The 57671-nt window shown below is 65.5% G+C and carries 41 protein-coding genes (1 of these 41 running past the window's edge); 34 read left to right on the forward strand and 7 right to left on the reverse strand.

Translation table 11 applies throughout. The annotated features are described in order from the left end of the window. A partial coding sequence (locus G3480_RS05905; RefSeq protein WP_240905621.1) for a nucleotidyltransferase domain-containing protein occupies positions 1-660 on the reverse strand: 660 nt, incomplete at its 3' end. A gap of 320 nt (positions 661-980) precedes the next feature. Here G3480_RS05905 and ssb point away from each other — a divergent pair. The 9 genes from ssb (at position 981) to G3480_RS28260 (ending at position 10189) form a co-directional block, all read left to right on the forward strand. Beyond that, positions 981-1445: a single-stranded DNA-binding protein gene (gene ssb, locus G3480_RS05910; RefSeq protein WP_164652752.1), complete on the forward strand. Its 465-nt coding sequence runs from the start codon at positions 981-983 to the stop codon at positions 1443-1445. Positions 1446-1543: 98 nt separating this feature from the next. Beyond that, a complete protein-coding gene (gene bet / locus G3480_RS05915) occupies positions 1544-2479 on the forward strand; it encodes a phage recombination protein Bet (RefSeq protein WP_164652753.1) in 936 nt (311 codons plus the stop codon). 87 nt (positions 2480-2566) lie between these two features. Next, on the forward strand, positions 2567-3679 hold the full coding sequence (locus tag G3480_RS05920; RefSeq protein WP_164652754.1) for a YqaJ viral recombinase family nuclease: 1113 nt from the start codon (positions 2567-2569) through the stop codon (positions 3677-3679). A 295-nt stretch (positions 3680-3974) separates the two neighbouring features. Beyond that, a complete protein-coding gene (locus G3480_RS05925) occupies positions 3975-4940 on the forward strand; it encodes an AAA family ATPase (RefSeq protein ID WP_164652755.1) in 966 nt (321 codons plus the stop codon). Next, the gene (locus G3480_RS05930; RefSeq protein ID WP_164652756.1) at positions 4937-5281 is read left to right on the forward strand and encodes a hypothetical protein; all 345 of its coding nucleotides are present in this window, start codon (positions 4937-4939) and stop codon (positions 5279-5281) included. Before G3480_RS05925 ends, G3480_RS05930 begins: the two co-directional genes overlap by 4 nt. Before the next feature lie 105 nt (positions 5282-5386). Further along, positions 5387-6505: a DUF3150 domain-containing protein gene (locus G3480_RS05935; RefSeq protein ID WP_164652757.1), complete on the forward strand. Its 1119-nt coding sequence runs from the start codon at positions 5387-5389 to the stop codon at positions 6503-6505. Between the two features lie 119 nt (positions 6506-6624). After that, the gene (locus G3480_RS05940; protein ID WP_164652758.1) at positions 6625-8559 is read left to right on the forward strand and encodes a VWA domain-containing protein; all 1935 of its coding nucleotides are present in this window, start codon (positions 6625-6627) and stop codon (positions 8557-8559) included. A 73-nt stretch (positions 8560-8632) separates the two neighbouring features. After that, positions 8633-9421, forward strand: a complete 789-nt coding sequence (locus G3480_RS05945; RefSeq protein ID WP_240905622.1) for an N-6 DNA methylase — start codon at positions 8633-8635, stop codon at positions 9419-9421. 252 nt (positions 9422-9673) lie between these two features. After that, positions 9674-10189 carry a JAB domain-containing protein gene (locus G3480_RS28260; RefSeq protein ID WP_338114073.1) on the forward strand — a complete coding sequence of 172 codons (516 nt, stop codon included), beginning with the start codon at positions 9674-9676 and terminating at the stop codon, positions 10187-10189. Between the two features lie 182 nt (positions 10190-10371). Here the strand turns inward: G3480_RS28260 and G3480_RS05955 are convergent, their stop codons facing one another. From G3480_RS05955 to G3480_RS05965, 3 genes are read right to left on the reverse strand one after another with little or no spacing between them, the layout of a single operon-like run. Next, the gene (locus G3480_RS05955) at positions 10372-10665 is read right to left on the reverse strand and encodes a SemiSWEET transporter (RefSeq protein WP_240905623.1); all 294 of its coding nucleotides are present in this window, start codon (positions 10663-10665) and stop codon (positions 10372-10374) included. Positions 10666-10682: 17 nt separating this feature from the next. Beyond that, positions 10683-11405: a P-loop NTPase gene (locus tag G3480_RS05960; protein ID WP_164652759.1), complete on the reverse strand. Its 723-nt coding sequence runs from the start codon at positions 11403-11405 to the stop codon at positions 10683-10685. A 48-nt stretch (positions 11406-11453) separates the two neighbouring features. After that, positions 11454-11846, reverse strand: coding sequence for a hypothetical protein (locus tag G3480_RS05965; protein ID WP_164652760.1), 393 nt, complete (start codon positions 11844-11846; stop codon positions 11454-11456). Positions 11847-12598: 752 nt separating this feature from the next. Here G3480_RS05965 and mobI point away from each other — a divergent pair. The 5 genes from mobI to G3480_RS05990 all read left to right on the forward strand — a co-directional run bounded on the left by mobI (position 12599) and on the right by G3480_RS05990 (position 20864). Next, positions 12599-13117 (forward strand): conjugative transfer protein MobI(A/C), encoded by a 519-nt coding sequence (gene mobI, locus G3480_RS05970; protein WP_164652761.1) that lies wholly within the window; start codon positions 12599-12601, stop codon positions 13115-13117. Positions 13118-13343: 226 nt separating this feature from the next. Then, entirely contained in the window at positions 13344-14450 is a 1107-nt protein-coding gene (locus G3480_RS05975; protein WP_164652762.1) for a hypothetical protein, read from the forward strand. Positions 14451-14628: 178 nt separating this feature from the next. Next, entirely contained in the window at positions 14629-15687 is a 1059-nt protein-coding gene (locus G3480_RS05980; protein ID WP_164652763.1) for a hypothetical protein, read from the forward strand. Between the two features lie 2 nt (positions 15688-15689). After that, positions 15690-17465, forward strand: a complete 1776-nt coding sequence (locus G3480_RS05985) for an Hsp70 family protein (protein ID WP_164652764.1) — start codon at positions 15690-15692, stop codon at positions 17463-17465. Positions 17466-17882: 417 nt separating this feature from the next. Next, on the forward strand, positions 17883-20864 hold the full coding sequence (locus tag G3480_RS05990) for a DEAD/DEAH box helicase (protein WP_240905625.1): 2982 nt from the start codon (positions 17883-17885) through the stop codon (positions 20862-20864). Positions 20865-21006: 142 nt separating this feature from the next. Here the strand turns inward: G3480_RS05990 and G3480_RS05995 are convergent, their stop codons facing one another. Further along, positions 21007-21243, reverse strand: a complete 237-nt coding sequence (locus G3480_RS05995; RefSeq protein ID WP_164652765.1) for a hypothetical protein — start codon at positions 21241-21243, stop codon at positions 21007-21009. A gap of 111 nt (positions 21244-21354) precedes the next feature. On the opposite strand from G3480_RS05995, the gene G3480_RS06000 reads away from it, so the two are divergent. The 10 genes from G3480_RS06000 (at position 21355) to G3480_RS06045 (ending at position 40574) form a co-directional block, all read left to right on the forward strand. Then, a complete protein-coding gene (locus G3480_RS06000) occupies positions 21355-21636 on the forward strand; it encodes a type II toxin-antitoxin system Phd/YefM family antitoxin (protein ID WP_164652766.1) in 282 nt (93 codons plus the stop codon). Between the two features lie 5 nt (positions 21637-21641). Then, on the forward strand, positions 21642-21914 hold the full coding sequence (locus tag G3480_RS06005) for a Txe/YoeB family addiction module toxin (protein ID WP_164652767.1): 273 nt from the start codon (positions 21642-21644) through the stop codon (positions 21912-21914). 45 nt (positions 21915-21959) lie between these two features. After that, positions 21960-27281 carry a hypothetical protein gene (locus tag G3480_RS06010; RefSeq protein ID WP_164652768.1) on the forward strand — a complete coding sequence of 1774 codons (5322 nt, stop codon included), beginning with the start codon at positions 21960-21962 and terminating at the stop codon, positions 27279-27281. A 22-nt stretch (positions 27282-27303) separates the two neighbouring features. Next, positions 27304-27618, forward strand: coding sequence for a hypothetical protein (locus G3480_RS06015; RefSeq protein ID WP_164652750.1), 315 nt, complete (start codon positions 27304-27306; stop codon positions 27616-27618). Next, complete coding sequence (locus G3480_RS06020; protein ID WP_164652769.1) at positions 27608-28081, forward strand: PIN domain-containing protein; 474 nt, start codon at positions 27608-27610, stop codon at positions 28079-28081. Before G3480_RS06015 ends, G3480_RS06020 begins: the two co-directional genes overlap by 11 nt. A gap of 353 nt (positions 28082-28434) precedes the next feature. After that, the gene (locus tag G3480_RS06025; RefSeq protein WP_164652770.1) at positions 28435-35124 is read left to right on the forward strand and encodes a DEAD/DEAH box helicase; all 6690 of its coding nucleotides are present in this window, start codon (positions 28435-28437) and stop codon (positions 35122-35124) included. A gap of 35 nt (positions 35125-35159) precedes the next feature. Continuing rightward, positions 35160-37220: a UvrD-helicase domain-containing protein gene (locus tag G3480_RS06030; RefSeq protein WP_164652771.1), complete on the forward strand. Its 2061-nt coding sequence runs from the start codon at positions 35160-35162 to the stop codon at positions 37218-37220. A gap of 81 nt (positions 37221-37301) precedes the next feature. Further along, positions 37302-38195, forward strand: a complete 894-nt coding sequence (locus tag G3480_RS06035) for a TIGR02452 family protein (protein WP_338114074.1) — start codon at positions 37302-37304, stop codon at positions 38193-38195. Positions 38196-38212: 17 nt separating this feature from the next. Then, complete coding sequence (locus tag G3480_RS06040; protein ID WP_164652772.1) at positions 38213-39040, forward strand: DUF429 domain-containing protein; 828 nt, start codon at positions 38213-38215, stop codon at positions 39038-39040. Between the two features lie 499 nt (positions 39041-39539). Further along, entirely contained in the window at positions 39540-40574 is a 1035-nt protein-coding gene (locus tag G3480_RS06045; protein ID WP_164652773.1) for a nuclease-related domain-containing protein, read from the forward strand. A gap of 2 nt (positions 40575-40576) precedes the next feature. Here the strand turns inward: G3480_RS06045 and G3480_RS06050 are convergent, their stop codons facing one another. Beyond that, positions 40577-41647 (reverse strand): hypothetical protein, encoded by a 1071-nt coding sequence (locus G3480_RS06050; RefSeq protein ID WP_164652774.1) that lies wholly within the window; start codon positions 41645-41647, stop codon positions 40577-40579. 473 nt (positions 41648-42120) lie between these two features. On the opposite strand from G3480_RS06050, the gene G3480_RS06055 reads away from it, so the two are divergent. From G3480_RS06055 to G3480_RS06090, 8 genes are all read left to right on the forward strand, one after another. After that, entirely contained in the window at positions 42121-42831 is a 711-nt protein-coding gene (locus tag G3480_RS06055) for an AcaB family transcriptional regulator (protein ID WP_240905626.1), read from the forward strand. 172 nt (positions 42832-43003) lie between these two features. After that, positions 43004-43618 (forward strand): STY4526/YPO1902 family pathogenicity island replication protein, encoded by a 615-nt coding sequence (locus tag G3480_RS06060; protein WP_164652775.1) that lies wholly within the window; start codon positions 43004-43006, stop codon positions 43616-43618. Positions 43619-43620: 2 nt separating this feature from the next. Continuing rightward, the gene (locus G3480_RS06065) at positions 43621-44289 is read left to right on the forward strand and encodes a M23 family metallopeptidase (protein WP_164652776.1); all 669 of its coding nucleotides are present in this window, start codon (positions 43621-43623) and stop codon (positions 44287-44289) included. 33 nt (positions 44290-44322) lie between these two features. Continuing rightward, positions 44323-45327 (forward strand): conjugal transfer protein TraF, encoded by a 1005-nt coding sequence (locus tag G3480_RS06070; RefSeq protein WP_164652777.1) that lies wholly within the window; start codon positions 44323-44325, stop codon positions 45325-45327. An 8-nt stretch (positions 45328-45335) separates the two neighbouring features. After that, positions 45336-46784 (forward strand): conjugal transfer protein TraH, encoded by a 1449-nt coding sequence (locus G3480_RS06075; protein WP_164652778.1) that lies wholly within the window; start codon positions 45336-45338, stop codon positions 46782-46784. 96 nt (positions 46785-46880) lie between these two features. Further along, positions 46881-50669, forward strand: a complete 3789-nt coding sequence (locus G3480_RS06080; protein WP_164652779.1) for a conjugal transfer protein TraG N-terminal domain-containing protein — start codon at positions 46881-46883, stop codon at positions 50667-50669. A 110-nt stretch (positions 50670-50779) separates the two neighbouring features. Next, positions 50780-51067: a hypothetical protein gene (locus G3480_RS06085; protein ID WP_164652780.1), complete on the forward strand. Its 288-nt coding sequence runs from the start codon at positions 50780-50782 to the stop codon at positions 51065-51067. Between the two features lie 42 nt (positions 51068-51109). Then, positions 51110-51655, forward strand: coding sequence for a metal-dependent hydrolase (locus tag G3480_RS06090; protein ID WP_164652781.1), 546 nt, complete (start codon positions 51110-51112; stop codon positions 51653-51655). A 36-nt stretch (positions 51656-51691) separates the two neighbouring features. Here G3480_RS06090 and G3480_RS06095 read toward each other — a convergent pair whose 3' ends face one another. Beyond that, entirely contained in the window at positions 51692-53371 is a 1680-nt protein-coding gene (locus G3480_RS06095) for an ATP-binding domain-containing protein (protein ID WP_164652782.1), read from the reverse strand. A 396-nt stretch (positions 53372-53767) separates the two neighbouring features. Between G3480_RS06095 and recC the strand changes: the two genes are divergently transcribed. Continuing rightward, positions 53768-57025 (forward strand): exodeoxyribonuclease V subunit gamma, encoded by a 3258-nt coding sequence (recC, locus tag G3480_RS06100; RefSeq protein WP_164652783.1) that lies wholly within the window; start codon positions 53768-53770, stop codon positions 57023-57025. After that, a protein-coding gene (gene recB / locus G3480_RS06105; protein WP_164652784.1) for an exodeoxyribonuclease V subunit beta crosses the window boundary here: on the forward strand, positions 57022-57671 show its 5' portion. 2920 nt of this gene lie beyond the right edge of the window; 650 of the gene's 3570 nt are visible here — the first part of the coding sequence; the start codon lies at positions 57022-57024; its stop codon lies beyond the right edge, outside the window. The genes recC and recB overlap by 4 nt, the downstream gene beginning before the upstream one ends.

The following is a 57671-nucleotide window of genomic DNA, read 5'->3' on the forward strand; positions in this document are numbered from 1 at the left end:
CGCCGAGCGCTTGATCCGGAGCAACGCATCGATGGCCGCACGCAGTGCTGGATCGCCGATCAGCGCCTCCACCAGGGTCGCGAAGCGCGTCGGTGCCGGACCGCGTCCCTGCTCGATCCAGAGCGTCGCCAGCAACGGACGCAGTACATAGAGGTACTTCTTCAGCCGCACCCGCTCTCGGGTGAGGAATTCGCGGTGATTGCGCCGGGCCATGTGGACATAGTGATGGAAGGACCGCTCGGGCTGCTGGATCTCGTGGGCGAGGGTGCGCAACGCATCCAGGAAGACCGGCTCTGCTCGGTAGACCACCGGCGAGTCGAGCCATTCGATCAGGGTCGCATTGCCCTTCTTCAGCAGGCCCAGCGCCTTGCGCAACTCCCAGCCGTTGATGTCGAGCACTGCCGTCAAGGGCCGCTCGATGACATCGCGCCCCGGCGTCACCTGCAGGTACCAGGGCAGGGCATGGACATAGAGGAAGCGCACGTCGTAGTCGCTGTCCGGGGAGGCGAAGCCCCAGCCGCGGCTGCCCGATTCGCAGGCATAGAGCACCCGCACCTGGTGTTCGGCCTCGATGGCGCCGAGTTGGTCGAGGATCTCGGTGGGGATGGCTGGATCGATGGGGTGATCTGTGGGGTCCGTGGGGAGCTGTCTGCTCCTCAAACGGTGAGTCCCTCCAAGCCCCGAACGGTCACCGCTCGGATGGACGGTTGATCGCTCGCCTGAGCGTCCTGCCTGTGCCAGAGTCACTCCAGGCGCGGCCTGTCCGTTGACGCTCGCCCATCGCGAGACCCACCGGCCAGACGACCACACGCATTCTGACACGACCAACCTCAGGGCTGGTCGTTCCATCGCGAGCGGACGCGATCCACAAGCCTCCGCGCATCACCGACCGGCCTTGTCCCGGTCATCCTCCACCGGGGAGCGCCGCGTTCCCCGACCGGGGCGTGCGTCTCTCCAATCCATCGAACGGAGCAGACGCCATGTCCCGAAGCATCAACAAGGTCACCTTGATCGGCCATCTGGGTGCGGACCCCGAGGTTCAAGCCCTGCCGAGCGGCGATTCCGTTGCCAACCTCTCGTTGGCCACCAGCGAGACCTGGACCGACAAGCCCTCCGGCGAGACCCGCGAGCGCACCGAATGGCATCGTATTGTCATCTTCGGCCGCCTGGCCGAGATCGTCGGTCAGTCCCTGCACAGCGGCTCCCGAGTCTATGCCGAAGGCAAGCTGCGCGCGCGTCAATACCAGGCGCAGGACGGGCGCGAGCGCAGTGTCGCCGAGGTCGTCATCGACAGCGGCGGCACGCTGCTGATGCTCAATGGTCGGGTCGCAGCGACGGCTCAGCCGACGCGTTCGTCACCTGCCAGCCGTCGTCGACAGACGCCACCGCGCGGTCGTGCCGGGCAGATACCCGCACCCGACTTCGACGACGCCATTGCGTTCTGAGGGTCTCCCTCATCGCGCGGATCGATCCCATTGACCCTTCACCCCACGGGGCATCCTTGCCCTCAGGGGCCTGGTGCCCCCTTTGATCCGGAGGCATCATGCCCAAGACCACCCAACCCACCACTCTCCCCGCCTGCCGGCTCGCCATCAGCCAACAGGCGCTCGCCGACATCGGCCTCGATGCCGCCACCTGGCAGGTCCTGGTCGAGTCCATCTTTCCGTCGGCCAAGACCGTTGAAGGCGTGCAGTTGGCGGTGCGCTACTGCCAGGCGCGCGGACTGGACATCATGAAACGCCCGGTCCATGTCGTCCCCATGTGGAACCGCACCCTCGCCCGCGAGGTCGAGACCGTCTGGCCCGGCATCGCCGAGGTCCAGACCACCGCCGCGCGCACCGGCCAATGGGCTGGCATGGATCCGGCGCGCTTCGGCCCCGAGGTCGCGCGCACCTTTGCCGGTCGAGCCAAGACCGACGACGGTTGGCAGGAGTTGCAGATCCAGGTGAGCTTTCCCGCCTGGTGCGAGGTCACCGTCTATCGCCTCGTCGGCAATACGCGCTGTCCCTTCACCGAGACGGTGTTCTGGGAAGAGAGCTATGCCCGGATGGGCGGCGGCGAGGTGCCCACGGCCATGTGGGTCAAGCGCCCGCGCGGGCAGCTCTTGAAATGCGCCAAGGCGGCCAGCCTGCGCGCCGCCTTTCCCGAGGAAGCGGGCTACACCGCTGAGGAGATGGCCGGTAAGCCGATCGATGGCGACCTGGTTGTCATGGCGGAGACCGTGCCACCCACGGGCACGACCCCGCGACCGAACGCGGCTGTGCCGGATCGTGAGCCCACCGCGGCGGCGATCCCGACACTCGACGAGGCGACCCTGAGCCAAATCGAGGGGCTGATTCAGCGCGCGACCAAGAGCCGCGCCTGGGCCTCGGCCCAGGACTACTTCCAGCAACGCTTCCAGGGCGAGATCCTCCGCTATGCGCTGGCCGAGCTGGCCCGTGCCGAGCAGGACGACCGCCAGGCGGCCCAGGCAGCCTGATTCAAGCCATCGACCGGCGTGCCGGTCTGACCCCCAGGGGACATCCGTCCCTTGGGGTGGGTGTCCCTGTTGTTTGGAGACACCCCCATGAAGATCATCAACCTCTCACAACGCAGCCCCGCGTGGCTCGCCTGGCGCGCCCAGGGTGTCACCGCCTCCGAGGCGGCCGTCATCCTGGGGCGCTCGCCCTACCAAACCCCTTGGCGCCTGTGGGCCGAGAAGACCGGGCTCTGCGCGCCTGCGGATCTGTCGCAGAACCCCTTCGTCCAGCGCGGCATCCAATGCGAGGACAACGCCCGTCGTGGGTTCGAGGAACGTCATCAGACCTGGCTGCTGCCAGTCTGCGCCGAGTCCGAGACCCATCGGCTCCTGCGCTGCTCCTTCGACGGACTGACCGAGACCGGCGAGCCGGTCGAGCTCAAAGTCCCGGGCCAGAAGACCTGGGACGAGGTCGCGCAGCACGGTCAGGCGAGCCTGGCCTATCGACTCTACTGGGTGCAGGTCCAGTTCCAGTGCTACGTGGCCGAGGCCGCGCGCGGCTGGCTGGTGTTCGATCCGGTCAAGCCCAAGGTCAACCCGCTCGAATTCGAGATCCTCCGCGAGGCGGACTTCATCGAGCAGGAATTGGTGCCGGCCTGTCTGCGCTTCGCCGAGATGATGGCAAGCGGACAAGCGCCGACGCCGGATCCCGCACGGGATCACTTCGTCCCGCAGGGCGAGCAACAGATCGAATGGCAGCGCCACGCGCACGCCTACCGCACCGCCGAGGCCGAAGTCCGCCGGCTGGAGACAACCCTCAAGGCCGTCAAAGGCCAACTGAGCGAGGCCCAGTCGAGTCTGGTCGCGCTCATGGGCGAGTACCTTCTGGCGGAGCAGGACGGGGTGCAGGTGCTGCGCTACCGCCAACGTGGGAGCGTCGACTATCCGGACCTTCTGGCCGAGATCGCTCCCGACCTGGATCCGGCGGTGTTGGATGCCCATCGGCGGCCGAGCACCACCCGGGTGAAGGTGACCCTCAAGGTCAATGACGCCGACGGGGAGGAGGGTGCCGACTCGGAGCAGACGGTCGCGGCTGGGGAAGGCCATCCGCCGTCACGCGCCAAGCGCCGACGGCGCAAGGCAACCGAGCCAGCGGCTGAAGCCGCTGATGAGGCGGAGAGCAACGCCCAAGAAGGCGACATCGTCTTCGGCTACTTCTGAGTGCGGATACAGCGGGTCGGGGCAGCCACCTGGCTCCCCGGTCCATGCTGCCATCACACCATCGCAACCGAGTCCTCCCGTCCTTCCGGGAGGCTTCTCCCCTGGCGATCCCCAGGATCCCCAAGGGAGAGGCTTTCCCTGGTTGCTCCGACCGAGCAACCACCCCATCGCCCGCGCGGGCGATCCACAAGTAACGCGCGCATCACCGCCCGGACCGCGGTCCGGCTCACCACCACCCCGAGGGGAGATCCTTTCCCTCCGGGGGCGGCGTCTCTCCCTCAACCGGAGACGACGCATGACCACCCAGCTGTTCAATGTCGCACAGGCCTTCGGCGTCAAGGCCCCCAAGGGGCTCAGTATCGAAGGCTTCGCGGATGCCACGCATCCGCACATCCCCCCGGCGACGCCCTATGTGTTTCGCCAGGGGCTCGCCGGGATTATCGCCTTCCTGCGCGATCCCGCAGGCGATGCCTTTCTGCTCACCGGTCCCACCGGCAGCGGCAAGACCTCGCTCGTCTGCCAGGTCGCCAACCGGCTCAACTGGCCGGTGCAATCCGTGACCTGTCACGGGCGCATGGAACTCTCCGATCTCATCGGACAGTTCGTGCTCTGCGAGGGCTCGACCCGCTTCGTCCATGGACCTCTGTCCGTGGCGCTGCGCGAGGGCCACCTCCTGCTCCTGAACGAGATCGACCTCATGGACCCGGCCGAGCTCGCGGGGCTCAACGACGTGATCGAGGGCCATCCCCTGGTCATCCCTCAGAACGGCGGTGAGGTCATCCGACCGCACCCCAAGTTCCGCGTCTTCGCCACCGGCAACTCCGCCGGTGCAGGCGATACCACCGGACTCTACCAAGGGGTGCTGCGCCAGAACTTGGCTTTCCTCGATCGCTTCCGGGTGCTCGCGGTCGGCTATCTGGAGCCTGAGGTCGAGCTGGGTGTCTTGGAGCGCGCGGTGCCGAGCCTGCCGCAGGCGGTCGGCGAGAAGCTGATCGCCGTGGCCAACGAGGTCCGTCGTTTGTTCATGGGCGAGGGCGAGTCCGAGTCAGGGGCCGGGGCGGAGCTGACGGTGACGCTGTCCACCCGCACCCTGGTGCGCTGGGCACGTCTGGCGTTGACCTTTCGGGGCGCGCCCCAGCCGATTCGTTTCGCACTGGAGCAAGCGCTCACCGCTCGGGCCGATCCCGAGCAGCGCGAGGCGATCCACCGCATCGCGGCCGACGTGATGGGGGATCTGTGGAGCGGAGGCACCCCGGCATGAGCGGGGCCTTCCGCATCTATCGCTACCACCATCCCGACGGTCGGGCCAAGGACTGGGCCTGGCGGGAGGATCCCGGCCGGACCCTCACCGTGCGGTGGGGACCGGCGGGGCGGCTCGCGCAGCGCAAGACCTATCCGGCCTCGGCGCTCGGTCGGATCGGACAGACCCTTCAGCAGAAGCTGCGCAAGGGCTATGTCCTGCTCGGCGAGCACCGGCTCGACGATCAGGGACGGCTGCTGGAGCCAGTGTTGGCCTCAACTCCGGGGATTCCCGGAGTTGACGTCAGTCCAGCCATCGACCTCTCCGAGGTCGAAACCGGGATCGCCGACGACTGGTTCTGACCCCTCACCACACATCCTCAACCACATCCATCAACCCAATGCCGCTGGGCGTCTGTCACTGCCCAGCGGGGTGGTGCAGGCGTGCCCGTGGTCCGGAGACGCCACATGACCACCGACACCAACCCCGTCATCACCCTCACCGAGGCCATGACACTCATCTCGCTCTCGATCCCCATCTGGGGCGGGCGCAAAAAGCTGCGGCCCGAGGACCTGGGCCTTGCCGACGCGGACATCCCCTCCGAGGAGCTGGTCCACTGGGGCTCTAAGCGCATCTGCAACCCCGAGGCGCTGCGGGTCTTCCAGACCCTCAAGGGCCAGGCCGAGCGGGCCTGCCTCAAGGTCGGGACCCGTTTCCTCGGCGGCTTCCTGGTCCCGAACGATCAGGTGCCGGGGCTCAGCGCCGAGCTCGAGCGGATCAAAGGAGCCTTCGAGCAGGAGGTCCAGTCCTTTCTCGGCGGCTACGACCACGAGATCGCCGACTGGATCAACCGCCACCCGCACTGGGAGCGGCAGCTGCGCGAGGCGGTAGAGCCCGCGAGCCGGGTCGCCACCCGCTTCGCCTTTCGCTACCGACCGCTGGTCATCCGCCCGGCGGACGACCATCCGGGCACCCTGGCCGAGGACGCCGCCGAGCTTGGCGGCTCCATCTTCCACGAGATCGCGCAGATCGCGCGGGATCTGGAGAAGAGCCTGGTCGGCCAGACGCAGATGAGCCAACGCGCGCTCGGCACCTTTCGCCGGGTGCGCGACAAGCTCGCGGTGCTCTCCTTCGTGGATCCACGCATTCCACCGGTACTTGAGCCCCTGGAGGGGTTTCTGCGCCGGGTGCCGCGCTCGGGACCCATCACCGGGGCCTTGTTCCGTGAGGGCTTCGGACTCTGGCTGCTGCTGCGCGATGAAGATCGCCTGGCACGGCATGGGGCCGGCATCCTGGCGGGCGAGGCGGGAGACCTTCCGGCTGAGCCGGCAGACGTCGAGCCGGTGGAGCAGGGCAGCCCAGCGGCCAACGTCCCCGAGGCTGATGAGGCGGATCTGGGTGTCTTCGACACGGAGATGTCTGATCCGGTTATCGGTTCCGAGAGCCCGTCGCTGATCGCGGTGCCGACACCTGATGCGCGGCCTTTGGTCACGTCACGCCAGTCGGCCGATGCAAATGCGTGCGCAACGCTTCCGGCTGAGCCTACCGAATCCTCCGAGCTATTCGAGGAGGACTGCTTCTTCTAAACCATCGAACGGCCCTTCGGGACCATCCACCAACGGCCGGTCCTTGGATCGGCCTTTTCCCCATCGGGGCACGCCTTGCCCCAGTGGGGCAGGTGCGCCTCCCAGCATGGAGCCACACCATGACAAGCACGACACTCAAGAACGCCATGCCGATCGTCGCGACCGCGTTGGGTCGCAAGTTCGGTGTTCAGGTCCAAGTCGGCGGTCAGCAGGCCGCGACCGATGGACAGACCATCTGGCTGCCGGATCTGCCGGCGGATTCCCACCTGCGCCCGGTCGCCTGGGGCCTGCTGGCCCACGAGGCGAGCCATGTGCGCCATACCGACATGGTGGTCTACCAGGCCGCGGCCGGCCACTCTCCGGTTCGCCGCTACCTGTTGAACCTCCTGGAAGATATCCGCATCGAGCTGGCGATCCGCCGGGACTATCCCGGCACCGAGGCGACCCTGGCGCGGGTGATCGACTGGATGCGCGCCGAAGGGCAGCTGGAGCCGCCGAAATTCGACGACCATCCGGCGCAGATCCTCACGGCGGCGCTGCTGCTGATCCTGCGCCATCGGGTGCTGGGCCAGCAGGCACTCTCCCAACCGGCCCAGCAGGCCGAGCGGGTGCTGCGGCAGACCTTTCCCGCCGCGCTGGTGCATCGGCTCCTCGGACTTCTCACCGAAGTGCGGGGCTTGCGCTCCACCGCCGAGGCGGCGGACCTCGCTGAGCGCATCCAGCAGTTGCTGGATGCCGAGGCGCAGGCGCCGCAGCCGACCGAGGTGCCGTCCTCGGATGCTGACGCTGAGACGGAGTCAGACGACGGCGACAGTCAAGCCGTCGACGCAGGGACCGATGTTGGAGTGCCCCCCAGGGACGACGAGCCGACCCAGGAGAACCAGGAGCCTGACGGGGCTAGAGAAGAAGGGGCGCCGAACGATGCTGCCGATCCGACGTCTTCGTCTGCCGGTGACGATGAGGCGAGTGCTGAGAGTGAGGTTCGCCAGGATGCGGGCGCTGAAACGGACGGGGATCAGTCCGACTCTGGAGCACCGGATCGTTTGCCTGAAGGTAGCGGCTCAGCCAGCACGCCTGGCACCGAGTACGCCGATCCAGCCGCTGATTCAATGGCTCGGGCCGCCGGCTCCGAATCCAGCGCTCAAGGGGCAGGCGATCCAGCTTCGGGCGGTCCACTCCAGCGCGTCCTCGCCGCCGGCGAGGGTGACCTGGCGGATGATCTGTTCAGCCGTGCCCGTCAGGTGATGATCAGTCACTCGGGAGACGCGGGCTTCAGTCTGTCCAAGCTTCCGGTCGCCGAGGAGGCGTCGTGCCATCCACGGCTGGGCGAGGTGCTGCACCGTCAGGTGGAGGCCACGTCGCGGGCGCTGATCGCCCGGCTCCAGGGCTTGGTGCAGTCGAGCCGGATGGACCGCCCGCAGGCGGTCTGTCGCGGTCGGACGTTGGTCCCAGCACGGCTGCATCGATCTGGGGTCGGGGATGCCCGGCTATTCGCCCGGCGACGTGAGCGAGTCGCGCCCAATACGGCCTTCCATCTGCTGGTGGACCTGTCGGGCTCGATGAACAACCCCACGTCCTCCGGACGACGGGCCTTTCGGGTTGCCTTGGAATCGGCTTTGGCTGTTGCTCTGGCCCTGGAGCGCATCCCCGGTGTCTCGGTGGCGGTCAGCGCCTTTCCGGGGCTCGGGGGCGACGAAGAGCGCATCACCCGGTTGGTCCAGCACGGACAGTCGGTTCGCCAGCGGGCCGGGGCCTTCCAGCAAGGCCCGCGCGGCGGTACACCACTCGCCCAAGCGCTCTGGTACGCGGCAGCGGATCTGACCCTGCGCCCCGAGACCCGGCGCGTCATCCTGGTGATGACCGACGGGGTGCCGAACGACTGGGCCGCCGCCGTCGAGATCCTCGGCCTGTGCGAGGCCAGCGGCATCGAGCCGGTCGGCATCGGCATCGCCTGCGACGTCTCGGCGCTGTTCCGCGTCGGAACCCGTGTGCAGGAGGCTGGGGATCTGAAACAGGCGCTGTTCGGCCTCGCCGAGCGGCTGCTGGTCGCCTGAGCGCACCCGCCTCTCAACCATCCAACCAACCACGCCGGCATCTGCCGGATGCACCCCATGGGGACGTCTCCCCATGGGGGGCGTCCCTCTCTTCGACGAGGAACGCCTCATGCTCCACGACCCTCCCGCTCGCGTCCTTGCGCGCGAGCTCGAAACCCTCGCCAACCGCGGGCACCGCTATCGGCCCGACGAGTGGCTGACCTTCCTGTGCCAGGACGTGCTCGCCGGCTTCGGTCGGCGGCTCGCGCAGCCCTGGGATGAGGAGCGCCATGAGCGGCTCTTTCAGCTCAGCCGCACCTACGCCGCCCTGGTGGCCGAGCATCCCTGGACGGACCTCTTGGGCGCCGTCTACATGGAGCTGAGTTCCCGGGGCCAGCAACGCTGGCTCGGTCAGTTCTTTACCCCGCCCGCGGTCGCAAGCTGCATGGCCGAGCTTCAACTGGCCGATCTGGACGACCGCCTGACCACCGACGGCACCCTGATCCGGGTGCTGGAGCCGGCGGCGGGCTCGGGGGTGATGCTGCTCGCACTCTGTCAGGTCGTGCTCAAGCGGCACGGCCGTGCGGCGTTGAATCGACTCTCGCTCACTGCGGTCGATCTGGACCCGCTCTGCGCCGCCATGACGGCGACGCAACTGCTCGCCAACGCCGTCTTGCATGGCTCTCTGGGCGAGCTACGAGTCGATCACGGCAATTCCTTGAGCGGCGAGCTGTTCGAGACGCTGGTGGCGGTTCGGCTCGAGTCCCAATGGGGCGATCCGGACGCCTTACCCGTTGTCGCGACGCCGGTGCCCGAAGTGACCACCACGTGCTCCAGTCCGGCCCTGGCCGGCTGCTGGGGTGAGCAACTCAGCTTGTTCTGAAGCGATCCATCGTGATCGCGCGGCTCCGGGGTTTGTCCCCGGAGCCTGTCCCCTCCGTCGCCAAGCGCGGGCGGTCGAGCGGAAAGGCTTTCGTTGGTCACCCCGATGGGGGGCGCCGTCCATCGCTTGCGCAAGCGATTCACCAAGTGTTCGCGCACCACCGGCCGGTCGTCCGGCCTTTCATCATCCCCTGGGGAGCGTATCGACTCCTTCGGGGGGCCATGCGTCTTCCCCTGCCTTCTGGAGAAGATCATGAGCAATGCACCAACCACACCCGCGCTGCACCTCGTTGCGCGAGGCACCATCCCGATCGACCGCGCCCGCGCGGATGAAGACGTGCTCATCCGCCAGGCGATGGCCATCCTCGAGCGTCGGATGCGGCGCATCCAAGACCCGCAGGCGCTGACCTCGCCGGATTTGGCGCAACGCTATCTCCAACTGCGCCTGGGCACCCTCGAGCACGAGGTCTTCGGGGTAGTCTGGCTCGACCACCGACACCGGGTCCTCGCCATTGACGAGCTGTTCCGCGGTACCCTGGACGGGGCGACGGTCCACCCCCGCGAAGTCGTCAAGCAGGCACTTCGTGCCAATGCGGGCGCCTGCTTGCTGTTCCATAACCATCCAAGTGGTCTCAGCGAGCCCAGTCAGAGCGATCGGGCTCTCACGCAGCGCCTGAGGGACGCCCTGAGTCTCGTCGGCGTTCGGATGCTCGATCACCTCATCGTCGGGGAAACCTGCACCTCCTTGGCCGAGCAGGGGCTTCTCTAAGCGCAGCTCGCCTGCGGCGTGGCCCTCGCGCGTCATCGGAGGGTGTCTCCGCGAGCGCTTTAACCTTTCCGCGCCGACAACCCTGAATCAGGGTTGTCGGCGCTGTCGTTTGAGCGACAGACGCGGGATTGGATGCGGGCAGCTTTCGGCGGTAGGCGGCGATCGTCGATGGAGGAGGCGCCTCACGCGCGCCTGGATTCAGTGAGCTTGTAGGCCAGCACGACCAGGGCCAGCAGCAGTGTTACCCCGTTAGCGAGAATGATCGGCCAGGCGGCGAGCAGGACTCCGTAGATTCCCCATAAGGCGACACCGGCGGAAAAGAGCAGATACATCCCGAGCGAGATCGCTCGGGTGTCGCGGGTGCGCAGGGTCTTCACGACCTGTGGGATGAAGGCGGTGGTGGTGAGAGCGGCGGCCGCATAACCGAGCAGATCGGGAGAGGACATCCGGGTGACCCTGAGTTGGAAAGGCGGCATTCTCGCCGATCCCTGGCTCAGCTGGTGGCAAAGATGACGTCCAACTGCGCCCAGAGATCCTGCTTGACCCGGCGCAGGCGCGTCTGCGGCATCAGTCGCAGGTGGGCGATGGCCTCGTCGAAGGTCCAGCGCTGCCGGAGCATCTGCTCGACATCCTGCCCGAAGGTCGTGGCAGGGTACTTCGCCAGGGTAATCCAGCCCAGGATGCGCTCCTCGAACGCCCGGAAAAACTCGAGCTCGGTGACCGGGCGGCCGCGGTGCTCCAAGGCGCCAAGATGGGCATTGAGCCAGATCAGGGTGGGTACGCGGGTATGATCCAGGACCGCCTTGGTGCTGCTCAGCGTCTCGGCCACATCGGGGCCTCCGGCGATCACGGAGTTGATGATCACCCGCACGCCCAATCCTTCCAGCAGGGTGAAGAGATCATTCTCCACGGCATAGGCCATAAACGGCTGAAAGCCGTTGCTGCCGACATCGACGACGAAGTGCGCGGTCTCCTCCGCGGCGGTGAGACTCTCGACCAGCTGGTCGAAGGCGCGCGGGTTGACGACATGCTCCTCGGCGAGCTTGAGATACTCGCACTGCAGCGGGCGGTAGCGCAGCAGGGTCGGATTGGTGGTGTCGGTGTCGATACAGCGCACTGGCTGTCCGCGCTCCTGGAGATACTGCGCCAGGATCGAGGAGACATAGCTCTTGCCGACACCCCCCTTGGCCTGGAGGGTGAGAAAGAGAATCGACATGGAATGAGTCCTCATGAAGGAGTGGGGCGATCGGGAACCGCCTCGACGCTAGTCGATGTCCGAGTCGTCGGTGAGCGGATCCCAGCGAAAGGTCTTGGGTGGCTCGCCGAGCGGCGGTGGGCGCGAGCGCTGGATAGGCTCCAAGGGGGCCGGTTTCGGGGTGAGCTGAGGTGTGGGCGGCTTGCTCGGTGTGGCGACCGGCTTGTTGACCACCTGTCGAAGGCTCACCAGGTAGCGGCGGAAGTGCCGCAGACTCATGGGTGGCGGATCGCCCAACGTGGAGAGCGCCTGATAGAGGTCGGTTCCGCTGTAGCCGGCCGTGAGCGCCTGGAGGATCGCCACCTGGTGCTGCTGGATGTAGACGCGGGCACTTTGGGGGCGGTCGGACTGATCGCGCGCCAGATGCGCGAGCAGCTGAACCGGGTCGGTGGTGTCGGTCATGCGGGTGACCTCATTCCGAGTGCGTGGCTGTTGGTGCATTCCTTCAGCTGGCTCCACCGAAGAAGACGCTCGAAGGGCGCGAGCCAAGATCCGTCGGCGTCCCTGGGTTGTCCGTTGCCTGTCCGCCGTGTCTTTTCCTGTCCAATCCGGCCCTTTCCCAACGTGCACAGCTCTCTTCGCGTTGAGTCATTGCGCTCGATCTTAATCGCCACCTCACAACATGTCCGGCGACTACCGTCACCCCGTCAAGGCACCGTTCTTGGCTGACGCGCCGGCACGCTCCCGTTAGGCTCGGAGCCCGTTGCGGCTGATCGGCCGTGTCGATCCAGACCGGCCCGTGGCGCTTGAGTGCGACCCCACGCTGCAGGTGAAACCTCGCGGCGTCCTGTTGGACGTGAAACAGCGATGGGGAACGCTGCACGCAACGGCTTGTTTCGGCAACTGATTACGCCTGGTGAACCGCGAGCGCCCTGCATCAGAGGTGAACGGGCGTCTGATCGGACCTTCTTCGTCGGCAGTTCGGTCGAGGCCGATAGAGGTGACAGTGTCCAGACGTGCGAGCAGAGGTGAAACGTCGATGGCAGGGTACCAGTGCAAGTGTCTGTTGCGTCGATGTTTCTGACGACGAACGCGCTCATGCTGGACTGAAGAGGTGAAACCATCCGATGCCCCGTGAGCACATTTGGAGGTGAAACCCGCGCTGGGTTTCACCCAAGTAGGTTGGTGAAAATGGGGGCTAAGAGACGAGGGGCATGTTCGAGCGCACGACGGACGACACACGGGACTGGGACCTGGACGACAGCAGGCAGCCGGAAGGGATCAGTCCCCTTGCGGCGGTTGAGTCAGCCTGCCTGACGCTCCTCGAGCAGTTGCATGACGAGGCGGTCCAGCTGGCGACGAGCTTCACCGAATCGATGCTGCGGGAGCGTGACGCGCATCCCTACCGCGAGCGCGGTTCGATCGGGGTGCGGGTGCGCCGATCGCCGTCACCGCGCTCGGCGCCAGGCGTTTTCCTGATCGAGTGGTTCCGCGTGCGGGGCCAGCGTCGCACCGACTACATTCCACGCGGGGCAGGGCATCGTTATCCATCGCGCGCCTTCGGCCGCACCGAGCCATGGGAGCGGGAGCTGATCGAGATTTATGAGCCGCGGTTCGCCGAGATCCGTGCGCTGCTGCACCAGATTGGCAATCTGCGACGTCAGTCAAGGTACTTGAGCCAGGCATTGCTGAGCCGCCAACACTGCGCCGTCAACCACGCCTGCGATATGTAGCCGGCGAGTCTGTCGTTGATCCGTCGTGCTTGACTAGGCGCAAATCTAGCACTCAAGCTGTGACTCTATTCGCATCGCGTGTTTGGTCGGAATCCTTAGAATGCGAATTTGCCGCAAGAGATTTTCTCAGCTAGCCGTCTACGTCTCCTTCTTGAGCCATTCATCTGCTAGCCGGAGGCGCTGGTTCATCCTAAGCGGCGTTAAGGCATTCCATAAAGGAGCAGTCATGGGATTCTGGCATACCGGTTATATGGAGTTTCACGAACCGGCCGGCTTGGAAGGCGCCTTCACTTTCGGCCCTAAGATCTATCGCTGCCAGCATTGCGCTGCTACCTTCTTCAGCGCTGACGCACTCCGCGTCCACCGCTTTGAAAGTCATCCCTACGATCGGCCGCTTCTGCTGCTGGATGGGGTCGAAGCTGGTACGACACCCATCCGCATCACGCGAAGCCTGGATCCAGATAGCGTAATGACGAGCCGCTGCGAACGCAGCTGGATCAATGGGGCTCTGGTCGCACCCGAGGATCTTGGACGGCAGCTCGCCGAGATCAGGAACGATAGCGTGACCATCCGCCTGGCGAACGACAATGTGTCGGCGGAGTTTACGCTCCGGTTCGAGATTGCTGCGCTGACCGATCTTGAAGGCGTCGACCGCTGTTTTCTCGATGTGGCTCGGCGTGGCCGCCTGGATCGTCGAGCCGTCGAGGATTTCATCACCATGTCGCGCGGTTATCCGACGGCCATGGGATACTGCGACGGCATTTGTGAGTACTTCTATGGGGTCTTGGTCAAGGAGCGCTCGCCGGAATCCTCGTTGCCTTACGCTCAGTATCGCGAGAAGTTCAACCGGGCCGTCGATGCATTGCAGGATATCGAGCGTCCTTTGGCACGCGTCATCTGCGCCTTGATCGCCTTTCACTTCAACCACTTCTCCCCCTGTCTCGACGTTGGCGAGGTCAACCGAGTCGATGTGGCGTCCGGGCGCTTTGAGCGGTGGATCGCCGGTGATCTTTCGGCGGCAGATCAACTTCCGTTCCGCCCGCGCACTGAAGCGTTGGAGCGGCTCTTGACAGATTTCGAGGCTGAACGACTGCTTCAGTGGGGTGTTGCCTCACCAGAAGCACTGCTTCCTCAGATCGACGACATGGAGGCCATGGCGCGCTCTGATCTGGCAGAATTCGATCGGACGAAGCTGCGAGTCCTGCTTGCCGAGCTGTATGCGTCTCAAGGACGCGTGTCGGGGGCCAAGCGCCACCTGCAGGAACTGAGAAACAACCAAGCCCTGGGCGACTGGGCCGAGCGACTCTTGGTCCGCGTGGGCGAAACGAGCTAACAGCATGTCCGAGAACGGCCCAATCATTCGAAATAAGGCGACTGGTAAGGTGACCAGAGGCAAACCGGCCAATTCGGTGGGAACCTTGCGAGAGGGATCACGGCCTGCGGCAGCGGCAATCACCAGCGACACAACCGCTGAGAGCTTGCCGAGGCGTTCCGCTGAAGAGATCCCTGAGGTGCCAGGACGAGATGCATCACTCAAGGACGCGGCACCGGACAGAAAAAAGCCGTCTGCAGATTCTCAGGCGAAAACCAACCCACCCATCGAGACCTTGGAGCAGTTCCTCGCGTACGCCTATTCCCGGCAGGGTAAGCGGATAGCCCTCAAGCCGAAGGTCGAAGAAGCAATTGCCTTGGGACCGCAGCTGAGTGATGAAGCGCGCTCGCGGCTGATGGCGCTGGCCAAGGGAGATGTTCTACTCGCCGTTCCGTGCCAATTGTTGTTGACAGTTCGAGAGATCCGAGGCCATCCGAAGCTCAGGGACGAGATTCTCAGCTTCGTCCGATCTGTCCTTGAGGCGCATCTCACCTTCATCGCTCCAGTGCTGAGCAACCCGCTGAACTCACCCGAATCTGAATCCGCTCTGGCGCACTTGGTCGAGGCCGACCTGGCTCGAGAAGAGGCGTTGAAGCCAAGAGAGCTGATCGAGTTGCGCGCCAACGCGGCTTACTGTGTGGGACTCTGGTTTGTCGAAAAGCGCAGCTGGTCGCCCGAGCAATTGAGCCAGTTCCTCTACGCCAAGTTCTGGAAACGACAGATCCCCGAGAGCGAGGACGGAGCTCACCGCTTCCGCGCGTTGACGGAGATTCGGGATCTCGCGGGACTCGGCCTGGCGTGCTCCGCTTTCGAGAAACAAGCCGATCAGCAAGAGCGGGTGGCGAAGACGGCGAACCTCGCACGCGATTCCGCCTTAGAGCGTGTTACGACGCTCGAAGCGTCGGTCGAGCAATTGCGACAGCGTCTGGCGGAGCGAGATCAACAGCTCGCCGAGCTGGATCAGACATTGAGCCTGGAGCGCGAGCGGCATGCACACACCCGTGCCCATCTCCGTGATGACATCGAGCAACTCCGGACGCGGGTGGTGAGACGTCTCAAGGCGGAAACCCACTTGCTCACGGAGGGATTGCAGGCGCTTCGTCGTGATCCACCCAAGGTCCATGTGATGGACGATCATGCCGAGCGGGCACTCGGGGCCTTGCAGCGGGAGTTGAAGGAGTTGGAGTCGGAGGACTGACAATGAGTGTGGTGGGATTCGATTTTGGGACGACTAACAGCCTGATCTCCTTAATCCAAGGGGAACGGGCCATCAACTTTCTGGATGATCAGGGTCTGCCCGTGCCCTCAGTGGTTTGTTATGAGGGGGCTCAAACCATCGTGGGGCGCGCGGCCAAGGAGCGTTTGGGCGAGGCGGGTCTCGGTGTCAAAGGCAATGTAGTGCGCTCACCCAAGGTCCTGCTCGGACGGGACAGTGCCTTTATTGAAGGTGTCGAGCGTAATCCGGTCGATATCGTGCGTGATGTCGTGGCCTATGTCTCGGCCGAAGCACAAGGCAGCCGAAGCCGCGATCTACGTAGGATTGCGGGCGCCGTGGTGACGATTCCGGTCAATATGGAAGGACGTCGGCGCGCGGCATTGCGAGATGCTTTCCGTTTGGCGGGCATCCGCATCGTTCAGTTCGTGCATGAGCCTCTGGCCGCGCTCTATGGTTTCTTCCGCTCGCAAAGCGATCTGGCGGCGGCTCTGCGACGCTACGACCGCAAGCTCATGCTCGTCTTCGACTGGGGTGGTGGGACGCTCGATCTGACGCTGTGCCGCCTGACGGACGGGATGCTGGTCCAGAATCGCAATGACGGCACGGATGAGGTCGGGGGCGATACCTTCGATGAAGCCATTCGCAACGAAGTCGTCAAACGCGTTCTCGAGCAGCGCGGCCTGGATGACGCGACACGGATCAATCCGGATGCGCTGACGCGACTCTTGCATCGCTGCGAGCGCGCCAAGATCGACCTCTCCGAGCGCACCAGCGTTGCGATTTATGTCCCTGGTTTCTTCCAGGGCGTTGCCGACGAGGATCTCGACTATCGGCTGACGCGCGATGAGCTGGAGGAGATCGTCAGCCCCCTGCTCAACAAGGGCCTCAATCGGATTGCCAAACTGCTCGACACCGCTGACGTCTCGCCCGCTCAGATCGCTGGCTGCTTGGCGACTGGCGGCATGGCCAACATGCCCGCGATCCGCTCTCGGCTGCATGAATGGTTTGGCGCCCAGCGGGTCGAGATCTCCGAGCGCAGCGGCACCCTGATCGCCGAAGGCGCGGCCTGGATCGCGCATGACAAAGCCGCCTTGCAGCTTGCCAAGCAAGTCGAGCTGCTGCTGGCGCGCAACTCCTATCTCTCGCTCATTCGGGCCGGCGCCATGATGCCGAGCGAGGGAGAGGTCTGCCAGGATCAGTTTCATCTCTACTGTGCCGATCCGCGCGATGGCAAGGCCAAGTTCCAGCTGTGCAGTCCGGTCGTCCCCGGAGGCCGTGTCCTGGCCAATGACCGGAGAAACCCACTCGAGAACCTGGTGGTCGAGGTCGATGACAAGGCGCGGCCCTTCCATGAGCGACTCGAGCTGGACGTCCAGATCGATGACAACCTGATCCTGCATGCACAGGCACGCTCGTTGAACAAGCGCGGACTCGATCAGAAAGAGGTCCATGACCTTGAGTTTGGCTTGGCCCTTCCGACTGCGGATCATGCCTGGAAGACGGGGAGGGATGCCATCGATGCGGCAGGCAAGTCCGCCCACCATGAGCCAGGAGATCTCGTGCTTCGATCGAATGTTGCTGATCGAAAGGATCCGACACTCATCCCCGGCGAGCTGATGTATCAGCATCACCGGGAGTATTTCGACGTTCGACGACAGCCGCCCAAAGTCCAGGACCTGGAGCGTCTCTACTACCAGCCCTGCGCGCTCTGCGGGAGAGCTTCGAACGACCCTCTCTGTGACTGTTCCTCACTGTTGTAGCGCGAATCGAGTCTCGAATCGCAGAGCCCCGAAGATGCCCAGGCGCCCCGCGTTCTAGAGATTGCGCCACGGCCTTATCAAGTTGCGCTGCGCCGCCTCATGGAGGGGGTTACCTTGGGTGGTCGTACACTTTAGGGCACCTCGAGTGACGAGTTCCCCGAAGAAGTGGCGAGCCTCGCGATTACACAGAGTCCAGCAGAAGAGTTCTTCGCGACAGTGCGTGCCCTGATCGTGCGCTCGCCAGCGCCGAGAACCGACGCCGAAATCGCGGATGAGCTCAATGTATCCAGGACGCAAGCGGATCAGTCGTTTGGTTGAGGAGGGCGTGTTGGAGAAAACTTCACGCCCCGTCCGCTACCGGCCCGTCATTGAGCAGCCAGTGCAGGCAAGTTTGTTCGAATAAGGAGTCATGAATCGATGGTCTTCTCACCAGGGATGCGCGTCCTCTGTCGCGATGCCGAATGGCTGGTGACGCGGGTGGAAGCGGCGAGCCGCCGCGATCAGGTGCTCTACTGTGTCGGCGCCGATGATCTGACTCGTGGGCATGAAACCGCCTTTCTCACCCAGCTGGAGCAGATCGAGCCGGTCGATCCGCGTCGGACCCGACTGGTGCCTGACGCAAGCGGCGGTTACGCGCGCGCGAAGCTCTTTCTCGAGGCCCAGTTGCGCCAGATGCCCCTGACGGACCCTGATCCGCATGTGGACGGCATGGGCGCCTTTACGCCTATGGGCTACCAGAAAGAGGCCGTCCAGCGCGCCATCGCCCAGCTGCGCCCACGCCTTTTGCTCGCCGACGCCGTGGGACTGGGCAAGACCATCGAGGTCGGCATGATCCTCTCCGAGCTGATGAAGCGCGGCCAGGCGGATCGCATCCTGGTGCTGGCCAAGAAGTCGATGCTCGCCCAGTTCCAGGCCGAACTCTGGAACCGCTTTGCCATTCCACTGGTGCGGCTCGACTCGACAGGCTTGGCGCGCCTCCAGCTCAAGATCCCGGCCTCCAAGAACCCCTTCGAGGTCTATCACCGTCTCATCATCTCGATCGATACCCTCAAGGACATCGGCCGCTACAGCCATTTCCTGGAGGACACTCGCTGGGATGTGGTCGTGATCGACGAGGCGCACAACGTTGCCGGCGGGGGCAATCCAGAGAAGCATCTGAGCTACCGCCTGGCGCGGCGTCTCGCGCGTCGTGCCAACAGCATGCTGCTGACCACAGCGACTCCGCACAACGGCAAGCGCGAGACCTTCGGCCGGCTGATCAGTCTGCTCGATCCCTCGGCCATCCCCGATCCGAAGCTGCGCGAGTACGAGGCATCCGATATCAAGCCATTCTTCCTGATGCGATTCAAGGAGGATGTGCGCGCCGAGGCGGGCGAGCACTTCGCCTCGCGCGAGGTCGTGCCGCTCCCGCGCACGCGTGTCCCGGCCACCCCGGCGGAGGAACGCGTCTACCGCATTCTGGCGGAGCTACGTCAACGGATCCTCGACCGGACCCTGGTCGCCACGGGCATCGTTCAGTGGGGTCTCTACAAGTCCTTCCTCTCCAGCCCGGAGGCCTGTCGCTCCACGGTCGAGAAGCGTCTGCGTCAGTTGCGCGACACCGATCCTGGGTCGCCCGAGGCCCAGGCCCTGCAACCCCTGCACGAGGCCCTGGCGGGCCTGACGATCGCCGACAGCGCGCGCTTTCGACTGCTGGTGAGGGAGCTCGAGTCGCTGGGCTGGAACGGGACGGCGAAGAGCCCACGTCTGCTCGTCTTCACCGAGAGCAGGGTGACCCAGAGCCAGCTTGCCGGCGCGCTGGCCAAGCACTTCCGTCTCAAGTTCAGCGAGAAGCCGGAGGATCAGCCGAACCAGCCCTTGGCCATCATCCACGGCGGCATGGCCGATATCCACCTGGCGGCGACCATCGAATCCTTCGGGACCGGCGTCAGCCCGATGCGCCTGCTCTTGGCGACCGACGTCGCCTCGGAGGGCGTCAACCTCCATCACCAGTGTCATCACATCATCCACTACGATCTCCCCTGGTCCATCATCACCCTGATCCAGCGCAACGGACGCATCGACCGCTTCGGTCAGCGTCACAGCCCCGTCATCCGCTATCTCATGGTGCGCACGCAGGAAGGCTTCCTCGACGGCGATGAAGCCATCTTCGAGCGTCTGGTCGAGAAGGTCGAGGAGATCAACCGCTCGACCCGCAGCGGCGAGAGCCTGCTCAAGCTCTACGATTCCGACCGGGAAGAGGAGTACATCGCCACCCGAGGCATCCTGGCGGCCGACCGGGAGGTGCTGGACCGCGCCAACCCGGAGACCGCGGAGAGTGCCGAGCTGGAGTCCCTGCTGCTCGCCGCGAATGCTCAGGGTCACGACGACTGGCTCGCTTTTCTGACCGGCCAGACGGAGGCACCGGCGAACGCGGCCCAGTCCGCGCCGGCCGTCATCGACAACTCGCGCATCCGGCTGATGTCCAACGCGGACTTCCTGGAGCTGGGGTATCGCACCCTGGCGGACGCGCAGGTCGGCGACGCCTTCGCGCCGCTCCAGAAGACCGCCGCACAGGTCGTCCTCAATCCTCCGGACGATCTGCGCCGTCGGCTCGGCGCGCCACGCTCGGGGAGCGGTGCCGGGTCCGCGCGTGGGAGCGACGTCATCTTCGGCGCCACCGCGATTCCCGAGGAGGCCTGGCCCGAGGACGGTCACCTCTATCTCACCACCGACCCCGAGCGGGTCGACCGGGCTATCAAGGCGGCCTTGGCACAGAAGGGTCAGTGGTCGCCAGAGCTGCTGCTCACCGATCAGCATCCCGTGCTCCAGTGGCTCTCCGAGCGGCTCATGATGCTGATGCAGCGTGGCGAGGCGCCGCTGATCGCCTCGCCTCATCTGGAGGCCGGCGAGCTGCTGTTCTGTTTCATCGGGCAGGTCAGCTCGCGCGCTGGCACCCCCTTGATCGTCGACACCCATGCCGTGTCCTACCGCAAGAGTGGCAAGATCGAGCGGCGCCCGCTGAAGGAAGCACTGGCCGAGGCGCGCTTCGCATCGCTGGCCAACACCGGACGTGGCTCGCGATTGCCGGACAGCCTTTTGGCCGGCTTCGTTGAGGGCGCCGTCGAGGAAAGTCTCCGCCATCTGCGTCAGCTCAAGGACCAGCGCCAGGAGCAGATCAAGCCGAGGCTGGACGAGGAGGAACGCCGTCTCAAGCGCTGGTTCCAACGGCGGGCGGAGCACATCGAGGGCGCCTTGCGCGACCTCCCGCCCGAGGGCAAGCGGGCCTTGCAGCTGCGGCGTCAGTTGGACGAAATGGAAAGGTACCTGCGTGACCGCGAGGACAACTGGAAGGACACCCACCTTCTGGCCAGCGACGAGCCCTCGACGCGCTTGGTGCTGGCGATCGAGGGGGCGTAATCGCTATTGAGCTTGCTCAGCCATCACCCGCATGAAGTCGGCCGCCTTGAGGATGATCGTCTCGAGCATGCGCTGGGCATCGCTGAAATCCCTGTCACCTTGAGCGCGGCCGAAATGAGTACATTGGTGTCGATGACGACTCTCATTGGCCGCTGCGATAGGCCTCGATCTCGCGAGAGATATCCTCGTCTGTCAATTGCGTGGCCTGAGGAAGCGCCTGCGTGCGTGCAAAGAGGTCGCGCCAGCGGCGGGCGCGCTGCTCATGCTCGGCATCGTCGACCAGGATCACTTTGATGTGCTGGCCTGGCCGAAAGGGTAGGTTCCGCAGCTCCAGCCGCGCCGGATCCTCGATCGTGACCTGGGTTCGATAAGCCGTCATGACGCAAGCCTCATTCGCATCGAGAGAGATTTGGAGGAGCCTAATCACAGCACGACCAGCATCATGCTACCGTACAGACCATCTGTCCAACTTCCGCCGAAGGCCACACCCATGACGATCGAAACTACCTACAGCCAAGCACGCGAGCAGCTCAAGTCGTTCATGGACCGGGCGATCGAGGATCGTGAGGTCATCATGGTCCGCCGCCGCGGCGGGGACGCCGTGGCCATCATCGCCGCCGACGAGCTGGAGGGCTTGATGGAGACCGCGCATCTGCTGCGCTCGCCACGGAACGCCGAGCGCCTGCTGACGGCCCTCGCGCGTGCCCGTGGCGATGCGATCGAGCCGCTGTCCGTCACGGACCTGCGCCAGGCGGTCGGGCTTGAAGACTGAGTCCCATGAAAACTGAGCCCAAGCGACTCGCGGTCTTCCATCCAGAATTCATCGAAGACCTGCGCCATTGGGTCGAGACCGAGCGGCGCACGGCCAAGCGCCTGCTGGACCTGGTCGAGGCCGTGCTGCGCGATCCCTTCAAGGGGATCGGCAAGCCCGAGCCGCTCAAATATCTGGGCAGCGACGTCTGGTCACGCCGACTGACCCAGGAGCATCGCTGTGTCTATCTGGTCAAGGCGGATCGCGTCGAGTTTCTGCAGGGACGTTACCACTACTGATGCATCGCCAGAGCGGACGCCATCGTTTCAAGGAGCAGCCATCCCATGTCGCTGGACAGCGCCATTGCGAACATCGGCGAATACTATGCCGTCCACTATCTGGCCGAGCAGTTTCCCAAGGACATCGCCGACCGGGTCAAGGCTTGGAAGGAGCAGGGATCGCGCTCGGTCCCGCGCCGGCTTCAGGCCTTGTCGGATGGCTATTTCCGCGCCAAGGCCCAGGCTCTGGAGATCCCTGATCCGCTGCAACGCCTGACGGCGAAGGCCGAGGCGCTGGCCGCCTGGCACGGCCAGCTCCTCGACGCGCTCGGCTATGCCGCCGACTCTACCCCCGAGACGCACTGGCTCGATCTGACCAGCGAGAAAAGCCGGCTCCCGGCGCGCGCCTTACTCCATCGCCACCAGCAGCCCTGGCTCGCAATCTGTGAGACCCCCTTCTGCCTCGGCGGCGGCGAGCAGGACGAAGAGCCGCTGGAGCTGCCGGTCAGCGCTCCAAGCTGGTCCACGGCGGTCTCTCCGAGCGACTGGCCCATCCTCGACGCGTCCTGGGAGAAGGCGATCGCGCGCCTCTTCGCCCAAGAGGATCGCCCCCGTTGGCTGATGCTGTTGGCCGGCAGCCGCGTCTATCTCTTCGATGCCCACACCTATGCCCAGGGGCGCTATCTCGCCGTCGACCTCGACGACGCCTTCGCCCGCAAGCAGGCGCGTACATTCGAGGCCATCGCCGCCTTGCTGGCCCGCGTCACCCTGGCCCCCGAGGCCGAGTCGGACGAGGTGCTCCACGAGCGGCTGCGTCAGGGCAGCCAGCGCAGCACCCATGGTGTCTCGGCCAAGCTCCAGGCGGCGGTGCGCGCGGCCATCGCCGACATCGCCAATGGCTGGGTCGAGGCGCGCCGGGCGCGCAACCTGGGCTATCGCCAGCTCGGCGAGCGCGAGGATCCGTTGCCGGACGGCTCGCGCGCGGTCACCGCCGAGCAGCTGCGCCACGAGGCGTTGGTCTATGTCTACCGTCTGCTCTTCTGTCTCTACGCCGAGGCGCGCGGCAGCGAGCTGGGCGTCCTGCCCATGACCGACGGTGTCTACCGGCTCGGCTACAGCCTGGAGGCCCTGCGCGACCTGGCCGATCGCGGCGAGCCCGGCACCACCAGCGAGAACGGCACCTACGACGCCGAGCACCTGGAGCGGCTTTTCGGTCTCATCCACCAGGGCTTCCATCCCGAGGCCGAAGACATGGAGCGGCTCACCGGAGACGATCAGGCCCCCTGGCGCGGGGGCATCCCAACTCAGCTCGATCTCTTCGGCGGCGTGCAGGCCGAGCTGGCCCTGGACGACGTCACCGTGGCCGAGCGCAAGCGCACTCCTCCGGTCCGGCGCGCGCCAGCCAGCGCCCGTTTGGCCAAGACCTTCATCGTCCAGCCGCTCACCGCCACACTGTTTGCGCCGACGTCGACGCCCTTGCTCGACCGGGTGCGGCTGCCCAACCGGGTGCTGCATCGGGTCATCCGCGCGTTGAGCCTCGGCACCGGCGAGCGCGGGCGGCAGATCGGGCGCATCAACTATGCCGAGCTGGGCATCAACCAGCTCGGCGCCGTCTACGAGGGACTGCTCTCCTACAAGGGCTTCTTCGCCACCCAGGACCTGATTCAGGTGCTCCAGAGGCCCAAGGACGGCAAGCCGGTCTTCGACGACGACCTGGATCCCGCCATCCCCACCTGGCTCACCCCCGCTGAGCGGCTCGAGGACTTCAAGCCCGGCGAGGTCGTGCTCGAGTCGCGCACCCGCCAGCCGCGCATCTACAAAACCGGCGAATTCATTCTCCATCTCAACGGCGTGGACCGGGTCAACAGCGCCTCCTATTACACGCCGGCCGTGCTTACCCAGGCCCTGGTGCGCGAGACCCTGAACGAGCGGCTCAAGGACATCGGTCCGGCGGAGGCGGACCGCCTGCTCGGGCTCAAGATCTGCGAGCCGGCGATGGGCTCGGCGGCCTTCCTGGTCGAGGCCATCGGCCAGCTCGCCGACCGCTATCTGGACCTCAAGCAGAAGCAGGTCGGCACGAGCATCGACCCCGGCGACTATGCCGACCAGCGCCGCCGTGTCATGCATGCCATCGCCGTCGACAACCTCTATGGCGTCGACCTCAACCCCACGGCGGTCGAGCTGGGCGCGCTCTCGCTGTGGCTGGCCACCATTCATCGGCTGCCGGTCCCCGCGCCGTCCGACGATGAAGGGGCGGGGAACAGGTTGAGTGGCTCTGGCCCGGACGAGGATGTGCGCTCGACCGACTTTCGTTCCGGCGCCACCCCCTGGCTCGGTCTGCGGCTGCGACCCGGCAACAGCCTCATCGGCGCCCGCCGCGCGGTCTGGACCGAGCGGCAGCTCCTCGACGGCACGCATCTCGGCGCCGACGCCCAGGCGCCGCGACAGCTCAAGCCGGGCGAGTCGCGCAAGCCCGAGGAGATCTATCACTTCCTGGTCTGGGGCGCGGACATGACCCCGGCGGCGCGCGACAAGCTGATGCGGTCCTTCTGGCCGGAGCCCTGCAAGGCCATCGGCGAGTGGCACAAGACCCAGGTCAAGGCGAAATGGACCCGCGAGCAGTTGGGCACCGCGCGTCGGCTCTGCGAGCGCATCGACCGGCTGTGGGAGGCGTACGCCCGCGAGCGCGCCGAGGCGCTGGAGCGCAGCCGTTGTTCGGCGAGCGTTTGGCCGCAAACGGTTCCGCAAGATCCGAGCGGTTGCCTGGAAAAGGCCGACGGCTCCGGCCAGACCACGCTCGCCGAGCGCGAGGCGATCAAGGCGCGGTTGGAGTCCGAGTCGAGCGCCTTCCAGCGGCTCAAGCGCCTGATGGATGCCTGGTGCGCGCTCTATTTCTGGCCGCTGGAGGCGGCGGACAGCCTGCCGAGCCGGGCGGCCTGGCTCGACGCGGCCGAGGTGCTCGTAGCGCCGGCTTCCAGCCGGCGACCGGAACCGGCTGGAAGCCGGTTCCACGACATCGCCCGAGCCATCGCCGAGGATCAGCCCTTCCATCATTGGGAGCTGGTCTTCACCGAGGTGCTGGGGCCGGGCTTCGAGGGGCAGCGCGAGCCACCGCGCGGGTTCGACCTGATGTTCGGCAATCCGCCCTGGATCAAGGTGAGCTGGAACGACGCCCCGCTGCTGGCCGAATTCTCGCCCCTGCTGGGTGTGCGGGAGGCCAAGTCGGCGACCTACAACCGCGAGCGCGCGACGCTGCTCGCGGACGAGGGCCAGCGGCGGCGCTATCGCAAAGCCTTCGAGCAAGGGGAGGGCGCCGGCGTCTTTCTCAACGATCGCACCCTCTATCCCAGCCTCGCCGGGGTTCAGACCAACCTCTACAAGAACTTCATCGAGCGCAGTTGGGGGCTCTTGGGCGGGCAGGGTGTGGCCGGGCTGCTGCATCCGGAAGGGGTGTTCGATGATCCGAAGGGTGGGGTGTTTCGGGAGGGGTACTACCGGCGGTTGCTGGGGCATTATCAGCTCAGGAATGAGCGTAACCTGTTCAACGATGTTCATCACGTCATGGGATTCAGCCTCAACATCTATCGCGGCCAACCTGGCCCCGCGAAGATGCGCGCCATGTTCAATCTGTTCGATACCGCAACGATCGACCACTCCCAGCGCCACCAGAATCCCCATGACCCCATCCCCGGCATCAAGAGCGACGCGGGCGCCTGGGAGACGCGCGGCCACCGCGAGCGCATCCTGACCATCACCGAGCATGAGCTGGGTCTCTTCGCCCGGCTCTTCGAGGACGCCGGGACACCGCCGCTCCAGGCCCGTCTGCCGCAGGTGCACAGCCGGCCCCTACTCGCGGTGCTGGAGAAGTTCGCCGCTGCACCGCGTCGGCTGGGGGATCTCAAGGGCGACTACTTCGCCACGGAGATGTTCCACGAATCCAATGCCCAGCGTGACGGCCTCATCACCCGGGAGGCCGATCCCACCTTCCAGCCCCGGAGCGCCGACGACTGGGTCGTCTCCGGTCCGCATTTCTTCGTCGGCAATCCGCTGAATCGCACACCGCGGACCCAGAGCCTCGGCGTCAAGGGGGCGGATTACGACGATATCGACCTCACCGAGATCCCGGACGACTATCTGCCGCGCGCACTCTACCGGCCGGGCGATCGGGACGGTGATCCGAGCGCCTTTCTGGCGGCCATCCCCGAATGGCCGAGGCCACGCAGGCCCGAGAATGTCTCGGGCGGGTTCTGGCCGATCCGTGAGACAGATCTCCCGGCTTGGGAGGCGCTGCTGGGCGAGCCATTGCGGCTGTATGGCGTCGACCCGAGCAAGCCTGGTGCTCGAACGGCGCGGCAGTTCGGCTATTTCGTGGAATGGGAGGGTGATGTCGAGGATGCCATGCGCTGGCTGCTGGCCAATGAAGGGACGCGTAATAGCGAAGCCTTCGCCAATCGGTTCAGCGCTGTTCGGCTGAGCCAGGGGCGGCCAGATGCTGATGCGATGCTGTGGCTGCCAAGACCGCTAACCGCCTTCCATCGTTATGCGCATCGTCGGAGAGGACATCCGGCCAATGAGCGGACACTCATGCCGGCGATCCTGCCAGCCGGCTTTTCGCATATTCACCCTGTTTTCAGCATCGCCTTCTTGCGGTATCAGAATGCGCTGCTATTCGGCGGTTGCGCTCAAAGCATTCTCTGGGATTTCTTGGTCAGAGTCGGTGGGCGAGGAGACATTTACGAGAGCACTTTGCTGACATTCCCTCTCATGTCTTCGAATAGCTCGCTGATCATTCAGCGCGTTGCCCGGCTTACGTGCCTCACCACCCACTACGCCGACCTCTGGTCATCCGCCTTCGATCCTGCAATCCGAGACGATGCCTTCACCTGCGACCTGTCCGACGCGTCGAACCGGGATGGTGGGTTTCGCTGCGCTCAACCCACCCTACAAGAGCACCAACGCACGTTGCGCTGGTCCGAGCTGACCCCCGAGTGGCAGCGCGGCTGCGCCCTGCGCACCGAACGCGAGCGCCGTCAGGCCCTGTTGGAGATCGACGTCCTGGTCGCGCTCGCCCTGAACCTCACGCCCGAGGAGCTGATCCAGATCTACAGTGTCCAATTCCCGGTGATGGGGGCCTACGAGGAGGCCGACCGCTACGACGCCACCGGCCGCCGCCTGCCCAACACCACCCGCAAGGACCCCGGCGCCAAGGAGCTGCGCGAGGCCCTGACCCACCACGACGGCACCACCCCGGTCACCGTCAGTTGGACCATCGACAACGGCAACCAGACCCGCACCCGCACCTTCCACCCGCCCTTCGTGCCGGTCGACCGCATCGACGACTACCGCCGGGCGTGGGCCGTGTTCACCGAACGGCTCGGGCTGAGCTGATTCCATCATGAGGACTCATTGAATGAAGACCGTGACATTGGCGATCGACGATCAGGTCAGCGATAAGTTTCTCTGGCTCCTGGAGCATTTCTCACCCAACGAGATCAGGATTCTCGAGCAGTCGTACGACGGTGACGATCTGACATCGGTTGGCGACCCGACTCCGCCCCAAGGCGCGAGAGACGAATCGAGGCATCAAGGCACTGAAGCCGAGTCGCTCGACGCGTTCCGTGTGAAACGGCTGGCGGCCTTGGACAAGGTGCTCCGGCTTGCGAACGCGCATCCGATCGAGCGCGGGGATGCTCCTTGGAATCGCGAGAGCCTCCATGAGCGCTGAGCGCTGGTTCCTCGACACCAACGTCCTGGTCTACCTGTTCGATGCAAAGGAGCCTGACAAGCAAGCCATCGCGCAAAGTCTGTGGCGCCGGGCATGCCAGGAGGCGATTCCGGTGCTCAGCACACAGGTTCTCCAGGAGTTCTTCGCCACCGTGACCAAAGCGGCCAAGCAGGGGCTTCCGATCGCGACCGCTCGTGAGGCGATTCTGGATTTCTCGGAGATCGCGGAGGTCGCCGAAGTCACGGTGCCCCTGATTGCCGCCGCCACACGGCGGATCGAGACCTCGGGCTTTTCCTTCTGGGACAGCCTCATCATCGAAACAGCGCTTGCGAGCGGTGCGCGGCGTCTCTGGACCGAGGATCTCCAGGATGGCCAGGTCATAGGTGATCTGACGGTCGTCAATCCGTTCCGATCAATGAGCAACAGCGGGCAAACACCAAGCGTGCCGGTCAGTGGCGTTTAGCTTGAGCTAGCTTGGATCTAGCTTGGGGTCTTTCGTAACGCTTTGAAAAGAAAGTGGCTGCATGTCCGCGGTGCAGTGTCCCTGTTTGGGGCGTTAGCTTGATCCAGTCGACTGCCATTTTTGAGGTGACAGGTCATTCGATTGATTTATCGATGTTTTTTTGGCTGTGTAACGTTAAGCTCCAAAATTTATGTCTAACATGACGCCCGATGCCCCATAGAATCGAACCGTCGGAGCTCAGCCGCGCACTCTCGGATGAGATATCCATGACCGAGCGGCATCCGTCGGCACGATGCGTTACTCTCCGGTGTGACGACGTCGCCCCGGTAAACAACAGCGGATTCTGTTGACCCATGCTTCCCGCCACCCTTGCCTTCGAGGTGCGCCGCCAGGTCCTCCACTATCTGGAGGCGACCTTCCATATGCGCGACTCCGAAGTGGAGCGGGCGCTGCGTCGCTTCTTCACCCAGCCTGGAAATGGGCTGTTCAAGGGGCCTTGGCTGCAACTGCGCCGCCCTTTCCGGCTGGCGTCCAATCGGGGCGAGGGCTTCTTCGATCTGCCGGTCCCCTTCACGCCCTTTCGACACCAGTGGCTGGCGTGGCAGCGTCTGACCAGCAAGGGGCAGACACCGCGCCCCGTGATCGTGACCACGGGGACGGGCTCAGGTAAGACCGAGTGCTTTTCCGTTCCAGTGCTGGATCATTGCTGGCGCGAGCATCGGGCCGGGCGGGCTCGGGGCATCAAGGCCATCGTGCTCTATCCCATGAATGCGCTGGCGGCGGACCAGGCCGGGCGCTTTGCCGAGGCGATTCTGACCTCGGAGCATCTGTCCTATGAGGCGGTCGTCGACGGCACGCCACGGCGCAAGGCACACATTCGGGTCGGACTCTACACCGGGCGGATGCAGCCGGGTCAGGAGGATCGCTCGGGTGAGGAGGAGGGCACCTACTCCGAGGTCCAGATCGTCCCGCCACGCACGCCAGGCGGCAAGGTCGCCTATACGGCGATCACCAATCGCGTGCGCATGCAGGAGGAGCCGCCGGACATCCTCCTGACCAACTACAAGATGTTGGACTACCTGCTGATGCGTCCGAAGGATCAGGGCATTTGGCGGCACAACGACGCGGCGCCGGATCTTCTGCGCTATCTGATCCTCGACGAGCTGCATACCTACGACGGCGCGCAAGGGGCCGATGTCGCCTGTCTGATCCGTCGGCTGAAGGCGCGTTTGGGGGTCCCCAAGGGACGGCTCTGCGTGGTTGGGACCAGTGCGACCATTGCCGAGAGCGGGGACGAGACGACCGACGATCCCATCAACCGTCTCTGCGATTTCGCCTCGACCCTGTTCGAGGAACCGATCAGCAACGATGCCGTGATCGGCGAGGACCGCTGTCGCCTGGAAGAGATCATTCGCCCGGTCGAGGACCCGGGGCGGTTGCCGGACGCGGCCGAGTGTGAGCCGCGCGAGGGCGAGACGGCAAGCGCCTATGCTCGGCGCCTTGCCCCACTGTTCGGCGGCCCAGCCGATCCCGTCGCCGCGGACGACCCCTGGCTGGTGCGGGTGCGGGACCGGGCGGCGGACCCGGTGGTCGCTCCACTCGCCGCCGAAACGCTGGCCAATGAGGATCGCTGGGGCCTGGCCCTTGGGGAGTGGCTGCGCGCGCAGCCGCTCTTCCATGCCCTGCTGCGGGTGACCGAGGAGGGCGTGGTGCTCTGGACCGAGCTCGTCGGCCGGCTCTCGACCGAGGACTTCGGTCTGCGCGAGACGGGCGATGTCGAGCGCCGGAGCCAGGTTCTAATGGGCTTTCTCGCCCTGGTGGCCCAGGCCCGCGAGCTGCGCTCGGGCCGCGTCTTCCCCGTCGTGCCGACCCAGATCCAGCTCTGGATCCGTGAGCTGCGACGCATCGGCCGGGTAGTGGCGCCCGAGCCTTGCTTCAGCTGGCTGGACGATCCGCTGCCGGAGCGCCGTCAGCTGCCGACGGTGCATTGTACCGAGTGCGGGGAGTCGGCCTGGGTTGCCCTGCACGACCCCGATCAGGACAGCCTGGTCCGACAGCAGGTCGCGGGCCTGGCGCTCGACGACGATGTGCGCCGCATCTACGACGGCTGGGGCTTCGAGCGCTCCCCCTCCCGTCGGCTGGTGATCCTGAGCCCCTGGCGGGAAGGCGACGATCCGCTGCCGCCAGGCGGCCAGCAGGAGCTGGAGATGACGCGTCAGTTTCTGGCCCCGACCGAGCTGACGCTGCGAACCGGTCCCGGACCTGGTCCGCTGACCGGCGAGCCGACCTTTCCCGTCAAAGTGGTCTACGAGCAGCGCACGCTCGAGCACAATCATCAGCCCATTGGCGTACAGCGCTGTCCCCATTGCCATGCCGAAGGGACGCTCATGTTCTTGGGCGCACGGGCGGCGACCACGGCGAGCGTGGCGATCGACGAGGTCTTCGGCTCGGTCCTGAACCAGGATCCCAAGCTGTTGGCCTTCACCGACAGCGTTCAGGACGCCAGCCATCGGGCTGGCTTCTTCTCGGCGCGGACCTACCATTTCACCTTCCGCACGGCCTTGCAGCATGTGGTGGATGCCGCCGGACCGACCGGGCTACCCCTGTGCGAGGTCGGCGCTCAGCTGCTTCGCCACTGGTCGCAGCCCGAGCCCGGCCGTCCGGGCCTGCTGCGCGAAGCCATTGCCACCCTGATCCCGCCGGATCTGCGCGAGTACGGTCCCTATCTGCAGCTGCGCAACGATCCGCTCGGACGGCATCCGGAGCCGGGCTTCCAGCGCGATCTCATCGAGCGGCTGGGATGGGAGGCGACCAGCGAATTCAGCCTGATGCTGACTCATGGCCGGACCATGGAGCTGCATGGCGGCGCCTGTCTTGGCTGGGAGCAGGACGCGGTCGAGACCACGGTGCACCGGCTGCGTGCGCGCTTGCCGGGGATCAGTCCAGCGCTCCAGGGGTTGTCCGACGCGGCGCTCAGGCTCTGGATCCTGGGCGTCCTGCACCGCCAGCGCGAGCGGGGTGGACTCGACCATCCCTATCTCGACGCCTATGCACGGCAGAACTACTGGGGCAAGCATCCGTTCGGGCGCGTGATCGACGGCCGCGAGATCTATCCGCCGGCCGGTCGCTATCGCCCGAGACTTCTGGTGACGGAGCGGGACAAGGCCCACGATCATCTCCTCGTTGCGAGCGCGGCCGGGCAGCAGACGCCGTGGCAATTGGTTTGGGCGCGGCGGGTGCTGGAGGTGCCCGCGGTCGATGACGCCAGCCTGCTCGATCTGCTGCGCGCCCTCCTCGAAGAAGGGACGGCGACGGGCGTCTTTCGTTGTGTGCATCGGGACGGCACCAAGTCCTGGTATGCGCTTGGGGCTGGGATCGCGCGACTCTTTCCGGCCGGACGCAAGCTGGCCAGCGCCGAGTCGGGTCAGGTGCTGTTTCGGCCCGACTGGGAGGCGGAGGTCTGGGAGGGGGCGCCGAGCCTCTCGTATCGCGATCATCAGGGGCGTTATCGCGTGGCGGCTCTCAATGAGCGCGAGGGCTATTATCGCGATCGCTATCGCAAGGGGGCGCTGCGCCGGGTCTTCGCCCATGAGCACACGGGGCTGCTGACCACCCGGGAGCGCGAGGCGCTCGAGCTCTCCTTCAATACCGGCGGACATGCCGACGACCCCAACGTGCTCACGGCGACCTCGACGCTGGAGATGGGGATCGACATCGGCGATCTCTCCACGACCTTGCTGTGCTCGGTGCCGCCCTCGGTCGCGAGCTTCCTGCAGCGGATCGGGCGTGCCGGCCGCAAGACGGGGACCGCGCTGGTGCTCTCGATCGTCAACCAGCGGCCGCACGACCTCTTCTTTTTCGCCCGACCGGACGATCTGCTGCGGGGGGTGGTCGAACCGCCCGGCTGCTGGCTTGATGCCTGCGCCGTGCTGGTCCGACAGTTCCTCGCCTATTGCTTCGACACGGCGGTTCACCGCGGTGTCCTGACCGATCTGCCTGGATCGGGCCGGCAGCTCGTCGACGAGGTGATCGTCAATCAGTCCGGGCACATCCCCAGGTTACTCGCCTGGATGGTGCTCCAAGAGGCCGAGCTGCAACAGGGGTTCCTGGCGCGCTTCACCGACCCGCGAGTGGTATTGCAGGACACCGTCGAGCGCTTCCTGGTCGAGACCCGCGCCGAGCGGCTGCGCGAGCGCATCGAGCAGGCGGCGCAGGAATTCAATAGTCAGCGTCAGCTCTTGCAGAATGCCCGCAATCGCCTGAACGATCAGAAGAAGAAGCTGGACCCTCGGACCGATGGAGAGGCCCTGGCCGAGATCGAGCGTGAGCAGACGATCCTGTCCGCCCGTACCCGCAAGCTCGGCGAGATCTCGGCGCTGGAGGTCCTGATCGAGCACGGCCTGCTGCCGAACTATGCCTTTCCCGAGCGCGGGGTGCGCTTCTCCGGGACGACCTACAATCAGTATGCCCAGCAGCGTCGACCGGCGAATGCCCCGGCCGACACGCTGACTTCCGCCGGCACCGCGGATGCTGGGGTCAAGACCTATGAACTGATCCGTGCCGCCCAGTCGGCCATTCGCGAGCTGGCACCCGCCAATCGTTTCTATACGCACAGCCATGTCTTCACCATTCAGCAGTTGGAGATCGGCTCGCGCACCCAGCCGCTGATCGAGGAGTGGGCGGTGTGCGGGGTCTGCGGACATCTGCGCACGGCCGCCGAGGTCCGTTCACCCGATGCCGTGCCCGCCTGTCCGCAGTGCGGCTATGACGGTCAGGGCGGGCAGACGGATACGGGCCAGCATCGGGCCTTGTTGCCCTTCCATCGCTCCCAGGCGATCTCTTACATGGAGTATTACGAGTCCTTGTCCGGAGATCGCGGCGAGGTGCGCGAGAATGCCTTCTACCGGCTGGTGCCGAGTTTCGACACCACGGTCGCACAGGCGAGCGGCGCGGTGGGCCACGACCCCTTGCCGTTCGGGATCGAGTACCGCGCGGCGATCCGACTGCGTGAGGTCAATACCGGCTACGGCGATCAGCCGGAGGCTGTGGCCTTTGGAGAGTCGATCCGCGTTCCAGAGGGCTTTGAGGTCTGCGAGCAGTGTGGCGTGGTCGTCCCGCCGGGCGGGAATCGCGCCGAGGTCAAGCATCGGCGCAGCTGCTCCGGGCGGCGCCAGACCGAGACACTCCACCGCGAGGGACGTGCGGGTGACGCCCATCGCTGGCGACAGCTCTGGCTTTACCGGGAGTTGCGCTCCGAGGCGATCCGGCTGCTGCTGCCCGAGGTCGAGCCGGAAGACCTGGATACGTTGGAGGCCAGTCTTTACTTGGGATTGCGGTTGCGCTTCCAGGGTAATCCCGCCCACCTACTGGTCCGCGCGCAAAGCGTGCCGGACCCAGGGGCTTCGATCACCCGCCGCTATCTGGTGCTGATGGATGCGGTGCCGGGCGGAACGGGCTTTCTCAAGGCGCTGTATCAGGAAACGGACACGCAGGGGCGGCCGGCTGAGGGGATGATGGATGTGCTCCGCCACGCCCTGAATGCGCTCGAGACCTGCGAGTGCCGGCGCCTGCACCAGACGCAGGACGATACGGATGGCTGCTACCGCTGTATCCGCACCTATCACATGCAGCACCGGGCGGGGAGTATCAGCCGCGAGCGCGGGATTCGCCTGCTGAAGGATCTTCTCGCGGCGGGCGAGCAGCGGCGGGTGCTGGAGGCGCTCGATACGATCAATACGGCTTCCTTGTTCGGAAGCGTGCTCGAGAAGCGCTTCGTCGAGCGACTGCGCGCTTGGGTCGAGCAGAACGCTGGGCAATGGCAGGAGACGCTCATCCAGGGCCGTCGCGGCTTTCGCTTCGTGCTGCCCAGTCCGGACCGTTCCTGGGAGCTTCAGCTCCAGCCACAGCTCGGGCCGGCGCAGGGTGTGACCAAGCCTTGTCAGCCCGACTTCATGCTGAGCTGTGACGATCCCGCCGTGCGTCCGGTCGCTGTCTTCGCGGATGGCTTCGAGCCGCACGTCCATCCTGGCGAGCCCGACTCACGCCTGACGGACGACGTCGAAAAGCGCCGCGCCATTCTGGAGTCCGAGCGCTACTGGGTCTGGAGCCTGAGCTGGGACGATCTGCTGGATGAGGATGCACAGGCACGCTTGGCGTTTCTGCAACCGCACATCGTCGAGCGCTTGCTGCCGTCGCAGGTGGAGCTCCTCAAGCGACAAGGGCACGCCTGTCCCGCGCTCGAGCGGTTGAGTGGGCATCCGTGGCAACAGTTGCAGGCGTTTCTGCTCGCCCCGGACGCGCAGAGCTGGAGCGCCTTGGCGACCCATGCCGCCGGCTTCTCGCTGGTCTTGCTGGCGGGGCAGGGGATCGGCAGCGAGCCCGCCGCCTTGCAGGCCGCGTTCGAGCTGTGGCGCCGCGGCGAACGGCCGGCCCCGCTGGCGCCGGGCAACCGAGGCGATTGGTGCTGGATCAATCGTCTGGCGCGGACCGAGGATCTGCTCGTCTATGCCCCCGTGGATTCGTCACTCATGGCGGCCCGGTTCGATCAGTTGCGTCTGGGCTTGCGTCTGGATGATCGCGCGGAGCACCGTGCCCAGGCCACGGCGTACCGGGTGCAGTGGCGCTGTTTTCAGGCAATGCTCAATCTGTTCCAGTTCTCGGGCAAGCTGACGCTCTTCACGACCTCGGAAGTCGCGGCGGGGACCGCGCCCGAGCTGCCGCTCGATCTCGGTGGGTCGATTCCACCGGCCTGGCAGGCTGTGAGCGAGGCGGTCGTCTCGCTGCTGGAGCCGGTGGCTCGGGCCTTGGCGTTGGCCGGCTGCCCGGTGCCCGAGGTGGAGTACTTCACCGATGATTTGCCGGAAGAGGTTTTCGCCGAGCTGGCGTGGCCGGACCTGTCTCCGCCGGTCGCCATTCTCAGCGGTGATCAGTGCGCCTTCGCCGAGCGCTGGCAGCTGGCCGGATGGGTGACGGTCACGGATGGAGACATCACTGCTCGAGGTCGGCAATGGCTGATCGATCGGCTCACCCAGGCGAATGGGTAGATATGGCAAGTGGATAGGCACGGGGGATCGAGCGCATGGCTCAATTGATGTGGCGCCGCGAGCTGCTCACGCAGCTCACCAAGGTACCGGCCAAGGTCAAGAAGAAGTTGGCCGAGCTGCACCGCAAGTTCGAGGAAGACAGCACCCAGGCCAGCCTTCATCTGAAGCCGGTCCAGGGGGCACGCGATCCGAAAGTCCGCAGCGCCCGGGTCGGCGACGACTATCGCGCGATCATCATCGCGCCGGAGCAAGGCGACACCTATTTGCTCGTGCATGTCGATCATCACGACGAAGCCTATCAGTGGTGCCAAAGCAAACAGTTCGAGGCACATGGCGCGCTTGGGACGCTGCAGATCTTTGATGTCGAAGAAATAGCGCGCGCGGTGGCGATCCCTGAGGAATCTTCAGCCGCCGCGTCGGCCGCGGTCGATACCGAGGGATTTTCCGCCGCCTATCCATTGGATTCCCTTGATGACGAGGCCCTCTTCACCGCCGGTATCCCTAAGGCGCTGATTCCCGCCGTCCGAGCGGTGCGCACTGACGATGCCTTCGAGCAGCTGGCGGAGTATCTGCCACCGGAAGCCGCACAGGTGCTCTATGGTGTGGTCGCGGGGATGTCACTGGACCAGGCGTTGGAGGAAATGCTGGGCGCCCTGGAGACAGCGCCCGTCAAGCCGGCGGGACCGGGGGATTTCTCGCATCTGGCGCAAGCCGCCAATCTCGATCTGGTGCTGGTGGCGGGTGAGGAGCACCTGAAAGAAATCCTGAGCGAGGACATCGAGGCGTGGCGGATCTTCCTCCATCCCTATCAGCGCAAGCTCGTTCAATGGGATGTGAAGGGGCCGATGAAGATCCACGGAGCGGCCGGCACCGGCAAGACCGTGGCCCTGATGCATCGGGCTGTGTGGCTCGCCAAACAGACGGCCGACCAGGATCGGGTACTCTTGACGACCTATACCACCAACCTCTCGGTCACCATCAAGGCGCTGCTCGAGCGCCTGGCACCGAAGGCGCACCAAGGGATCGAGGTAACCAATCTGCACCAGCTCGCCAGGACCATTGCACTGCGGTGCGGTTGGCGCGGGAAGGTCGCGGAAGACGCCGACTTGGAGGCACTTTGGGAGCAGGTCCTGTCGCAGGAATCGGATCTCGCGGCCGAATTCAACCAGGACTTCATCCGTTCCGAATTCGCCGAGATCGTCGACCCGATGGGCATCGATTCGGAGGATGCCTATTTGACCACCGTTCGCTCGGGTCGGCCGCGAATCGGCCGTGCTCAGCGAAAGCTGCTCTGGCGGCTGTTCGCCCGCATGCAGCGAGAGCAGGCAAAGCGCAATCTGCTCACCTTCGAGGGCGTGGTGCATCAGGCGCGATTGGCCGTCGAGCAGGGTCAGTTCCCCAGGTATCGGCATGTGCTGGTGGACGAGCTGCAGGATTTCGGGCTCGAGGCGTTGCGCCTCATTCGGGCACTCAGCCCGATCGACGAGGGCTTGGCCAATCCGCTGTGTGTCGTCGGCGATGGCCATCAGCGACTCTACAATCGCACCCCGGTTCCAGTCGGACGCGCCGGAATCGAGGTGCGAGGTCGCTCCCGACGCTTGAAGATCAACTACCGCACGAGCGAGCAGATCAGGCGCTGGGCACAAGGGCTGCTGGCAGGGGTAGAGGTCGATGACCTCGACGGTGGTAGCGCCGACACGACGGGCGACCGCTCCGTGTTTCGAGGACCCGATCCGCAGGTCCTTACGGTCGATTCACCGGCTGCGGCCGGAGGCGCCGTTGTCGACTGGGTGCGGCACCTGCTGGATTGTGGATTCGGCACCCACGAAATTTGTATCACGCCAACCGAAGGTGCCGTCATCAACGCGCTCGAGACCGCCGGAATCCCCACCTTGGAGCTGCTTCCTCGCCAAAGAGATCCTGGGCAGGACGAGCCAGGGGTGCGGTATGGCACGAAGAAACGGATCAAAGGGTTGGAATTTCGAGCTGTCGTGCTGCTGTACCGGGATACCGACGCGGAGGATGCCCGTGAACGATTCGCCAATTATGTGGCGGCGACCCGGGCGCGGGAACTCTTGCTGGTCTTGAGGACTTGAGCGGGCTTGTCCGACGACGCTCGGAAGTTGAGGCTAGAGCGATGGGTTCTTCATGCTGCCGATCGATGGAGACTGCTCCCCGTGACCGTTTCGTACTCACCACTCATGATCCAGCCCTGTCTGGACTCATCCGAGCTGGCCGCGCAACGCCAGCGTGAGCTGCGCCTGCCGCGCGCGCAGGCGGCCGCGCTGGGCCGCTCCGCCGTGGAGGCGATCCGGCAAGGGTTCTATCTGAACGGGAAGGGGACGCGTGTTGACTGGCGCGAAGCGGTCGAAACGGCCCGCGTCGCCAAGCGCAGTCTGCGCCCCGAGGATCCGCTTCCTGAGCAGGATCGCGCCTCTGTCCCCGAGACCCGTGTCCAGGTCAGCAACGAGACCACCCTCGGCGCCGCCGAGCGACTCGTCGCCCGCGGTCTGAGGCCCTTGGCCCTCAACTTCGCCAACGGCGTGCACCCCGGCGGCGGCTTTCTGAACGGTGCCCTCGCCCAGGAGGAAGTGCTCTGCCGCTCCAGCGCGCTCTACACGACCCTCGAGGGCGATCCCATGTACGCCGCCCATGCCCGGCGTCCGCGGCCCGATTCGACCGACTGGGCCATCTACTCGCCCGAGGTGCCAGTCTTCCGGCGAGATGACGGCGCGCCGCTCGACGCCCCTTGGCCATTGAGCGTCCTAACCTGCGCGGCGCCCTATGCCCCGGCCATCGGCCAGCCCGAGGCTGGGGATCTCCTCCAGCAGCGCATCCATCGCGTCCTGGCCATCGCCCGCGCCTTCGGCCATGAGACGCTGGTGCTAGGCGCCTGGGGCTGCGGGGCCTTCGCCAACGATCCCGTCCGCACCGCCCGCGATTTCCGCCAGGCCCTGGAGACGGACTTCGCCGGTGCCTTTAGTGAGGTCGTCTTCGCCATCGCCGACTGGTCCCCGGAGCGGCGCTTCCTCGGCCCCTTCCGCGAGGTCTTCACGGCGGACGCGACCTGACGCCGGCAGAGACAGGCATGCGGGTCTACGGCATCGACTTCACCAGTCGTCCCCGCCGCGGCAAGCCCATCACCTTTCTGGCCTGCCGTCTGGAGGGGGATCAGCTCTGCGCCGGCACCCTTAGCGCCTGGTCCAGCTTCGCGCCCTTCGAGGCGTTCCTCCAGCAGCCCGGTCCCTGGATCGCCGGCATCGATTTCCCCTTCGGTCAGTCGCGGACCTTCGTGAGCAACATCGGCTGGCCGACGACCTGGTCTGGCTACGTGCGCCAGGCCGAGTCGCTGGGTCGCGCAGGCTTTCGCCAGGCGCTCGACGCCTATCGCCAGCCGCGCTTATCTGGTGACAAGGAGCACCGCCGCGCGACCGATCGCGCCGCCGGTGCCATCAGTCCGCAGAAGCTCTACGGCACCCCGGTCGGTCTGATGTTCTTCGAGGGTGCGCCACGACTCTTGCGGGCCGGGGTGACGATTCCGGGTGTGCAGAGCGGCGATCCCGATCGGGTCTGCGTCGAGGGCTATCCGGGCCTGCTCGCCCGCCAACTGATCGGCCGCCGCTCCTACAAGCAGGATATCCGTGCTCAGCAGACACCGGAGCGGGATCATGCCCGGCGGGCGTTGCTGGAAGCCATTCTGGAGGGAGCCGCCGAGCCTGCTTACGGTCTTCGCGTGCAAGCGCCACTGACTCTTGCCGATGATCCCATGGGCGATGCGCTCGACGCCTTGCTTTGTGCCATCCAGGCTGCCTGGGCCTGGACCCAGCGTGCGGCTGACTACGGTCAGCCGACCTCACTGGATCCACTCGAAGGCTGGATCGCCGATCCCCATGCCCGGGTAGCTGACTTCGTCTAACGGACTGAGCGTCCCGCGACCGGCTCAGCCTTCGTCCTCAAGACCGGCCGATCATCAGATCGTTTCGTTTGCTCGCTCCGCAGATTCCCGAGCCAGAGGCGATGGCACTGGTGTACGGCGACATGGCGCCAGACCCCCAGGACCTGTGCCTCCAGCGCCTCTTCGCAGCGCCGCCGCCTTCCGATAGACCACAGCCAGCGCGTCGCCGAGCTCCCGCGTTAGGATTGGCCCGATCGGCTCTGCCTTGGCGATGTCATGGAAGGCGTCGCCTCCCCCACCTGGCCGAGCAGAGCCTCATCATCGTCGTTACCCCCTCCGAAGTTGCTGGTCACTACTCGCCTTCTTGCTGTTGTGACCAAGCGTCCACGTCCACCTCAGGGTGGCGGAGTGATGAAGGTCTCACTTCGGGTGCTGGTCCCTTTGCTAGGATCATCGGTCGGCCACGAACGGGCGTTGTGGAATCGCTCTCACGGTCCCTTCAAGAAGGAGTTCGCGCGTCATGGATGCTCAAAGCCTGTTCTCCCTGATCACGCTGGCGGCCGTTCGGCCGCTGGTCGGGCTGCTGCCCCTGGTCTTGGTCGTCCTGGCGCTGAAGCGTCTCGTCCCCAGGATGCGGGGCTCGGCTGGTGAGGCACGCATCGGCCGGGTGCTGGAGCAACTGTTTTCCGTGGTCCGACATGATCTGATCCTGCCGGATGGGCGTGGCGGTTGGACGCAGATCGATCATCTGGCCCTCACACCAGCGGGGCTGCTGGTGGTGGAATCGAAGGCCTATCGGGGGCTGATCTTTGGGCGGAAGGGTGAGGCGACGTGGACGCAGGTCCTGGGGCGTCGCCGCTACACGTTTCAGAATCCCTTGCGCCAGAATTTCGCTCACGTCCAAGCGCTCAAGGCGCTCGGGCTGGGTGTTCCGGTTCTCGAGCGCGTGGTCTTCACGAATACGGCACGCTTTCCCAAAGGACTGCCGGAGGGCGTTTCACGCCTGGCCACCCTTGCCGAGGATCTCGAGCCCTATCGTGAGGGTGTCGTGTCCGATGCCCTGCACCAGGCGTGGCAGCAGCTGGATGGGGCTATCCGCACCGACCGCGCCGCGCGGCGTGCGCACCGAGCGGGGCTGGAGCGGCGCTTCGGCGCGGACGACCGCCTATCCCCCGGGCTCTTGCTGTTGGCGGCCGCCGGAGTTCTGGTGGGTGGTCTATGGCTGACGGCGGGTCAGCTCGGACCGGAGGTTTCGGCCCTGCGTCGCCAGCCGCCGCTGATGCCTGCCCCGGCTGCGTCTGCATCGCGCCCGGCATCGGCCCTCTCCCCAACGAGCGTTTCCCCGCCGCCGCTGAGTTCGCGGCCTCAGCCGCGCGGATCGACCGTGTCCGTGGCTGTCGCCGAGCCGCGGATCAGCCTCCAATGGACGGAGCGCGACGGGGGCGCGCGCGAGAGCGAGGACTGTAAGCTCGCGATTGCCGCCGTGCTCATGGCCAACACCCCAGAGAACCGCCATCGCCGAGTACGGGTCTGCGGCACGTCCGCGATGCCCTGACGTCAGCGCAGAAACCGCCCTTCGCCCGTGCCGTGATCGAACGACCAGACGTGCTCGTTGGGCACATTCCTGCAGCGGCCAACGATCCGACCCCAGAACTCGAGCCGTCCCGAGGCCAGGCGGACCGCGCTGCGCCCCGGACCCTCCGCCCCGCATCGCGGACAATCCGCCACATAACGCACCAGATGCAGCCGCGATGCGCTGAACCCGGTCGGATCGAAGCGCCGCTCGATGACGGTGTCGCCGAAGTCCGTGAAGGATTGCCACCACAGCGGCGCGCGCGCCAGATTGTTCTGCGCCAGGTCCCACCACCACCCCAGACTCAGGCGCAGGACCCCGAGCAGAAAGAGCGCCCGCAGCAGCGCCTGAACTGCGGCGCCCGCCGAGTCGCTGTGCAGCCCCAAATAGAAGGTCATCAAGGCCGAGAGGACGACCAGCACCCCGATCCCGGTCAGCAGGGTGGCGATCAGGCCTCCCAGTGGGCTGCGGGAGCGCAGTCCTGTCTCCGGAATCCAGCGCAGCAGGCGGGGGACCTGTAGCTCGACCGGGTAATACCGGATGCTGGGTGTGTGCACGACGGGATTGGCGTGAGCGGTCGGTGCTTCGACGCCACTCGGCGCCGGTCCCTCTATCGGCTCGAAGCGCAGAAAGTAGCGGACCGTGTTGCCCCGTCCTCCGGCCGCGTCGCTCTTGTCGATCCGTGGCCGCAGCCCGAGCGTTTCATGGGCAAAGCGCCGTCGGACATGCTCCTGCCGTGATTGCCAATAGGCCTCCTGCAAGGTACGCCAATGGCTGTTGAGGCGTTGCCGCGCATCCCCTTCGTTCAGATTGCTCCAGGGGGCGCCGAGCCTCTGCATCATGGCCGTGATCTCCACGACGCCCCAACCGTCCGACACCTGCTCCGGCTTGTCGCCTGCCAGGCGGCACAAGGCCCGTAGCAACAGGATGGGCAGCCGCGGCGAGCGCCCCTCCGGCCAGTCCTCCACCACGATCCGCTCCAGCACCGCGGCGGCGCGCGCCACCTGCTCCTGATCCGCAGCCGAATCGGCCTGCGTCCGATCAACCGATTTCAAAGGGTTCTCCTGCTGTTTCGCGTGACTGTTGGCCATGACAGTGGCGGGCGTCGCGACACGCTGGCCAAGGCGATGAAGGCACGCATTCTAAATCTGCCATCGCGCCTGGCCGAGCAGTCTGTCGGTCTTTACCGTACGAAAGGAGTGTCCGGTGCTGGCATTCATTGGTATTGACGCATCAAGGTTCAGTCTTTCGTAGGAAGGAAACGGTCTTTTCACGAATGACCGTTTTCTGAAAAAACGGTATCGAACGGATTAACCGTATTGACTTGAGCCGCAATGCGTTCGCGCTGCACCATGCAGTCCAACGTGTGTGATGGCTCTCAATTCAAACGCTTGCTAAAGATGCGCAGATTCTGTGACTGCAGTGAGCCACGCCGCACTTGATTGGTCTGACTTGACCGATCGCGACGTTCTTTTCGAATGAACCGACGATCGCTCTATTCGAGCGCGCAGCATGGGGGATTGAATCCATGACAGAGGCGTTGACAGTTCCGACTGATCCCAAGCCGACGGCGCCACCGGCGAGGACACGTCCGTCACGGCCGCGCCAACCCTATCGTCACAGTCGCCCGGTCTTTGATCTGACGCTGCGGATTCAGAGCGAGTATGCCCGCCGGCTCCTGCGCGACCGGGAGTTCCGCCCGGCGATGCATGCCCTCTACGGGATCGAGGTCATTCTGCACCTGGTTGGCGAGGATGACGATGCCGAGCAGGTGGAGACGCTGATCCGCGAACGTCTCGAAGGTCTGGCCGACGAGCTGCAACGCGAGATCGCCCGCCTGCAGGTCCTGCTCGCCGATCGAGGGCTCGACAAGACCCGCCCGCGCTACACCCATCCCGTCACAGCGACCGTCCATGTCGCCTCGCCGACCATCGCCCTCTACGCCGCCCTCATCCAGGAGTTCGATCGCCTCTTGATGGGCCTCGACACCCTGTGGCTGTCCGGTCTGCTGCCGAGCAAAGAGCGTCTGGCGGTCGCCATCCGGTGGCGGAACCGCATCGGCGGTGCCGGACAGGAATTCATCGGCTTGCATCGGCGGGCCTATGCGGCTGCCGAGCGGCGCGGGCAGCGGGCAACGGTCGATGAGGCCGAGCGCGAGGTGGTGTCGGTCCCGGAGGAGGAAGGCTCCGAGGCACTGCCCCCGGCGGATGATCCGGCCGTTTCGGAGCCGACAGATTGAACGATGGGGTGACCCGTCTCGTGCATGCACGAAAGGCCCCAGTGCATGCACGACAACCGCTCGTTGCGTTGCTGTTCGCGACGTCATCGGGTGATGTGCGGGGCCGTTTGATTGAAGCCGACCACGGCGCGGACTCTCACTGCGCCGTGGAGCGCATGGAGTATTCCCTGGCATGAAGAAGCCGTGTCCCGAGGACGTGATCCTGCAGTTCGTCATCGAGCAGATTCACGACGGTCATTTCGAGCATGTTGAGGCGTTGGGGTTCAGCTGGGAGCAGATTCGCTTCCTCGAAGGCCTCCCGAGCCGCGATCTGCACGCTCTCTTCAACTTCGCCGAGCGCTTTATCTCACTGCGCATCGATATCGATCAGGCGCAGTCGCAGATCGCCATCGCGCGGGTGGCGGAGCAGCAGCGCCTGCGCGAGACCCAACAGGCGTTGCTGCGGGCCGGCGCCCCGCGTCAGCTCATGATCGAGCTTTTTGGCTGGACCGCAACCTACTACCGCGATCAGCGCAGGTTCTTGGGACTCGACGGCGACCTGCCGAAGGGCGGACGTCCGCGCACGCCGACGCCGGAGGAAGAGGATCAGATCCTGCTCTGTTGGGAGCAATCCGCCGATCGGTCCTTGCCTGAGCGCTATCTGGAGACCGCACAGGCCGTTCAGGTGAGCGTGCGACAGGTTCGCCGGACGCTTGAGCGGCGTGCGTGTCCGGTCGAGGCAGGTGCGGTGATGCGCCCACCGCAACGGGAGATGGCGCCGGCAGCGCCGGCGCGGCGCGGTAGCTGAAGATGCCCGGCTGCACTGAAGCGATCGGTCGGTTGATCTTGGTTGTGCTGATCGCCGGGACGCCGATGACGATCGCGCCGCTCGGTGCGGCTGGGCAGGGCGCCGATCCGCTGGCGGTGGTGCCGCGGATTCGGCTCATCACCCGCGACCAGGACAGCGTGGTCAAGGCCGTGCGTGTGATCCGAGCCGAGCCAACGCCGAAGTCTTCCATGGCTGTTGGACGACCGTCTGGCGATTGGCTGTGGCCAGTCAGAGGACGGCTGACCTCCGGCTTCGGAATACGTCGGCATCCCATCATGCACGCTCAGCGGTTCCATGCGGGAGTCGACCTCGCCGCGCCGATCGGCACGCCCGTGCGCGCTGTCGCCGCGGGTCGGGTGCGGACAGCGGGCCGGGTCGGCGGTTATGGCGGCCTCGTCGAGCTGAATCATGGTGATGGCTGGACGACCCGCTATGGCCATCTTCAACAGACGCTGGTGGCGTCTGCGCAGCGCGTCGAGGCCGGCGAGATCATCGCCACCGTCGGGTCGACGGGTCTCACCACTGGACCGCACTTGCATGTCGAGATCCGCCGCCATGGGCAGCCGATCGATCCCTTGACGCGCCTGGCCCCGAGATCTGCACAGCGCTTGGCGTTGCGTCCGAGGGCGAGCGCTGGAGCGGGCGGATGATGGCAAAGGCTCCCTATATGGGGTGGGGCGACCATGCGCAGCCGTGAGTGCGCCATCGGCGGAGTGGCTGCCTTGCTGCTACTCAGTGCCGCGGGATCGACGACAGCGGCCGAGGCGACGCGGTTCTATGAGCGAGGCGCCGAGGGTTGGTTCTGGTATGCCCCAGAGCTGTCCGTTGCTCCGGAGCCTGAGCCTCAGCTCACACCGGCGCCGCCCTTGGTGAGCGAGACGTCGCAGCCGGAGGAGGCCGCATCGGCAATGGAGCCGACCGAGCCAGTCCCGCTCTCCGCCGCCTGGCTGCGCGCCAATCTGGAGCGCTATCAGCGCCAGGCCATCGACGACCCGACCCCGACCAAGGTCGCGCTCTATCTCTACCTGCAGCGCATCACCCTCGACAAGGCGTCGCGCTTCACCGACGCCTACCAGCGCGTCGTCCAAAGCGATCCCTTTCTCGACGAGACCACGCGCCGGCCGGTAGGCAACTACAGCAACCTTCTGAATCGCATCGCCGGCCAGCAGCGTCAAGCCGTGCTCGAAGACCTCGCCAGTGCGGCGGGGATCTGGTTCTTCTACCGCTCGGACTGTCCCTATTGCGCGGCCCAGGCACCGGTGCTGCACCTTCTCAGCGAGCAGACCGGTTTTCGGGTGCAGGCGATCGCCCTCGACAGTCGAGCGCTTCCGAACGGGCGTTTTCCCCAGTTTCGCCGCGATACGGGACAGGCCGCCCGACTTGGAATCATCTCCACGCCGGCCCTGTTCCTGGTCCGTCCACCCGCGGGGATCGTGCCGATCGCCCAGGGGCTGCTGTCGCTGAGCGATCTGGAGCAGCGCCTGCTGCTCGCCGCGCGGGAGGCGGGTTGGATCGACGAGGCCGCCTATGCGCGCACCAAGCCCCTGGTCGCTGACTTGAGTTTGGACTGGGGGCTGGAGACACCGCTCAGCGTCCCCGAGGATCCAGATGACTTTCTTGAGCTGCTGCGCTCCCGCGTGGCGGGTGATGGGGTGATCGCCGCTCCCGAATTGCCCCCGACCGACTGAGGTTCGCCATGCCTGTCCGATCGATCTGCCACCGTTGCTTGCTCTTCGTTGTAGCGCTTGCGTTGGTTGTCAGCACCGGCGTCCAAGCCGACCTCGACGCCGAAATGGAGGCCATGTTCGGCACCCTGGTCAACGTCACGGAGCCCACGGCGCACATGGGCCAGCGCCGAGGTGTGCTCTCGGCCGGCTCGGTGGTCGCGCGCAACCGCATCGTCGATACCAACCTGGTCTCCTTCGTCCCGCCCTCGTTCGAGGCTGGCTGCGGTGGCATCGACCTCTTCGGCGGCTCCTTCTCCTTCATCAATGTCGAGCAGTTCACCAACCTGCTGCGGTCGATTGCCTCCAACGCCGCGGGCTATGCCTTCCAGCTCGCGCTGACCACCATGGCCCCCTCCGCCGCCGAGATCATCGAGCAGCTGCAGAAGAAGGTGCAGCAAATGAACCAGCTCTTCGGCAGCTCCTGCCAACTCGCGCAAGGCATCGTCAACGATACCGCCTCGGCGCTGACCGGCAAGCGGGTGGGGGAGGCGAGTCTGCTGGCCGATCTCTATGAGCTGGGGGACGTCTTCGAGAATCGCTCGACCGTCACTGGCAAGGGACCGCTCGAGACCGTCTATGCGCAGATCCCGGCGGCGGCCGCCGAGCAGTTCGAGGGGAACCTGGTCTGGAAGGCGCTCACCGACGCTGAGGTCGAGGGCTGGTATAGCCACGGTGATCAGGCGCTGCTCGAAGCGCTCATGAGTCTCACCGGCAGCCTCGTCGTCGGATCCCAGAGCGGCGGGCTGAAGGATGCACCGGATGGCGGCCTGAACCTGCCGACCACCTTCCTTCCGCCGACCCTGACGGTGAGCGATCTGCTCTACGGCAGCGGAGACGATGAGGGTCAGCAGGTCGTGGTCTGGCGCTGCGCCTCGCTCTCCGAATGCCGCGATCCGACCAAGGCCGAGATCACGCTGGAAGGGCTGGTCCCACGCGTGCGCGCCCTTTTGGTTGGGGATGCCTCACGGGTTGGGCTGATTGACAAGTTTCGCCTCGGTGTCGAGGAGTTGAGCGCCGAGGAGAAGGGCTTCATGGAGCACGCGCCGCTCGGACTGGGCGGCGGCATCCGCACCCTGGCGCGTCTGGAGCCTGGCATGGCCCAGGGCTTTGCCGACCGTGCCGTGCCCATGCTCGCGGTGGAGATGCTCCAGACCCTGGTGCGCGACCTACTGACCAGCGTGCGTCTGGCGACCGGCAGCCTGCAGCACACCCACACCACCCAACTGCTCCAGCATCTGGATGCCGTCCGGGAGGACATCTGGACCGAGTACAGCACCCTCGCGCAGCGTTACGGCAATCCCAACGAGCTATTGGAGACCTACCGCAATCTGCTCGCCCAGTACAAGGCGCCGAGCTATCTGGATCTGATGCAGGCGGCGCCAGTTGAGACGTCGGCAGAGGCGGGCGACTCGCCCTGAATCGCGCGCGCTTCCGATCTGCCGCTCCTACTGCGTCCTGCCCATCGGCGCGCCATCCCAACCCTGTCCACCTCAACCCTCTGGAGGCGCTCCTGCATGTGGACCATCTATTCCATCGGTGATCCAGCCTTCCTGGAGCAGGTGCTCAATGCGGTGGCCATGCTCTTCGGCGCCGACAGCTTTGTGCGCTTCGTCGGCATCGGCTTTCTGCTCGGGACCCTGATCATCGCCTTTCAGGGACTGCTGCAAGGCGCGCAGAGCATCCGCTTCCAGGGGCTGCTGGTGTCCTTCGTGCTCTATTCGCTGCTGTTCGTGCCCAAGGTGTCGGTGACGATCGAAGGGGCCTATTCGGGCTCGGTGCGGGTGGTCGATAACGTGCCTCTGGGACCGGCGGTGGTCGGTTCGGCAGTGTCCAATCTGGGCTATGGGCTCACCCGGCTGTTCGAGCAGGCGTTCGCGACGCCGAGCATGACCGAGCACGGCTTCGCCGATGCGCTGCAGGTGATGGCGACGGTGCGCAAGACGGCCTTGTCTCGCCTGACCACGGGAGAGGCCAATAGCCCAACCGCAGGAGCGGATGTCGAACAATCCTGGCTAAACTACGTGGCCGACTGCGTGCTCTATGCGGTCGACCGAAAGATCAATGGCACGACCATGGATAGGGTGCTGCAGGCGACCACGCTGGAGGCGGCCTTCCAGACGCCGATCGTGACCGGCACCACCAAGCTGATCCTCGGCGAGACACCCGAGGAGTTGACCTGTGTCGATGCCTACGGGCGCCTCTCGGCCTACACCACGGCGTCCTTTCTGCCTAAGTTCAAGCAGGCGGTGGCTGCCAAGCTCGGCGTTGACAGCGGCGCGGTCGACAGCCGGGTGCGCGCGGCGCTGACAACACTGGCTCAGGACACGGTCGACGCTCAGCAGTACATGGTGATGACAGCCATCCTGCCGATGCTCGAGCGTGGCGTGATCCAGCACTACAACGACATCGGCCAATGGAATGCCGCCTTGCAGACCAGCCAGGCGATTCAGCAGCGCAACAGCCAGTGGGCGACCGAGCCGTCGCTGTTCGTGCGCATCATGCGCCCCATGATGACCTTCTTCGAGGGCTTCATCTTTGCCATCGGCCCCTTCATGGCCTTCGCCGTGGCGCTGGGACCGATCGGCATCGCCATGGTCGGGCGCTATCTGATCTTTGGGCTCTGGATTCAGCTGTGGCTGCCGATCCTGGCGATCACCAATCTCTATCTGATCCTGGCGGCGCAGCGGGCCTTCGAGGCCCTGTCGGATCAGGCGGGCGTGACCCTGCCGTCCTTCCGTGCGCTCTACGAGAGCGATCTGCTGCTGCAGGACTATCTGGCCACGGGCGGGATGCTGGTCGCCTCGACGCCGGCGATCAGCCTGATGCTGATCTACGGCAGCGCCATCACGGCGACTCACCTGGCCGGTCGACTGCAGAGCGGGGATCACGTCAACGAAAAGCTCACTTCGCCCGACGTGCTTCAGCCGCAAGCGGCCGGGACGGTTGGCCCACTGCTCCAGCGCACCGCGCTTGGCGGCACCGTGGCTCCAGGGGCGGCGGGGCTGCTGTGGTCGTTCAACCTCGGGCACTCAGCGCAGGCGACGCTGCGCTCGGCCGAACAGAGTGCCGAGCAGGCGCAGGAGAGCTTCAGCACCTCGCTCAGTCAGGCGCTGGCGAGCTCGGCAGCGGCCAATCATCAGACCAGTTTGCAGTATGCGCTGGGGCAGCGGTTGGATGCTTCCTACAGCCGGGCGGATGCGGCGGTGCTGGCGGCGAGTGAGGATCTGACGGAGCGGTTTAGAGATTCACAGCTATCGCACAATCAGATGGGTACGGTGCTTCGTGCCGCAATGGCGGCACCAAAGACGGCCAAGGGAATCGACCGCTTCGCAGGGGAGCTATCGACTCAGTACGGTGTAGACAGCGGCATGGCCCACGAAATTGCCCAGGCGGCCCTGCAAAAAGCGTCAACGGATCAACAGCTCCAGGCGCGCTTCGCCGAGGGGCTCGCCTACGACATCCAGCGGGGGCAGTCAGACAGCTACACCGAAGGGCTGAACCGCACCGAGTCGGCGCAGCTCGCGCACCAGGCTCAGGATGTGCTCACGACCTCCCGCTCTGTCGAGCGGGCCGCCCAATTCGCGCAGCAGTATGGGACCAGCGGACGCTTCGGGGCGGTGGAAACCTCGGGTCTGCTGTTGGCCCATCCAGCGCTCTACGAGCGCCTGGAACAGATCCTCGATCGCTTCGGGCTGGCCGGCGATGCGGCTCACCAGGCGGACGCCCTGATGGCGGGTGGTGTGGTGGGTGACCGCCAGCAGGCCCGGACCATTGCCGGCATGGGCTTGTTGCTCGGCTTCTATGGCGGGGCGCGGGCCGGTGCGATGACGACCGACGAGCAACGGCAGGCGGAAGCGGCGGCCCAGGGGATCTACGCACAACTGGTCGGCGTGCGCCGGCCTGGGCCGATCGCGCCCGAAGAATCCGGTGGGCTTGCGACGCATGTGCCCGCCTTCGGTGGGGCTCGCGGCCGCGTTGTCGCCGCTGGTATGCAGGATCCTGGGACAATGGTGGCGGCTGAGCTCATGGCGCAGCGCGTGGCGGCGGATGGCATGATCGAGACGCTCGGGCAGGCGCCGGCTTCAGTTGAGCAGTTCAGCAGCGGCGGCACGGCGGCGGTGGCCCAGCAGCATCGAGCCAATACGAGCGTCATTCGCGCGGATACGCATCAGCGACTCGGTGAGGAGATTGCCGATCGGGCGTCCCTGCCGCGTCCCGCCGCCGAGATCGTCCAACGCGAGATGGGCGGGGTGTGGATCCGGGCGGCCGAGACCGGCGCCTTGGCGGTCGCCGGTGCCGAAGGCGTGAGCCATCAGATCACTGAGTCAGTTGGGGCCTTTGGCCAGACTCTGTCGAGTGGAGGAAGCCTCGCGGAGGCGATGGACGCGGGTCGGGCCGCCGCGGGTAGCGTGGCTGGTTGGAGTGCCGCGCGGGCGGCGATGATCGATATGCGCCTGGCGCAGATCGAGGGCTATGGCCTCACCTCGGCTCAGGTTGCGCTCTATCGCGAAGCCTCTGAATCGACCCTCTTTGCCTTCGCGCCGAGCGCCGACCAGGCCGCCGCCCGTCAAGCCGTGATCGAGGAATCAGGCGCCTCGGGCGAGGCGGTCGCGACCTTGATCGAGCGCGCCGTTGTGGGGCGCGATGACACGGATCTGCGCCTCATCGGTCAGTACAATCAGAGCGTGCCGACCGGCCCGGTGCTTGAGCCTCCTGCCATCGGGACGCTTGGTCCGCCGACTGTGCGGGGTCCATTGATGCACGCGAGCGTCACCGAGGGGCGTCTAGGGCACGTGCTCGATCTGATCGCCGTCCCGGAGTCGCACGGCAACTACAACGCCTGGTACGACAATGCCGATCAAAATGACGTCGATCTGTCGACCCTGACCCTGGGCGAGGTCCGCACGCTCCAGCAGCAGTTGCTCGATGCTGGGAACGGCGGCTCGGCGATCGGCCGCTATCAGTTCGTCCCCTCGACCCTCGAGGATCTGACCGACCGACTTGGGCTCTCGGAGTCCGAGCCATTCACGCCGGCCTTGCAGGACCGCCTGGCGTTGGTGCTGGCTCGGGATGCGGGGGTCAACGATTGGATGGCGGGTACGCTGCCGAGCGATGCTTTTGCCTACAACCTGTCGAAGACGTGGGCTGGGCTGCCAAAGGACGCCTCGAATCAGAGCTATCACCAAGGTGTCGGTGACAATGCCGCACGGATCGATTACACGACCGTCCTCGAGCGTTTGAGGGCGATTCGGGGAGGCGATTCAGCGCCGACGGTCGCCTCGGCGCCGACGAGCGCGCCTTGAGTCGCAATGCCGGCTCGACTTTTCTGTGGTGTGTCTCGGCCGGCCATGCGCGTTGTGGACTAGACTGCCTTCAGGCGTTGAATTGGAGGCCTGTCTCGGAGGGAAGAGCGATGTTCTCGATTCGTCATTGGAGGTGGTGGAACTGGCTGCTGGCGGGCATTCTGATGCCGCTGCTGGCTGGTGGCCTTGGGCTGACGATCTTCATTGGGCTGGCCGTGATCGCACTCATTGCACGGGTGCTTTTTGGTCCGGCACCGCCGTGGGACCCGGAGCTCGATGCGCCGCTGATCTCGTTGTCTGGCAATGAGCCAGATGATTACGAATGGCACGAATGGTACTGGATCGCCTCGAAGCGGATGCGTGGCTCGGTCGGCGCGAATTTCATTGATCACCTGTAGGTTAGGTTTCAGTCGCCGCGTGCGTGATTCAAGTCTGAGCAAATGCCCTTCACCCCACTGCATTTGGGACCCGGCTTTGCACTCAAGGCCCTGGGTGGTCGCCATTTCAGTTTCTTGGCCTTCGGCCTCGCCCAGGTCGCCATGGACATCGAGCCGCTGGCGGGCTTGCTGACAGGCGCCCAACGGTTGCATGGCTCGACCCACACCTACCTGGCCGCACTGGGAATCGCCCTGGTGGTCGCAGCGATGACGCCCCCGATCGGGCGACCTGTCGTGAGACGCTGGAATCGAGAAGTGGCGTGGGCGCGCCTGCCATGGCTGACCGTTTCGGCGGACTTCACGCGTGTGTCGGTGCTCGCGGGCGCCACCCTGGGCACGCTCTCGCATGTCTGGCTCGACAGCCTGATGCATGCCGACATAACGCCGTTGGCCCCGTGGTCCGAGGCCAACGGCTGGCTGGGTGCGGTGTCTGTCGAGGCGCTGACAATCGGATGCCTGTTGGCGGGGCTGCTGGGACTGACCGCCTGGCTCGTCCTCACCTGGCGGCGCGGTCAGCGCGCCTCTGCATCGAGCCGCGGTGCCCGGTGACGGGCCTGATCTACCCGCGATGTCAGTATCTTCGCCCTAGGCGCGCCCCGCCAGGCGCTCCATGACCCAGGCGTTGGAGCGGTCGCACACCAGGTCCAACCGCACGGTCGCCCGCGTCATGCCGCAGAACAGGACTTGAAGCTCCTGCGCGAGGCGCTGCTCACGGGGCGCAACGTCGGTCAAGATGACCGCGGCGGCCTGCTGACCCTTGAAGCGCCGCACCGTGTCAAAGAGCACCTGCCCTTTTGAATAGACCTGATTGCCAAAGAGGTCGTAGTCGCCGGTGAAGCGGGCGAGGGTATGGTTGCCGACCCGCTGTGCCGCCTTCAGCGCGGTGCTCTCGAGGCCACGGCAGGAGAGGATGGCGATGTCCTGGGGCCGGAATCGCTCATTGAGCAGACGTCCGACGATACGCCCGACCAATTTCGGCTGCTCGCCGGGGTCCTCGTAGAAGACGGTGCCCGCCCCAAGCCCCGGGAGGTCATTGGCGCAGGTGAAGGGCAGCTCGGGAAGAACCCCAGTGACGAAACGGGCGATGCCCTCGGGCGAGCGATAGTTCAGCAGCGAGCGGTAGCCGACGAAGCCCTGAGCGAGCAGCGCCCGAGGGGCGACGCCGCGCACATTCTGATTCGGATCCTCGAGCCAGAGCATGGTGGCGTCCTCGCGCAGGAAGAGGCGCAGGGCCTCGAGCCAGCCGGCCTCGAAATCCTGCGCTTCATCGACGATCAGGGTGTCGAAGCGCCAAGCGTCCTCCAGCGTCGCCGTGAGCACTTGCTCCTCCAGGCGCGCGGCGGCCTGCGGCCAGAAGTCTGGCTGCGTGCGCATGCCCTCGAAGTCGAGCTGGATGCCTCGCGATTGCAGGAACTGATCGCAGAACTGGTACCAGGTCGCGACCCGGCCGCCCTCCGCGACCAGACGGCTGAGTCGCTCGGCCAGAGGACGGTTGAAGCAGAGCAGGAGAGGGTGTCCGCCGCGCTCGATGCATTGATCGAAGAAATGCCGCGCCACCAGGGTCTTGCCGTTGCCCGCCGTCGCTAGCACCTGCAACCGCAGCGGATGCATCTCGAGGTTGGCCAGGACCTCGAGCAGTCCATGCGAGAGGCGGGTATAGGTCTTCTCCTGCGCATCGATGTGCGCGTGAACGTCCGGTACGACCTCGAAGGTCTGGCGGAAGAAGGCCGCGACCTGCTGCGCCCAATTGCCCTGGGTGCCCTGACCCGACAGCAGAACGGCCTGAATCTGCTCGGCGAGTGTCTCACGTTTGGGGGCGTCGACGATGCGCTCGCGATCCAATCCGGCCGCCGAGAGCTGCCTGAGCGTATGATCCGGGCAGTAGATGAGGTACTCGATCTCCAGTCCCGGGCGCTTGCCGACTTGGTAGGCGAACTTCTCGCGGATGCTATCGACCGAGCGCAGGATCTGATCGCCGACGCTCTTGCGCTCATCTCCATAGGCCTTGAACAGTCCCTGGGAGGTCTCCTCGAGTCCGCCGTTCTTCTGCTCGATGCAGAGCACCTGCCCGGCCTGATTGACCACCACGAAGTCGATCTCGCCATAGAGGGTGTGGCCCTTGTACTGGCGGGTCCAGTGCACACCGTGGAAGACCGTGTAGGCCTCGGGCAGCCTGTCGCGCAGCAGGGCGAGTGTCTCGACCTCCGGCTCGTGTGCGCCGCTCAAGGCGAGCTGGGTGAGATCCGATGGGACGATTCTGGCCATGGCGCTCTGCCTCGGTGGGTCGGGCGATCAGAAGATTGATTCCTGCCGCGTCCCTGATGGTACAGGGCTTCGCCGTAGAGTGGCGATGCGTGTCCGCCTGGTGTTGGCGGCAGACAGGGATTCATTCGCCAGGCATTGCTCACAACCCACCCGAGCCTACCTCACAGATGCACTGATCCTTACATCCGCGGCTTGATCGTGTAGAGTGTGTGAAATACGTCACAAGGAGTATCGCTCAATTGAGGTGAGCAGATTTCCGTATTGTGCTCGAATAGGGATCGTCGCCCCGATCGACGAGCGCGACGCCGACGGCGGACGGCCGCATTGGATCTCGCCGCAGGCCTGCCAGGCTCACCCTTGAGCCACACCGATTCTGAGTCAGGAACGACGCGGATCATGCTTAAGATCATTGCCTCAAACGCTGTTGAGTCGCTCTTGGCGTCGCTTGGCGATCGTATCCGTGCCGAGCCGCTCGCCTCGCCGCTTTCGCCCGAGCTGGTTATCGTGCCGAGCTCGGCCATGGGTCGATGGATCAATCTGCGGCTGGCCGAGCGACAGGGGGTGGCGGCGAATCTCGTCTATCCCTTGCCGGCCACCTTCATTTGGCAGCTCGCCCGCGAGCGGCTCCCTGAGGTTCCGGATCAGGATCCACTCGCGATCGATCCGATGGCCTGGAGGCTGTTCGGGTATCTGCCCCATGTCCTGGCAGAGCCCGGCTTCGAAACCCTCCGCCACTATCTCACGGGCGATTCACTGGGCCTGAAGCGTTGGCAGCTGGCCTGCCGCATCGCCGATGCCTTTGACCGCTACCAGCTCTATCGCCCGGAGCTGATCCGCCGCTGGGCCGAGGACGCTGAGGGCGACTGGCAGGGTCAGCTGTGGCGTCGGCTCGCGGCGGATGCGGGCGCCGGGCACCGCGTCGCGGTGATCGACACCCTCCTGCAAGAGCTGCAAGGCTCGGAGGGCCAAACCGCGTTACCCAGGCGCATCAGCCTCTTCGCGGTTTCGACGCTGCCACCGCTGTTCGTCGAGGTGATTCACGCCCTCGCGGTCCAGACCGCCGTGCATCTCTATCTGCACGCGCCGACACCCGAGCTTTGGAAAGACCTGGTCTCCCAATCAGAGCAAGCTCGGAAGCGCATGGAGGATCCTCATGCCCCCGACGTCTGGGAGGTTGGCAACAGCCTGCTCGCCTCCTGGGGACGTCAGGGGCTTGCCCTGCACGACCTGCTGTTGAGTCAGGGAGCCTCAACGCCAGCGGCGGACTGCGCGGTCGAAGAGCGCTTCCTTGAGCCTGGAGAGGCAAGGCTCCTGCACCGACTGCATGCGGACATCTTCCGCCTTCGGTCAACCCTGAGTGAGGACGCGCGTGCCGAGGTCGTGTTGGACGACTCCTTACAGGTGCACATCTGTCACAGCCCCATTCGTGAGTGTCAGGTCCTGCACGACCAGCTCCTGGCGATGCTGGAGGCCGATTCCGAGCTGCGACCCGAGGACATCCTGGTGCTGATCCCCGAGATCAGCCTCTATGCCCCCTACGTCGAGGCCGTCTTCAGTCAGGATGCCGAGCACGACCGCCCCTTCATCCCCTGGAGCCTCTCGGACATCTCGCTGGCCGATGAGCATCCGCTGATTCAGGTCTTCCTGCGGCTGTTCGCGCTCCCGGAGAGCCGATTCAGTCAATCCGAGATCCTCTCTTACCTGGATGTGCCAGAGCTGGCCAGCAACTTCGGGCTCGACGACGAGGCAGTCGCGCAGATCAAGGACTGGCTTGCCGAGGCCAATCTGCGCTGGGGTCTGGACGGCGCGCACAAGCAGACACTCGGCCTGCCTGCGACTGCCGAGAACACCTGGGCTCAGGCGGAGCAGCGCCTCTTCGCCGGCTACGCGATGGGCGAGGCGGCTCTGTTCGACGGCATCGCCCCCATTGGCAGCGTCGAAGGGGGCAGGGCGGCGGCGCTCGGCGGCTTCTGGCGGTTCTTCTCGCGGCTCACCGAGCTGTCCAGGCAGCTGGCTGTCGCGCGCCCTGCGCAGGAGTGGCAGACCCTCATCGGGACGCTGCTCACGGATATCTTTGGCGAGCGCGACGATGAGGAGGGCCGGATTCAGAAGATCCGGGACGCGGTCGCCGAGCTCGTCGATCAGGCCGCGGGCGTCGATGAGTGCCTGGAGCGGGCCCTGGTGCATCGCTGGCTGGTGCAGTCACTCGGTGGGGAGACTCGGCGCGGTCGCTACTTCAGCGGCGGGGTGACCTTCTGCGGCATGCGTCCGATGCGCAGCCTCCCGTTCAAGGTCATCTGCGTCCTCGGGCTGCAGGAGCAGGCCTTTCCGCGCAGAGATCGGCCGTCCGAGCTGGATCGCATGCGCCAGGACTGGCGGCCGGGTGATCCGCGCAAGGGCGACGAGGACCGCTATCTCTTCCTGGAGACCCTGCTGTGCGCCCGGCAACGTCTCTATCTCAGCTACGTGGGACGTGACATCCGCAAGAACACGGACCGCCAGCCCTCGGTGCTCGTCCGTGAGCTGCTCGATTATCTTGACCAGCAGTACAGGCCGTCCGATGCCGCCCGGAGCGGGCGACTGAGTGAGCTGCTGACACGGATCCATCCTCTGCAGCCCTTCAGTCCCCGTTGCTATCTCGGCGGCGAGCAGAGCTACGACGGATACTGGTGCGCGGTCGCGCGGGCAATGAGCCCGTCCGGTGAGTCCGTGGAGCAAGAGCCGACGACCTGGCCGACGGGGCGCCTGTCGGCCGCCCCGGAGCAGATGCGCGAGGTAACGCTGCGGCAGCTCGAGCGTTTCCTGCGACATCCTGTGCGCTACTTCGTCAACAGCCGCCTTGGGGTCTATCTGCGCGAGGACGAGGCCGAGGATGACGACGAGTGCTTCGGGCTCGACTACCTCCAGAGCTTCCTGCTCAAACAGTGGCTCGTCGAGGACGCGCTGCGCGGACAGCCCCCATCGCAGCCGCAGCTGAGCGCTGAGGGCCTGTTGCCTCATGGCGCCTTCGCGGGACTCGCATTGGAGGCCGAGAGCGCGAAGGTGGCGTCGCTGATCGATGCGCTGGATGATTTCCGGAATCAGCGCCCGGAGCAGGTTGTGGTCGATCTAGAATTCGATGACGACGCGGGTCCCTGCCGTTTTTTTGGTCAGATCAAGGGAATCTATCCTGACCTGGGCCTGCTCCGCTGGCGGCCGAGCTCCATGAAAGGCGCGGACATTCTCTGTCTCTGGCTCAACCACCTCGTCCTCTGTGCCAGCGATGCTCCGGGCATGACACGCAGTGCTCACTATGGACCGGACGGGAGCTTTGTCATCTCGACGCCTATCGAGCCAGAGGACGCGCGCACGGCACTTGCCGGCTTCCTCGCCTGGTACTGGGAGGGAATCCACCGGCCTCTGTTGGTCCTGCCCAAGGCGAGCTATGCCTATGCCCTGGCCTGTCATCGCAAGCCGGATGGCGACGCCATGGCGGCCGCGCGGAGTCAATGGAACGGAAACAGTTTCATGGACATTCCGGGTGATCAAGACGACGCCTACATCCAGCTCATTCGGCGAGGCACGGCCGGCGAGCCAATCGCCGGCGAGGACTTCGCCACCCTCGCGCAGGCCTTCTACCATCAGGCCCTACGCACTGGGGAGCTTAAGCAATGAGCAGCACCACACTCGACACGAAAGGCGTCCTCCGCTTCCCGCTCAAGGGTCTCCACCTCATCGAGGCGAGCGCCGGGACCGGTAAGACCTACACCATCGCCAACCTCTATCTCCGTCACATCGTCGAGGGTCGGGAGGTCAGTCAGGTGCTGGTGGTGACCTTCACCATTGCCGCCACGGATGAGCTGCGTGGACGGATCCGCGCCCGGCTCTTCGAGACGCTCGATCTGCTCGAGCGAAGCGGGACGACCAAGGACGAATTTCTCACAGCGTTGGTGGCCCAGATTCACGCCGGTCAGACGCAGGATGAAACAGTCCGGCGTCTGCGGCTGGCTGTTCGCACCATGGACGAGGCGGCCGTCTTCACCATTCACAGCTTCTGTCAGCGTGCTCTGACCGAGTTTGCCTTCAACAGCGGTCAGCAGTTCCAGATGGAAGTGCTCACGGACGACCAAGAGCTGTGGCGCGAGGCCGTCCAGGACTGGTGGAGGCGCAGCGGGTATCCGCTGGATGCGACGCGCGCGCAGCTGTTCCAGGAAAGTCTGACGGATCTGCCGACATTCCGTGCGCTCCTGGCGCCGCTTCTGGGTGTCCAGGAACGGCAGCTGTTGCCGACGCCAAGGGCCTTGGCTGCGGTTTTCGCGAG

Source organism: Thiorhodococcus mannitoliphagus (assembly GCF_010915725.1).
Lineage (GTDB): Bacteria > Pseudomonadota > Gammaproteobacteria > Chromatiales > Chromatiaceae > Thiorhodococcus > Thiorhodococcus mannitoliphagus.

Coding starts and splice junctions, on each gene's coding strand:
- ssb (WP_164652752.1), top strand. CDS start 981: ATGTCCCGAAGCATCAACAAGGTCACCTTGATCGGCCATCTGGGTGCG.
- bet (WP_164652753.1), top strand. CDS start 1,544: ATGCCCAAGACCACCCAACCCACCACTCTCCCCGCCTGCCGGCTCGCC.
- G3480_RS05920 (WP_164652754.1), top strand. CDS start 2,567: ATGAAGATCATCAACCTCTCACAACGCAGCCCCGCGTGGCTCGCCTGG.
- G3480_RS05925 (WP_164652755.1), top strand. CDS start 3,975: ATGACCACCCAGCTGTTCAATGTCGCACAGGCCTTCGGCGTCAAGGCC.
- G3480_RS05930 (WP_164652756.1), top strand. CDS start 4,937: ATGAGCGGGGCCTTCCGCATCTATCGCTACCACCATCCCGACGGTCGG.
- G3480_RS05935 (WP_164652757.1), top strand. CDS start 5,387: ATGACCACCGACACCAACCCCGTCATCACCCTCACCGAGGCCATGACA.
- G3480_RS05940 (WP_164652758.1), top strand. CDS start 6,625: ATGACAAGCACGACACTCAAGAACGCCATGCCGATCGTCGCGACCGCG.
- G3480_RS05945 (WP_240905622.1), top strand. CDS start 8,633: ATGGGGGGCGTCCCTCTCTTCGACGAGGAACGCCTCATGCTCCACGAC.
- G3480_RS28260 (WP_338114073.1), top strand. CDS start 9,674: ATGAGCAATGCACCAACCACACCCGCGCTGCACCTCGTTGCGCGAGGC.
- G3480_RS05955 (WP_240905623.1), bottom strand. CDS start 10,665: ATGCCGCCTTTCCAACTCAGGGTCACCCGGATGTCCTCTCCCGATCTG.
- G3480_RS05960 (WP_164652759.1), bottom strand. CDS start 11,405: ATGTCGATTCTCTTTCTCACCCTCCAGGCCAAGGGGGGTGTCGGCAAG.
- G3480_RS05965 (WP_164652760.1), bottom strand. CDS start 11,846: ATGACCGACACCACCGACCCGGTTCAGCTGCTCGCGCATCTGGCGCGC.
- mobI (WP_164652761.1), top strand. CDS start 12,599: ATGTTCGAGCGCACGACGGACGACACACGGGACTGGGACCTGGACGAC.
- G3480_RS05975 (WP_164652762.1), top strand. CDS start 13,344: ATGGGATTCTGGCATACCGGTTATATGGAGTTTCACGAACCGGCCGGC.
- G3480_RS05985 (WP_164652764.1), top strand. CDS start 15,690: ATGAGTGTGGTGGGATTCGATTTTGGGACGACTAACAGCCTGATCTCC.
- G3480_RS05990 (WP_240905625.1), top strand. CDS start 17,883: ATGGTCTTCTCACCAGGGATGCGCGTCCTCTGTCGCGATGCCGAATGG.
- G3480_RS05995 (WP_164652765.1), bottom strand. CDS start 21,243: ATGACGGCTTATCGAACCCAGGTCACGATCGAGGATCCGGCGCGGCTG.
- G3480_RS06000 (WP_164652766.1), top strand. CDS start 21,355: ATGACGATCGAAACTACCTACAGCCAAGCACGCGAGCAGCTCAAGTCG.
- G3480_RS06005 (WP_164652767.1), top strand. CDS start 21,642: ATGAAAACTGAGCCCAAGCGACTCGCGGTCTTCCATCCAGAATTCATC.
- G3480_RS06010 (WP_164652768.1), top strand. CDS start 21,960: ATGTCGCTGGACAGCGCCATTGCGAACATCGGCGAATACTATGCCGTC.
- G3480_RS06015 (WP_164652750.1), top strand. CDS start 27,304: ATGAAGACCGTGACATTGGCGATCGACGATCAGGTCAGCGATAAGTTT.
- G3480_RS06020 (WP_164652769.1), top strand. CDS start 27,608: ATGAGCGCTGAGCGCTGGTTCCTCGACACCAACGTCCTGGTCTACCTG.
- G3480_RS06025 (WP_164652770.1), top strand. CDS start 28,435: ATGCTTCCCGCCACCCTTGCCTTCGAGGTGCGCCGCCAGGTCCTCCAC.
- G3480_RS06030 (WP_164652771.1), top strand. CDS start 35,160: ATGGCTCAATTGATGTGGCGCCGCGAGCTGCTCACGCAGCTCACCAAG.
- G3480_RS06040 (WP_164652772.1), top strand. CDS start 38,213: ATGCGGGTCTACGGCATCGACTTCACCAGTCGTCCCCGCCGCGGCAAG.
- G3480_RS06045 (WP_164652773.1), top strand. CDS start 39,540: ATGGATGCTCAAAGCCTGTTCTCCCTGATCACGCTGGCGGCCGTTCGG.
- G3480_RS06055 (WP_240905626.1), top strand. CDS start 42,121: ATGACAGAGGCGTTGACAGTTCCGACTGATCCCAAGCCGACGGCGCCA.
- G3480_RS06060 (WP_164652775.1), top strand. CDS start 43,004: ATGAAGAAGCCGTGTCCCGAGGACGTGATCCTGCAGTTCGTCATCGAG.
- G3480_RS06065 (WP_164652776.1), top strand. CDS start 43,621: ATGCCCGGCTGCACTGAAGCGATCGGTCGGTTGATCTTGGTTGTGCTG.
- G3480_RS06070 (WP_164652777.1), top strand. CDS start 44,323: ATGCGCAGCCGTGAGTGCGCCATCGGCGGAGTGGCTGCCTTGCTGCTA.
- G3480_RS06075 (WP_164652778.1), top strand. CDS start 45,336: ATGCCTGTCCGATCGATCTGCCACCGTTGCTTGCTCTTCGTTGTAGCG.
- G3480_RS06080 (WP_164652779.1), top strand. CDS start 46,881: ATGTGGACCATCTATTCCATCGGTGATCCAGCCTTCCTGGAGCAGGTG.
- G3480_RS06085 (WP_164652780.1), top strand. CDS start 50,780: ATGTTCTCGATTCGTCATTGGAGGTGGTGGAACTGGCTGCTGGCGGGC.
- G3480_RS06090 (WP_164652781.1), top strand. CDS start 51,110: ATGCCCTTCACCCCACTGCATTTGGGACCCGGCTTTGCACTCAAGGCC.
- G3480_RS06095 (WP_164652782.1), bottom strand. CDS start 53,371: ATGGCCAGAATCGTCCCATCGGATCTCACCCAGCTCGCCTTGAGCGGC.
- recC (WP_164652783.1), top strand. CDS start 53,768: ATGCTTAAGATCATTGCCTCAAACGCTGTTGAGTCGCTCTTGGCGTCG.